Genomic DNA, 57,671 nt, shown 5'->3' on the forward strand with positions numbered 1-57,671 from the left:
GGGAGTTTTTAACGTCAGATTTAGATAATCAAGACCGCGAAAACTACAACAAAGATGTAACCGCCGCACGTGTAACCTTAGAGTACACCCCCACCGATGAGCTGTTTTTTCGCCTAACATGGGATAAAACCGAAGATGAGTCCAACGCCAAAGGCGGTTACCGTTTACTACCGAGCTTACTCACCGATGCACCTGTACCTGACAGCGTATACGACTCATACACCAGTTTACCAACATGGAACAAGGTTGAACTTGAAGGCTACAGCTTAACGGCCCGCTGGGACATGAGTAGCAACACCAGTATTAAGTATATTGGCTCAAGTCGTGAAAGTTATTCACCCACTAATATCGATTTCGATAACACCTCGATTCGTATTTTTGATGTACCAGCAATTTATGATGACGAACAAACCACGCACGAATTACAACTCAATCATCAAGGCGATAACTACAAACTGGTATCTGGTTTATATTACTATGATGGTGAGTCTTGTGGACAATTTGAAGCCATTTTAGAAGAGCTCGGTAAAAGCTTAGGTGCGGCCAGCCTCACTCGTGAAGTTAGCGGATGCAGCAACTCAACCAGTAAGGCCGCGTATATCCAAGGCAGTTATGATTTTGATGATAAGTGGTCGATGACCTTAGGTGCTCGCTACACCCAAGACAGCAAAGACGCGATTGTAAATAACGGCCTCATATTTGATACAGTATACCCTGAGTCAGGTTGGGTACCGGGTTATGTTCGCCCTGAAGGACAACTAGTCCCCACAGTATTAGATGACAGCGCAGATTGGTCACGTTTTACCCCTCGGGCAGGCGTTGAGTATCAATATAGCCGTGACATTATGTTTTTTGCCAGTTACGCACAAGGTTTCAAATCCGGGACATTCAACCCTCGTGCCACCACTGCTGAACCTGCCGCTAAGCCTGAAATTGTTGATTCATTCGAATTTGGCATGAAAAGCGAGTGGAACGATAACCTACGAGCCAACGTAACTTTATTCACCCTTGACCATAAAGACCGTCAGTATATCTCTGTATTACCGGGTGATAATGCAGCAGATTTAAACCAGCGCTTAGGCAATATTGGTGAATCTACTTCTGATGGTATAGAAGTAGAACTTAACTACATAGCCACAGAATCACTCAGCTTTGATGCATCAATTGGCTATATCGATAGTAGCTTTGATAATGTTATAGATTACGACCCTGAAACGGGTGAAGCATTTGATAAATCTGATCGCTTTAGTGTATCAAATACGCCTGATTTAACCTTTAACCTCGGTGCTACTTATCGTATGTATACTGAGATGGGCGACTTTGTTATGAACGGTAACTATTACTACCGTGGTGATTACGCGCTATTTGAAGAAGATAGCCTGCTCACTCAAGATGCTTACGGCTTACTCAACATTGGTATTACCTGGTACAGCACTGATGGCCACTGGAGCGCAGGGCTATATGGTAAAAACCTCACAGACGAAGAATACATGATTGGTGGCTACCAGTTTGTAGCACCCGATCCGAGCGACCCAAGTGATGTCAGCAAATACACACCAGGCTTAGGTGGAGATAACACCTTAATTGGCTATTATGGCGACCCTCGTACTGTGTCATTCACTGTCGGTTACCGTTTTTAAGTTATTGTCTAAAAAGGTTTACCTGTTCTTTTCACCGCAGGTAAACCTTGTTTCAAGGTAAAAAATCACTTATAACATACTGCATTGGAGTTTTAGGGAATGTCTTTAACTGTGAACACTATTATTGCCGATGATCACCCGTTATTTAGAAGTGCACTGCGCCAAGCCGCGGCCACCTCAGTGCCTGAACAACATATAAAAGAAACCAGCGACATTGATGGTTTATTTGCCCTATTAACCGAGCACCCTGAAATAGAGTTAATTTTTTTAGATTTAACCATTCCGGGTGCAAATGGTCTACAGGCACTCTCGCAACTACGAAATCGTTACCCTGATATTCTAGTGATCATGGTCTCTGCTAATGAAACACCTGCGATCATAAAACAAGCCATGAGCTTAGGGGCTGCTGGTTATATCCCAAAATCATCCTCGCTAGATATAATAAGCGAAGCCATTAGTCACGTACTCAATGGCGATACTTGGCTGCCACCTGAAATCGATTTAACCGACATAGTTATTAACGACGAGCAAAGCAGCTTTGCCCGCAATCTCGAAAAGCTCACACCACAGCAATACCGCGTACTAGCAATGATTGCCGATGGCCTACTGAATAAACAAATAGCCTTTGAAATGTCGATTCAAGAAACCACCATCAAACAACATGTGTCGGCTATCCTGCGCAAACTCAATGTATACAACCGTACCCAAGCAGGCATACTCTTTGACCAATTATCACAAGTGGGTAAAGCCGAGGTTAGTTAACAAGGTGGGCAAGTGTTAATAACACTGCCGATATAAAGCTCAATCAGCAGTATTATTTTGTTTTAGCGCACGTAAATGCGATAATCCCACGCAGCCAACTGCAAACTACTGTTAGCATTAAACGCCTCTTTATCGCCGCTTAAATACTCCTCGTACTCGCCATGGTGTAAATTTTCTTTAAAGCGAATACGTTGCGGTTTGTCACTAAAGTTAAAGACTGCAAACACTTTATTGTGATCATTTTGCCGTACAAAGCTAAGTACCTGTGCTGGCTGGCTATTGTGTACAGGGATCATCCGAGCCCCCCAATTAGCATTCCACAGTGCCGAATTTGCTTTTTTCAGTGCAAATAATTTTTTATACAAAGCGCCATTTTCATGCTGGATAAAATTGTCATTTTCATCGTGCCAAACAATGGCATCACGCTCAAAAAAAGCTAACCGCTTGCTATTGCCCACTTCTTGACCATTATAAATCATCGGCATGCCTTCACTTACTACCGATAACGCCATCACAGCATGTAACGCATCAGCAAACATTTCAAACTCAGTGCCTTCCCATGCATTTTGGTCATGATTACTCACCCCTAATAGGCGCATAATGTTTTGCGGATAGTATTTTTCATTCCATGAGTAGTAAACATAAAGCTTATTCACATCCGCATGGCCTTGTACTATCGCATGTATCGCTTGATGCCATGTCCAGCCGTAGGTCATGTCAAATGCTTGAGCATGAAAATCGCGTCCCTCAAACTCAGCGAGCATAAATACGGGCTTAATTGCGTCGAGCTCCTTACGCACATTATTCCAGAAATCGAGCGGCACAAACCCCGCAACATCGGCACGAAAACCATCAAAGCCAACGTATTCAACCCAATATTTCATCGCCTCGGTCATATACTGGCGTAAAGCAGGCTGGCTATAATCCAACTCTATAATATCACTCCAGTCCCACCACGGGGTTGGCCTAAAATCACCTTTCCAGTCACGAATATACCAATCAGGATGTTCAGTTACGAGGTTGCTATCCCACGCGGTATGATTCGCAACCCAATCAAGGATCACATACATACCTTGCTGATGTGCAGCAGCAATAAATGCTTTAATATCTTCAAGACTGCCAAACTCAGAATTTACTCCGTAATAATCTTTAATTGAGTATGGGCTTCCCAAACGGCCTTTACGGTTTACTTCCCCAATCGGCTGAATAGGCATAAGCCAGAGAATATCGACACCTAGCTCTTTTAATCGAGGTAACTGCTGTTGCGCAGCGGCAAAAGTCCCTTCAGAGGTAAATTGCCGAGTGTTGATCTGGTAAATTACTGCGTTTTTACTCCACTCAGGATGCTTTACCTGAACATATGGGGTAGGTTGATACGCATTATGCTGCACCTTGGGCGTGTTGGTCGATACGGACTGACAAGCTACAAAACTAACGCTGACCAGAGCCAGAATCAGTTGCCGCCAGTATTGCCTCAAATTACGTTGACGATACATAGTTTATCTCCTGTTTTTATTATGGTAGTACACTTTTTTCTGAATCGATTAAGATTAGTACTACGTTAAATAAAACCGCTCAAGTTGAATACGTATTCAGCTGTTAGCAAATAATCTCAAATATAGTCCACACAGCTTGTCTGGAAATAAAATTAACGCTTATTGCGCTGGTTTATTGCACGTAACAAAACTCACTGTTTTATATTGTTTTTACTCTATCAGTATAGGATTGATAACCATTTGTTCTAAGCAATACTGATTTCATATTTTGGTTTCTGCTGTTCGCCTTATATCTTTGCGCGCAATTACGCTTATGTTTCTTTTTTTACCCAAACAATGATCGGTATTTTACTGGCATTGGTACGCATTATTGGGTTCATTACTTTTTAAGGACGTTGTTTCATGTCTATTGCCGCAATCGTGTCAATCACGGTATTTGTGGGGCTGTTGTTTGTGCTTTTTCAGCAACAGCAAAAAACTCACACACTTTCTCGGTTAGTACTGCTTGGTTTAGTATCAGGTAGCGTGTTTGGTCTTGCTTTACAATTGGTTTTTAGTGAAGGCCATGCTGTTGTTAAAGAAACTTTAAGTTGGATTGATATTATTGGCAGTGGTTATATTGGCTTATTAAAAATGGTCATTATGCCGTTAGTATTAGTGTCGATGATTGCCGCAGTAGTCAAGCTTGAAAAAGGCGGCTCGCTCGGTAAGATTTCTAGTTTAACGATTAGTATTTTAGTGATAACAACCGCTATTGCCGCGCTGATCGGCATTATGATGGTGCAAGTATTTGGGTTAACCGCCGAAGGCCTCACCGAAGGTGCCCGCGAAACCTCGCGTATTGCAATTCTTGAAAGTCGCGCAGCAACACTCAGCGATTTAACGGTCCCGCAAATGTTGCTGAGCTTTATCCCTACTAATCCATTTGCTGATTTAACCGGTTCACGCTCAACATCCATTATCGCAGTGGTTATTTTTGGTATTTTAACAGGGGTTGCTGCACGTAAAGTAATGCTTGAAAAAACCGAGCTAGCAACACCTATTGGTACTTTTGTTGAAGCGGCGCAATCGATTGTGATGCGCTTGGTAAAAATGGTGATCGCGTTAACCCCATACGGGGTTGCCGCATTAATGACAAAAGTTGTCGCTACTTCAAGCCCCGGCGACATACTAAACTTACTCGGTTTTATTGTGGCTTCTTATATTGCTATTTTGTTGATGTTTGTTGTCCACGCGATATTGATTTCGTTAGTAGGGGTGAACCCTAAACAGTACTTCCAAAAAATTTGGCCGGTACTGACCTTTGCTTTTACTTCTCGCAGCTCTGCGGCGTCTATTCCGCTCAATATAGAAACTCAGATCAACAAGCTTAATGTACCACCAGCGATTGCTAACTTATCGGCTTCATTTGGCGCGACTATAGGCCAAAACGGGTGTGCGGGTATTTATCCGGCCATGTTAGCAGTTATGGTGGCCCCCAGTATGGGCATTAACCCAATGGATTTTCAGTTTATTGTATCGTTAGTCGCGATCATCGCGATCAGCTCTTTTGGCATTGCCGGTGTCGGTGGCGGCGCTACATTTGCGGCCCTTATTGTACTGCCAGCAATGGGCTTACCCGTCACCATCGCGGCATTATTAATTTCTATTGAGCCACTCATTGATATGGCCCGTACCGCACTTAACGTATCGGGATCAATGACCGCAGGTACAATAACCAGCCGCATATTAAGGCAAAAAAACCCAGACAACTTAGAGCAACAAGCCTAACCCATTCATAACCGCTGTTGATATTGTCGTATCAGCAGCGGTTAGTTAAGTGAGCCGCTTAATCATTCGTTTTAATGCGGGAGCTTTAACTGGTTTATATAATAATGGATAACCGGCATCCAGTACCAACTCACGAATACTTTCGTCATGATCCGCGGTATTTACTATTGCCGGTAACGCTTCAAGGTCTGCTTGGGTTATAACCTCAAGCCCAGTTACACCATCATCCAGTTGATAATCAACAATCAATAATTGCGGGAGTTTATGGGTTACTTTTAACTGCTCAAGCTCCACTAAATTAGTGGCAGTCGCAATTTCGCAACCCCAGTTTTCGAGTAACTGCTTAAGTGCTTCGAGTACATTGCGGTCGTTATCAACTAACCAAATATGCAAACGCCCTAGTTCGGTTTCTTGGCCTTGCTCTGCAATGTGTAGCGCAGTGCTGATCCGAGCTGCTTTACAAGGTAAGGTTAATGTAAATTGCGTGCCTTTACCAAGTTCAGAGCCCATCATTAAAGGAATTTTCAATAAGTCACAAATTCTTTTAGTAATCGCTAAGCCAAGCCCTAATCCCTCAGCATTGGGCTTTGTCCCTAGCTGTTTAAATTCCTGATATATCGTTTGTTGATCACTTGCAGCAATGCCGATCCCTGTATCTTCAATAATGAAAGAGACCTGTTCATCATGGCGTTGCATTTTTAAACGCACTTCGCCTTGCTCGGTGTAACGTATGGCATTACTGAGTAAATTACGCAGCACTCGGCGTAATAATGCTTTATCGGTAACTAATCGTACATCGCACGTCTGCACAATGAAATTAAGCCCTTTTTCTCTCGCAAGTGCCGCATAATCATTACATAATGGCTCAAGTAAGCTACTAACTGCAAATTCACTGTACTGAACTTTAAATGCTCCAGAGTCCAGTTTTGTCAGTTCTAAAATGCTCGACAACAGCTCTTCAGCACTCCCTAATGAGTTTTTAATATTAAGCGCCAGCGCTTGTAGCTGAGTGTCTTGTGCTTTTTCATTCATTAATGAGCAAAACAAACTGGCCGCATTAAAAGGTTGTAATAAATCGTGGCTCGCTGCAGCAAAAAAGCGAGTTTTACTCACCGTTGCTTGTTCGGCAACTAATTTTGCCGCAGACAGCTCATGGTTAGCTTGCGTTAAAGCTTTTGTCCGTGTTGCTACTTTTTCTTCAAGACTAACATTTGCCTCTTTGAGTGCTTTTTGCTGCTTAACAAACTCTGAAATATCAGTATAAGTAGTTACAAAGCCACCACCTGGTAGCGGGTTACCTTGCATCTCAAACACCCGGCCATCATTATGTGAGCGTTGATATTTATAGGCACTGCCTTGTTTTAAATAGGCTAAGCGTTTTTCTACTTCGGTATTGATATCTTCGCCACTAAACAAGCCACGCTCGGCATTAAAACGAATAATATCAGCCACTGGGCGGCCAATATAAAGTGCCGCTTCCGGATAACAGAACATGCATTTATAGCCTTGATTCCATGCAACTAAACGCAGTTCACTATCCACTACACTTATGCCTTGTTGAATGTTTTCAATGGTGGATTGCAGTAAGTCACGATTAAACTTCAGCACTTGCGTCGCTTCATCAACAAGTTCAGCAACTTGCTCTAGTGGCTGACGTTGCTCATTTTTTGCAACATCTAAAATAAGCCGTGCCGATGCCCCGCCTATCACTGCAGACATTTCTCGTTCTATTAATAACTCAAGTTGTACATTTGCTGGGTGTTTCCACTTACTTTTATCCGTTGGAAAGTATTGGTTTACTAATAGTTGGCTGGCATCTTTTTCGGCAAACCGCTGTAACAGCGCACCTAAATCATGGTAGTTCAATGGTTGTAAGGCGGTATTAATTCGCGAATCGGATAATTGAGGAATAAACTTATTGCTTTGTAATCGCTCTGCTAAGGTCGCTTGGCTAAATAGCGGCACTAAAAAATACACAACGCAATTTGCCCCTAATGACAATAACACCGCTTGGCTAATACTCTCTAAACCCAGAGAGAATAAATCAGTGGGTGCTAACCAAGCTATTTGCCATGGTCCAGCTATCAACCAACGGCTATCATTACCAAGGCCGCTAGCAAGATTTGGCAATAATAAAGTGTAACCCCAAATTATAAAGCCAGTTAAAATACCCAGCTGTGCCCCTCGACACGAAGCGTGTCGCCACCATAAACCTATCACCATTGCAGGAGCAAATTGCGCAACTAAGGTAAACGACATAAGGCCCACATTGGCTAAGGTGTTGGTCTCTCCAAGAATACGATGGGTAAAATAACTAAGTAATAAAATTAATACTATGACGATTTTACGCGCATGCAGCAGGTTATTTTTATCAAGCCCACGACTGCTCGAAGTAAGTTGAGAACGACGTAAAATAAACTGATTGATAAAATCATTGGTGATCATCACAGAAAGCACAATAGCCGATACGATTACCATGCTGGTTGCCGCTGAAAAGCCGCCTAAAAAAGCTAACAATGCCACCAACGGACTGTCTGCCGCCATCGGTAACGCCAAAACAAACGTATCGTAACCTACGTCAGTACCTTGAAAGTAAATCAATCCCGCATAAGCAATAGGTAAAATAAATAGATTGATTAGCAGCAAATAAATAGGAAATAACCAGCGTGCTGAGGCCAGCTCTTTATCGCTATTGTTTTCTATAAAGCTCATGTGAAATTGCCGTGGCAAACACAACGTGGCTAAAATCCCTAATAATGTATGTGCAACATACACATAAGTTGGGCTTTGTGTTGCGGCCACCTGTTTATCTATATTTAGCTCTGCGGCTTTGGCAAATAAAGCAGCTGGACTATCAAAAAGCACAAAACAGACATATAAGCCCACCACCATAAACGCCAGTAACTTAACCATAGATTCAAAGGCAATACTGGCAATCAGCCCAGGGTTGTGCTCGCTCGGCCTTAACCTCCTAGCACCAAATAAAATGGCAAACAATGCTAATAGCAAAGTGATATAAAACGTACTATCAGCCCAGACTTGATGGCTTTGCGATGCAGCTCGTGCAGTTAATAAATTAATACTTTGCGCAGTGGCGCTCAGTTGTAATGAAATATACGGCACAATGGCAATTACAGAAATAAGCGAGATTAAACCGGAGAGACTAGAAGACTGACCATACCGCGTGGCAATAAAGTCGGCCATTGAGGTAAGCTTTTGCTGGCGGCAAATATGCGCAATACGGCAGTACACTTGCCAACCAAAAATAAACAACAAAATAGTGCCCGCATAAGTAGGAGCCAGCCACCAGCCATTATTCGCCGCTTGCGCAGTGGTGCCATAAAACGCCCATGAGGTACAATAAACACCCAACGATAGCCCGTAGGTTAAGCCTTTAAAAGGCAGCGTTTTGCGTTTATCTGCCCACCCCGCCACAGCAAATAAAATTCCCAAATATACAATGGCGAGCAAGCTTATTGACCAAATAGAAAACATAACCGCTGATATTTTTAATTATTATTTAACCAGCATAAGCGTTTTGATGAAAAATTACAGCACTAACTTTAGTACTAAATATTTTTCAAATGTGCCTTTAAAAAATTTAAAAATAAATGAGCACTATTTCAAGCTGATATTAACAGAGCTGCAGTTCTAACCGATAATTAACATTAAAATACGCCAAAGATTACCTGTTTATGATGAGCAAACAATCACGTTTCTAGCTTTACTGAACGCTTCAAAACCAGTGTAAATAATATGAACTCTGCTTAAGTGATAACCAATATATTTAACTGTGCCTCTACACAGTAATGCAGCGCTTTTCTCGCTAAAATGTTACAAGTTATTACAAAATGATATTTTATCGCGTGTTTTATCAGATTCAGCGTTACTTTTGACACACATGCTATTTACCATACTGGCACTTTTTTCACATACCACTACAATGCACAAAAACAAATATTGGAACACTCACTATGAACCTGACACGTAGTTCGCTGAAAAACCCCGCGAGTGTCATTGTTATCTTGGTACTAATTATATTGTTTGGCATATTAAGCATTTTTAAGCTGCCAATCCAATTAACCCCTGATATTGAACAACCGCAAATAACTATTTTTTCTGGCTGGCGCCAAGCAGCGCCAGAAGAAATTGAATCTGTCATTATTGAACCTATCGAAAATGCAGTAAAAAATACCCCTGGTGCATTAGAGGTCAATACCAATATCAATCGTGGTAACGGCGCAATAACACTGACCTTTGCTGTTGGCCAAAACATGCAACAAGCAATGCTCGATGTATTAACCAGCCTTAACCAAGCGCCCCCCCTACCTTTAGACGCATTCGACCCTGTGGTATTCGCTGGCGGTAATAATGGTGAGGCAGCTGCTACCTTACTGATCACACCAAAAGATTATCAATCAGATAGTTTAGATTTTGATATGTCGCAGTTTCAGAAGCAAATTGATGAGTTTATTGAGCCAAGGTTAGCGCAAATTCCTGGTGTTGCCCGGGTGGATCTGGCCAGTGAGCGCCCGCAAGAGTTGCGTATTACCTTTGATCCTCATAAAGCAGCAGCCCTGGGCGTAAGCCTTGATCAAATAAGTAACGTACTGGCAAGCTCTCGCGATACCTCTGGCGGTTTAGCAAATGTGGGCCGACGTCAATATACAGTGCGTTTTACTGGGCAATATGATCTCTTAAGTATGGCACAGATGCGTGTTGGCTATTCAGGTGACAGGCCCATTTATTTAGGGGATATTGCCAGTGTTGAACGTACTTACTCTGACCGCTTAGGAATGAGTGGCCGCAATGGAAAGCCCGCTTATTACATCCGTATTTCTCGTGCTAATCAAGCCAATACCGTAGCATTACTGGATGATATAAACCAAGCAATTAAAGAGCTAAACGAAGGTCCGTTGGCAGCCAATGGCCTCTCTATAGAGCTTAGTTTCGACGCCTCAGTACACATACGTAATGCCCTGTCATTAGTAAAAAGTAATTTGGGCTTAGGCGTTGTATTATCGTGTTTGATCTTATGGCTGTTTTTTAGAGGCCTGAAAGCGACCTTGATCATTGCAGCAACAATTCCCATTTCACTGATGGTGGCATTTTTAGCGCTGAATATTTTTGGCCGTAGCCTTAATGTTATATCCCTTGCGGGTCTAGCATTTGCTGTTGGCTTAGTATTAGATGCTGCCATCATAGTCCAAGAAAATATCGCTCGGCTGCGCACTGATGGTATAGATAATAAAAAAGCAGCGCTCAAAGGAGCGGCTCAAGTCACGGGTGCCCTATTTGCGTCAACCACCACCAGTGTTGCGATCTTTTTGCCCATTTTATTTATGGCGGGAATTGAGGGGCAGTTGTTTTCTGACTTAGCACTGACACTTTCAATAGCAGTGATCACTTCAATGATATGTGCAATCACGCTGATCCCATTAGCAAACCATTTATGGCCTGATGCGCAGATAAAAGCAGATCCATATCAGCAATATTGGCTAAAACTGAGTAATTTTATTATGAGGCTTACCAATACGCGGATTAAACAAATGAGCTGGATCGCTGTATTACTGGGTGGCTCAGTACTCACAGCATTTACTATGTTACCTAAAACTGATTTTATGCCGCGTGCGCCTACCGACGGCTTCTTTTTCAATTTAATCACACCTCCCGGTGGGAATGTGCAGTTTATGGAAGAAGAGTTGCTACTGCGCGTTAAAAAACGGCTAATGCCCTACTACACTGGTGAAAAAGAACCGAGTATTAAAGACTTCAATTTTTATGCTTTTGGCTCAAATGCTGGCGGCTTTATATATTCCGCCGATCCACAGCGGGTTGAAGAGTTAATGAAAGTAGCCAAAGAAGAAATTTTTATTGATTTACCTGATACCCAAGTATTTTTCTTTCGCGGTTCAATGATCCAAGTTGCTAACGGTGGCGATGGTCGTGCTATCAATATTGACCTAACTGGGCCAAACATGGATGACTTAGTTAATGCAGCTCAAATTGCGTTAAGTGCCGTCAATGAAGCGCTACCAAACGCGACCGCTCAGCCACAACCACGCCTTGATATGGCTGAACCAGAACTGAGATTAACACCTAACGATCGCCGTATTACCCAAGCAGGGCTGACTCGTCGAGATGTGTCGCAAGCCGTGCAAGCCTACACTGGCGGTTTATTTGTGAATGAGTATTTTGATGGTAATGAACGCATGAATGTCATTTTACGAGGCATTCCTTGGCAAACGCCAGAAGAACTTAAAGCCCTGCCAATTGTTACCCCACAAGCAGGTATACAAACCCTTGGCGAGCTTGCTCATATTGAACGTACCGTAGGCCCCACTCAGCTACGCCGGGTAAATGGTCGCCGTACAGTAAGTATAGTGGTCACTCCCCCAGCTGATATGAGTTTACAACAAGCGCAAACAATTTTAACTGAACAAGTAATGCCTAAAGTCAGAGCGAGTCTGCCAACTAATGCTGGAGCAATCCTAGCTGGCAATGCCCAAAAAATGAATTCTGCGATGACCGAAATGGCACTGAATTTTGTGCTGGCATTGTTTATTTTATTTTTATTAATGACAGCCCTGTTTAAATCCGCAACAGACAGTGCCCTCGTATTACTGGTTATGCCGCTAGCCATTGCCGGCGGTGTACTTGCGCTGTTTATTTTAAACTTATTCACCTTTCAATCACTGGATTTGCTCACCATGATTGGCTTTATCATTTTGTTAGGACTGGTGGTTAACAATGCCATATTACTGGTTGATCAAACTAAAGTCGCATTGGCCTCAGGATTGAGTCGTAACGCTGCAGTGAAACAAGCGGTTTTACTAAGAGCAAGGCCCGTGTACTTGAGCACACTCACCAGCTTATTCGGCATGCTACCACTGATGCTTATGCCAGGGGTTGGCTCTGAAATATACAGAGGCCTTGCTACCGTTATTGTTGGCGGTATGGCTATCAGTGCATTATTTACGCTTATTTTGATGCCTAGCTTGTTACAACTAGGTCGTAACACAACGCCTGCGTCAACTAATCAACAAACTACATCAGCAGTTCAATGAAGATCGAGGATATAACCATGAATAGAATAAAATCAGCTTTACAGTTTTTCATGTTGTGCAATTGTTTATTTGTTGCTCCTGCTTTTGCCATTGCGCCAGTCACTGTTGCTGAGGTGAATAAAGCACCTCTTACCAGCGAAATAGCGGTTAATGGCACACTGTATGGCAAAGACGACGTTACTTTAACAGCCGGAATAAGTGGCCGCCTGATGTATGTTGCAGAGCCTGGTAGCGAAATAAACAAAAATGATATTCTAGCGCGCATGGATACCCTGCCATTAGAGCTGGATAAAGCACGCCAAGAAGAAATGCTAAACCGCGCTAATATCAATTTACGTTTATATCAACAAGATCTAACCCGCTTAAAAGAACTCGCAAAATCAAGTAGCGCAGCCCTGAGTCAGGTTGATGAAGTGCAAAATAAGCATGACTTAGCTCGATCTGATATAGCACTTGCCAATGTTGAGCTGAGGGTGATAGAAGATAAGTTAACCAGAGCCACAATCCGTGCGCCTTTTACAGGCGTTGTTAGTGAGCGGTTTAAACGCGCAGGTCGAGAAATAAATCGGGCCGACGAGTTACTCACTTTATTGGATATTCATCATTTAGAAGTCCGTTTATATGTGCCAGTTAAATACTTAAAGTATTTACAAACGGGTATCACCTTACCTATCACTAGTGGCGACTTATCACAGCCAGACACTGCCTCGGCAATCATTACTGCGGTTATTCCATCAACTGATCCACGCTCGCAAACCGTTGAAATACGTGCTAATTTACAAACAGATAATCAGCATGCTTGGGCCATTGGCCAACTTGTCGATGTAACGGTGCCATTGAGAACTAAAAACGACGTGTTATTAGTAAATAGAGATGCACTGATCATCCGTAAGCAAGGCACTCATGTAGTAAAAATTGATGGTCAACATAAAGCAATCCAAATTCCGGTAACCGTGGGCAGTGGTAAAGGAGAGCTTGTAGCAATCTCCCCCCTTGCAGACAACAGTTTAAATGCCGGCGATAAGATCGCAATTCGTGGTGCTGAACGTTTACAAACAGGACAAGAGGTTGACGTACAGAGTAAATAATCAACTCGTTAACTCACCTCATAGATGCAGCCAGTTGCATAAGTGGCTGCATCTACTTACAAGCAAAACCAGTCAAATCTATTTGCTTAACTTGCCCGCCTTTATCTGTATGCGCATTATGATTGATAATTAACACTGTGCCTTTTTCACTAAAAGTAAAATGCCCAAGCCAATCAAGAGTGACAATTGGTGTTAAAGTATAAAAGCCATTATCATCAGAGCATTGATAAGAAAAATAATGGGTCACTTTGCCAAAGGCACCGATATCAGAGGTATACACACTGATATTACCTTGTTGTTGGTAGTCGTCGGCTTGAGTACCCACAACCAAATATAAGCCACTAATTATCGCCAGGACAATAAACTGCACGCCCGCCACAATAAAAATGAGGCCTTCAACCAATTTACGATACCAAACACGGGGTTGCTCATGATGTTGCCGATCTTGTTTTACTAATAAAAAGCCGCCAATAGTTACAAATAATAACTTAATAGGTATCAAATAGGCGCTGAACAAATACATGGTTTTTGCATTGTGCCATTGCAAACCAAAAGCGGGCGGTATTAGTAGACTGTCTAGCAGTGGCAACACAATCAATAAGTACGCAATAATCAGTTTTTTACGTTTTAGCATTTATATGTGATAGCAATTTATGATGTGTTTGAGTGTACAAATAATAGCGGCCAATAAAAAGCCCGCTAAGGTAACTTAACGGGCTTATAAAAGTTCAACATGCTGAGTGTTACTCAATCATCCTCAACGTTGTCTAAGCCTTTGGTACCGTCTTTGGCTTTTAATTTATGGTGTATCGCTGATTTTATTAGCATATAACCACTAATTGGCGCAGTGATTAATAAAAAGATAGTGATCAATAGCTCTTTCACACTAATACCATCTTGTGCATTACTAAAAAACACCATAGCGGCAATCAGCACCCCAGCCATACCTAAGGTGGTGGCTTTGGTTGGCCCATGCAAACGCATAAAAAAGTCAGGCATTTTAATTAAGCCAATCGAGCCAATTAAAATAAATGCGCCACCAATCAGTAATAAAATAGACACGACCCATTCACTGTACATACGTATTCCCTATTCGATGATATCGCCACGTAGCAGATACTTACATACCGCTACGGTGCTGACAAAGCCAAGCATTGCAATTAACAGGGCGGCTTCAAAATACAAGCCTGTCCCCATGCTCATACCGTATAAGATGATCAATGCAATCGTATTGATATACATAGTATCAAGCGCGAGAATTCGATCAGGAACCGAAGGGCCAACCACTAAACGCCACAAGTTAAGTAACAGCGATAGGCCTATCATGGCAAAGACGATTAAAAAAACCGTTTCTAACATTGAAATATCTCCTTAAGTGGCGCTTCATAGCGCTGCTTTATGGTATCGATCAAGGCTTGTTCATCATCTAAATCTAGCACATGAATTAATAAGAAACGCTCTGTTGGCTCTTCACCTGGCGGTAATGACTCTGGGATCGGGTAAACTTCAGCACTAACAGTACCTGGCGTAAGCGATACCGTACTTGCCAAGATTGTGATCGGCATTGCATGAGTTAGATCCAGCGGGACTTTCACAAATGCCGGACGCAGCTTTTTAACAGGTCCTAAAATTAACAGTGCAACTTGTAAATTTGCCGTAATAATATCATACAGCACAATCAAAAATTGCTTTACTGCAAGACTTGGCTTAATTATCAGTGGCTGTGGCTCACGAAATGGAAATGTGATCACAGGAATAAAAAAGGCAAACAGCGCGGCCAAAATTAAATGACCTGGCGATACACTATTATTTAACAGCAACCACACGACAAACAGTAATAAGCTGCGAAATGGTGTAGGTAGCCAACGAAAACGGGATTCTAAACGCATTATAAGCCTCCCTTAAGAACCATATTTATTCCGGCCGGTATATCATGTAATTGCGTAGCAGCAGCAATCATATAGTCGGAAATAGGCCCTGCAAAAATAACCATTAATGGCGAACACGCTAATAAACCTATTACGGCAATAACTTGCATTGGTTTGGCATGCTCTTCTTCTGGATGATCACGACCTTGGTGCTTGCGCTCCCAAAATAAACTGGTGCCTGCCCGAGATAATGCAACCAATAGCGCAAAGCTGGCAATTAAATACACTGGCCAAAATAATAATGCTCGCTCACTATCGAAGGTTACTTTCAAAATCCAAATTTTGCCGACAAACCCTGAAAGCGGCGGCATACCAACAACAGCTAAAGCAGCAACAATAAAACAGCCACCTAATAATATCGGTTGTGCTACACCACGTCCTGGGGCTAAACGATCCGCCACTTTACCACGTTGATGAGCAATTAAATCTGCTAATAAAAATAGCGCCGCACAAATAATGGTTGAATGTACTAAATAGTACAACAAGGCAGCCGTTGCACTAACATGCTGAATTGCAACTAATGCAACTAAAGTCCCCACCGATACCACCACCAGATTTGCGGTTAGTTTGCGTAAATCTTGAGCAGCAAGTACACCAATGGCACCAATCACAATGGTCGCAATTGCTAAACCCCATAACCAAGGCTGCGCCATGTGATTTAATAAACCCGCCTGCTCACCAAATATAACGGTATACACCCGCAGCATGGCATAGACGCCCACTTTGGTCATAATCGCAAACAAGGCTGCCACTACCGGCATAGCACTGGCGTATGTATTGGGTAACCACAGGTGCAACGGTAATAGTGCGCCTTTTAATGCGAACACAACCAGTAGTAGTAAACCACCAATTTTCGCAAGGTAGACGTCATCACCTTGTAACTGGGATACTTTTAGCGCCATATCGGCAATATTCAAGGTGCCTAATACGCCATATAAAATACCTAAGGCAATCAAAAATACACTTGAGCCAATCAAGTTTAATACAACGTATTGTAATGCCGCACGCGTCTTATGTTTATCCCCTGCATGCATCAATAACGAGTAAGAAGCAATTAACAGTACTTCAAAAAATACAAACAGATTAAATAAATCACCGGTTAGAAATGCACCATTGACACCCAGTACTAAGAAGTGCACCAATGGATGGAAAAAGCTGCCTTTTTCATCATCGCCCACACTACTGTAAAGTACCACGGCTAACGCTAAAAATGACGTTAAAGCGACCATTAATACCGACAACAAATCAGCAACTAAAACAATACCATATGGGGCTTGCCAATCGCCAATGGCATAGACCATAGGGCCTGAGTTATAAACATGAACCAGCAATACAGCACTAATACAGGCTGTAATAATTGACATCACGATCGACACTACACGACGAATTGGAATGCTTTTACCGCATGGCGGTAATAACAGCAGGATGGCTGCAAGCATTGGAATTAAGATAGGCAATGAAGCCAAGTGCTGAATCATCTGTGCTCCTTGTTGTTGCTTTTCACAAGGTGACCATCAACATGATCATTACCTAGATCAGCACGACCACGAATGGCTAAAATCACCACAAAGGCTGTCATTGCAAAGCCAATTACGATTGCCGTTAAGACTAATGCTTGTGGTAAAGGATCGGCATAATCAGCGCCAGTGCCCAGCACCACCGCTTTATTAATTGTTAATCGTCCGGCTGAAAATAAAAATAAATTTACCGCATAAGAAATCATCGTTAATCCCAGCACCACTGGAAAAGTTCGCGCTCTAAGAAGCAAATAAATGCCACAAGTCACTAATACACCAACGCATGATGCGTATAACAGTTCCATTAAATATTGACCTCTTCTTTGGTTGCATCGGCAGTGAGTTTACCAAGACTTGCTAAAATCATTAAGGTGGCACCAACCACGGTCAGATACACGCCTAAATCAAATACAATCGCACTGGCAAGCTCCGTTTTACCCACAAATGGAATATCAAAGTAATCAAACCATGTGGTTAAGAACGGTCGGCCAAATGCCCAGCTACCTAAACCTGTAAACATGGCAATCGCGATACCTGAGGCTATGATTTTCCGATAGTTCACATCAAAGCGAGAAGTGATCCACACTGAACCTCGAGCCATATATTGTAAAATAAACGCAATAGAAGTCACCAAACCGGCAATAAAGCCACCGCCTGGTAAATTGTGCCCACGCAAGAAGATATACGCTGAAACTAGCAAGGCTAAAGGCAATAAGCTTTGCGAAATACTAGTAAGTAGTATTGGATAACGCTCGCGTGCCCATGGACGCCCTTCACTGTCACTGGCTGGCATAAATAAAGGTAAGTTTGTCAGTAATTTATAAATACCTAATGCAGCAATACCTAGTACGGTAATTTCACCTAGGGTGTCAAACCCCCTGAAATCAACCAAAATAACGTTAACTACGTTAGTACCACCACCGCCAGTTTTTGCATTGGCAACAAAGAAATCTGAAATTGATTCAAGTGGGCGCGTTAATAACGCATAACAAATACTGGCAATCACGATCCCTACAGCTGAAGCAATGCCTAAGTCACGTAACATGCGTAATGAACTTGACTCTTTTGGTGTACGTTGCGGTAAAAAGAACAGCGCCAACATCAATAAAATAACCGTCACAACTTCAACAGTTAATTGTGTTAAAGCTAAATCCGGCGCAGAAAAACGAGTAAATGCCACCGACACCATTAAGCCCACAATGGATATCATTAATAGCGATACCATACGAGCGCGATGCCAGATCACAGTGCTAATTGCACCAATAATCAATAAACCTGCGCCAATAGCGTTATGAAAATCAATCGGTGTAAGAGGCGCAGTACCTGCTAATGCCCCCATTTCAAATAATGGCCAGCCCGCGCACAGTAAAACGACGCCAAGCATAATGACGATGTAGCGCTGTAGTGAGCCATTTTCAGTACTACGGATCTTATCTTGGCTCCATTTAATCACGCTATAAAGTACTCTTTCAAACGTCTTTTTAGCGTTTAATGTGGGTAACGAGGCTTGAAATTGAAACAAGTGTTTACGCTGAATATAAATAAATACACCACAGCAAGTCGCCAAAAAGCTCATCAACAAAGGTAAGTTAAAGCCATGCCAAATTGACAACTTAAACTCAGGCGTTGCATCCCCTAACACAGCCAAGGATGCCGCCGATAAAATGCCATCAACCACAAAGTTTGGAAACATACCAACCAGCAAACATAACACGACTAGGATTTCGATTGGCACGCGCATATAACGCGGTGGCTCATGCGGGGTTTTAGGTAAATCAATAGGGTCGCCATTAAAGAATACATCATGGATAAAGCGCGCTGAATAAGCCACTGAAAAAGCAGCTGCTAAAGTGGCTAATACGGGGATCAACCATGACATTGAACCAAGCACTTGTTGGTGTAAGGTTTCCGCAAAGAACATTTCTTTTGATAAGAACCCATTTAACAGTGGCACACCCGCCATTGCCGCAGCGGCAACCATTGCAAGAGTTGCGGTATAAGGCATAAAGCGCCACATACCATTAAGTTTACGCATATCTCGGGTGCCGGTTTCATGGTCAATAATACCGGTCGCCATAAATAAAGAAGCTTTAAATGTAGCATGGTTAATAATATGGAAAATCGCAGCTACCGTAGCAAGCTCTGTATCTAAACCTAAAAGTAAGGTAATTAAACCAAGGTGACTAATGGTTGAATAGGCTAACAAGCCTTTTAAATCATGCTTAAATAACGCGATATAAGCGCCAACTAATAAGGTCGTTAAACCCGTCATCGCCACTAAAATAAACCACGTGTCGTTACCAGCAAGCGCAGGGTGGAAACGCGCAAGTAAAAATATCCCCGCTTTAACCATAGTTGCAGAGTGTAAATAAGCACTAACCGGTGTTGGCGCCGCCATCGCATGCGGTAGCCAAAAATGAAATGGGAACTGTGCAGATTTAGTAAATGCACCGAGTAACACCAGTACCAAGGCAACTTCGAATAGCTCGTGTGATTGGATCAATGCACGGCTGGCTAAAATCACATCGAGATTATAACTGCCAACAATATCCCCAATCAGCAATAAACCACCTAATAATGCTAAGCCACCGGCTCCAGTCACTGCCAGCGCCATTCGCGCCCCTTTACGCGCTTCAGTTTTATGCCACCAGTAGCTGATCAGCAAGAACGAGCTGATACTAGTAAGCTCCCAAAAAAACCACAGTTGAATAACGTTATTCGACATTACAATGCCAAGCATTGCCGTCATAAATAGCATTAAGTAACTGTAGAGCTTTGACATTGAGTCTTTCGGACTCAAATAGTAACGAGTATAAAAGATTACCAGCAGACCTATTCCTAAGATCATAAAAATAAACAATAAGCTTAAGCCGTCTAAGCGTAAAGCTATGTCGATTCCTAATGCCGGCATCCATTGTGCGGTAAAGCGCAGTGTCTCCCCCGCTAAAATTGCTGGCGCGTGATAAATCGCAATTGCTAAGGCGCATAACGGCGCTAGCATTGTTAAGCTCGTAGATTGATTACGAGTTAGTTTTCCGGTGCAGGAAGAAATAACACTGCCAATTAAGGATAACAAGGGTATCCAGAGCAAAGTCATAATGAGAAACCTTTTGAAGTCATAAGAATATCAATACACTGCTAGTTAGTTTTAGTTTAGTACTGGTCATTGAGATGGTTTAATTTTAGCTTCAATAAACGCCTTATAGTTATACTGATCAGGGACGATTTTGTCTATAGTCAGCCAAGCTACTTGCTGCTATTTTGTGCTAATTTAACGCTGATTTCATATTATTCACAACTTTACTCGGCAATATTTTTATTTGGCATTTTATCTATAAAGTCCATAGCAGGCTCCATTTGTCGAAAATAATCAATAAAACGAACTGGTTGATAGTCCGGCTCACTGATTTTTTTCCGCCATAACTGCTGATATTGAGCAGAAAGTGGCAACCTTTGATATTGCATAATTGACCAGTCTGCACTTGGTTTGTAAGCTTTACTTCCCGTTTGGCAGCTATCGCTTAAAGTCCAGCCAGCAGGCGCAGGCACACCATTGGCAATAAACAAATTAGGAGCGACGAAACCGCGCTGTTCACATAACCATGCTTGTTTTGCTATAGGCAACACATACTCATCTTCAAAGCCATTAAAATGCATCAATTCATGTAAAAATAAACCGTAATGGCTCGCCGAGTTTAAATGCATTATTCCGCCTTGCACATTACCTGCCCCTGTTGCCGTCATCATCACAATAAAATCAAAGCCTGTTGGCCATCTTTGCTGCGTTATGAAAGGCTGCCAATCACATTTAGCTGCCAAGCCTGGCTGTTGCTGACAGTCAATTGTATTACCTAAGTAAATGGGTTTACTAAAGCAGAAACTAGCTGTTCGTGGTTGTGGTTGCTGTTGGTATCGTTGGGTAAATGCATTGAGTTGGCTAATACCTTGGCGGTGATCTGTCATCATCAATACATTAAACTGACATTGAGATGTTGCTTGAAGCTGTGAAAAAGCTAATAAAAACCCTTCATCATTAGCAAAGCCTTGCTCGATAAACTGCGGTGCAACTCTGCGCTTTAACTTCAAATGCTCAGCAGCATCACTGGCAGGTAACCGTTGTTGCTCTTTTAAGCTCTCTAAATCACCCCAGCGCTCAAGGCGAAGTAACTGTGCGCTTAGCTGTTGACGTTTCTGTTCACTTTGCTGAGCGACACTGACACGCCAAAACGGCTGTGCTGCACGTGGCTGATCATTATTTAATAGGCGCAATGCCCATGCAAACTGAGCATCTGTAACGGCATTTAAAGCTAACAAGTATAAAGTGGGATCTGAGAGACTATTTAATTGCGCATTAAACTCATCAGCAAAACGATAATAGTTAACCACAATAGAGTGAGGATTGTGTTGGGCATGCCAAAAAGCAATGTTGCGATGCTGTTCCACTGAGCTTGGTAAGCAACCAACACTCAGTACAACAGCAACGCTAATGAGGTATTTAACTAGCGTTTTCACCAGCCATTAACTCAAGCTCTAAACGCGCATATTTATATTCCACAAACTCATGCACATTGGTGGCAAGTGCTAAGCGGAAAAAATCAGCAGCTTGATAATCTAAGCCTTTTGCTTGGTACATTTTCGCAAGGTAAAAATACGCTTCACACAAACGCTGCGCATACTCTTGTTCAGTTGCTACGCCTTCGCTAATGCTGTCTAAAAAGGCACGTTCGCTCATATCGCCAATAAACAATGAGATTAAGCCATAAGCCCATTGACTATCGTCAAGGCCTTGCGCATTGGCTTTTAACGTAGCTAAAGCTTGCACTGGATCAGCGTTCGCTTGTGCTAAATAAAGCCACAATACTCGGTATGGATCACTGGGTGAACGAGTTAAAAACTCTTTAAGATCAGCAGCTGCAAGGTTTGGTCTATCGCCATAATACAGTGCAATACCACGATTTAAATAGGCGTATTCGTGCTGCTCATTGAGTTCTAAAGCGGAATCAAAAAATTCATAGGCTTTTTCATATTGCTGCATCAAGGTATGGTGAATGCCGAGAAAATTATACACTTCGGCGAGATCTGGTTTTAATTGCACAGCACGATTAAAATCGATTCGTGCCAAAGTAGACATACCTAAGCTGTCAAATAATACACCGCGGTCATAAAATAATTTTGCTTGTTGATCTGGCGATAAATCAGCGCGATTCAATAATTCCGAATAACGAGCTATGGCTATTTCACTACGAAAATCAGAAGGCAATGGTGCAGTGAAAGGCACATTAACAATCGCAGAGGGTTGTGCTTGCGAAGTAGATTGACAGGCGCTTAAAGACAAAATAGCAAACGATGCCAAGGCTATGTGTTTAAGTATCATTAAAATCCTTTATACCAAGATAAGTAGCAAACAGATAAGACAAGTGCTATCCACAGAGGTTTCATTAAAGCATAAAAAAAGAGGCTATACAGCCCCTTTTTATATTATCCAGAGAATATCTGGATTAAATATCAACAATTAAGCGTCAGTTGGCGCCTCAGCTGAAGATGCAGCTGCTTCCATTGCTTCTTTGATACTTAGACGTACGCGACCTTGACGGTCTACTTCTAGTACTTTAACTTTAACTTCTTGACCTTCAGATAGGTGATCTGTCACGTTATTTACGCGCTCAGTGCTGATCTGAGAGATATGCACAAGGCCATCTTTACCAGGAAGAATATTTACAAACGCACCGAAATCAACGATACGTACCACTTTACCTTCGTAGATAGTACCTACTTCAAGTTCAGCTGTTAATTGCTCAATACGGCTGATTGCATTTGCTGCGCTTTCACCGTCTGTTGCTGCGATTTTGATTGTGCCATCATCACCGATTTCAATCGTAGTACCTGTCTCTTCAGTAAGTTGACGAATAGTTGCGCCACCTTTACCGATAACTTCAGCGATTTTCTTCTGTGGTATCTTCATTGTGTAGATACGTGGAGCAAACATTGAAAGCTCTTCAGATGGTGCAGAAATCGCTTCGTCCATCACACCTAGGATGTGTAAACGTGCAGCTTTTGCTTGTTTAAGCGCAATTTGCATGATTTCTTGCGTGATGCCTTCAATCTTGATATCCATTTGTAGTGCAGTAATACCTGCAGCAGTACCAGCTACTTTAAAGTCCATGTCACCTAAGTGATCTTCATCACCTAAGATGTCAGAAAGAACCACGAATTTCTCATCTTCTTTAACTAGACCCATCGCGATACCCGCAACAGACGCTTTAATTGGCACACCTGCGTTCATAAGTGCAAGTGAAGTACCACATACTGATGCCATTGAAGATGAACCGTTTGATTCAGTGATTTCAGATACCACACGGATTGAGTAAGGGAACTCAGTCAATGTAGGCATTACAGCTTGGATACCACGCTTAGCTAAGTTACCGTGGCCGATTTCACGACGCTTAGGAGAACCAACAAAACCAGTTTCACCTACGCAGAACGGAGGGAAGTTGTAGTTAAGCATAAAGTGGTTTTTGTGTGTACCCGTTAAATCGTCGATTAACTGTGAATCACGTTCTGTACCAAGTGTAGCAGTTACAAGTGCTTGAGTTTCACCACGAGTAAAGATTGCAGAGCCGTGAGTACGTGGCAATACGCCAGTCATTACGTCAAGTGCACGGATCATATCTGGTTCACGACCATCGATACGTTTTTCGCCAGCAGTGATGCGGCCACGAACGATTTTCTTCTCAAGAGAACCGAATACTTTACCCACTTCTTGCTTGTCTAGTGACTCGCCTTCAGCAAGTTCAGCTGTTAATACCGCAACAACTTCATCTTTTGCAGCGCCAAGTGCTTCTTTACGCGCTACTTTATCGGTGATGCGGTAAGCTTCGCCTACTTTATCAGCTGCGATTGCCGCTACTTTATCTTCTAAAGCAACGTTTTTCTCAGGTGCAGTCCAATCCCATGTAGGCTTGCCTGCTTCTGCTTTGAATTCGTTGATTGCGTTGATGATCGCTTGAGATTGCTCATGACCATAAACAACTGCACCTAGCATTACGTCTTCAGCTAAAACGTCAGCTTCAGATTCAACCATAAGTACTGCGTTATCAGTACCTGCAACAACTAAATCAAGTTGGCTTTCTTCAAGCTCTTTTAGTGTTGGGTTAAGTACGTACTCACCGTTGATGTAACCAACGCGTGCTGCACCAATTGGGCCACTGAATGGGATACCAGAGATAGCAAGTGCTGCTGAAGTACCAATCATCGCAACCATATCAGGTTGGATTTCAGGGTTAACAGAAACAACCGTTGCGATAACTTGTACTTCGTTCACAAAACCAGTTGGGAAAAGTGGACGAATTGGACGGTCAATAAGACGTGCAATAAGTGTTTCACCGTCGTTAGGACGACCTTCACGCTTTAAGAAGCCACCAGGGATACGACCTGCAGCGTACATACGCTCTTGGTAGTTAACTGTAAGTGGGAAAAAGTCTTGGCCTGGTTGCGCTTCACGCTTACCAACAACCGTTACTAATACTGAAGTATCGCCAATGCTTGCTAGTACTGCGCCGTCAGCTTGACGTGCGATAGCACCTGTTTCTAGGGTAACTGTATGTTGACCTAGTTGAAATTCTTTAATAATTGCTTGCACTTAAAATGTTCCTTAAATGTATTCTAATAAGTTGCCATCAAAGTACCAATTACAGTACATAATTGTATTCAGTTGGAAATCAATTAAGTACTACAATTGGCAATGATGCGAATAAGCGTAGATAAACCTTTTTATCTACGCGCATAGTATATAACAAAGTAATGCAAAATTGCGAGCTTAGTCCCTAGATAAAAGTGGTGATAATAGGCGCGCTAAAAAGTGTGCTTTGCTGTCACTAACTATGTGGCTTTTATTTGATATTTCAAGAGAATTAATTGTTGTGGACAGAGAGAGTGAGAAATTTCAGGCACAAAAAAAGGAGCTAAAAAGCTCCTTTTTAAGAAATCTAGTTCTTAGCGACGTAGGCCAAGTTCTTGGATTAGCGCAGTATAACGTGCAATGTCTTTACCTTTAAGGTAATCAAGCAGTTTACGGCGAGTGCTTACTTTACGAAGCAGACCACGACGTGAGTGGAAGTCATGCTTGTGATCAGCAAAGTGACCTTGAAGCTTGTTGATATCAAAAGTTAAAAGTGCAACTTGTACTTCAGGTGAACCAGTGTCGCCTTCTGCACGTGCGAATTTTGCGATGATATCGATTTTTTCTTGATTGCTTAGTGACATAGTAACTCCAAAAATAAAATTTAAAAGGTGTCTTAGCCGATCACTAATTCAGCCAAAACGATTAGCGGGCGTATTCTACCAGCTACGGAAATAACTACAAGGGAAACTTTACTCGCTTGCTTCTTGTTGATTTGATAAGCCGCGCTTTGACTTCAAATGACCATCTGCATTTTTTTCGCCAGTGCCAATAAACACACCATCTGCCAGCACTTTAATAGCGCCTTCAGGTAGTTCTACACCAAGCACCACAGCTTGTCCGTGGCTAAATGAAACGCCCTGTTCTTTGCTTATTTCAACCACAGGTAAATCAACTAAAGCAGTATCCATGGGCAGTAACAGCTCATCAAGGTAAGTCGATGGGCTAATATCTTCTGCTTTGGCTTTTGCTAATAAAGTTTCAAGTTGCTCAAGCGAGACCATTTTATCAGCAGGGTAATGCCCAACTGCACTGCGGTGCAGCATGATCACATGCGCGCCACAGCCTAGGTTTTCACCTAAGTCATCAACGATGGTACGAATGTAGGTCCCTTTTGATACGTGGGCGGTCATTTGCACTTCATTGTTCGCTTCGTCAAACTCATCAAGCGTTAAACTAAATACATTGATTTTTCGGCACTTACGAGGAACTTCAATGCCTTCACGAGCGTATTTATATAACGGTTTACCTTGGTACTTAAGCGCTGAATACATTGACGGGTACTGGTCTGATTCGCCTAAAAACTTAGCAATTTCTTCGCGCAGCTGCTCAATGGTCACGTTCACATCTTTAGTGCTAACAATCTCGCCATCAGAATCCGATGTCGTCGTTCTTTCACCTAACTTTGCGCGCACCACATAGGTTTTATCAGTATCGAGTAAAAACTGAGTAAACTTAGTGGCTTCACCAAAACAAATTGGCAGCATCCCGGTGGCTAAAGGGTCAAGGGCACCTGTGTGCCCTGCTTTTTGCGCAAAATACACGCCTTTAGCTTGCTGTAACGCTTTATTTGATGAAATGCCTATTGCTTTGTTTAACAACAAAATACCGTCAACTCGGCGGCCTTTACTGCGCTTTGCCATCTGTATTTGTGCCTTCTTCGCTATCTGTTTGATCTTGATTTTCTTGGCTATCTACTTCATCTGCATCTGGTACATGCTTTGCTTTATCTTCACGAATGATAGAGTCAACAAGGTTTGAAATACGCATGCCTTCCATCAATGAATTATCAACCACAAACTTCAGTTCAGGCATAATGCGGGCACGAATACGCTTACCAAGTAATGAGCGGATATAACCAGTCGCTTCATTTAATACTTTAGCGCTTTGCTTTGCAGCATCTTCATCTTGGGTGTTAAACACAGTAATAAAGATTTTTGCGTAAGATAAATCACGTGATACTTCAACAGCCGAGACTGTCACCATACCTAAACGTGGATCTTTAATTTCACGTTGCAAAATAACAGCAATCTCTTTTTGGATTTGCTGAGCAACACGATCTGTACGAGAAAACTCTCTCATTATACTCTACTCTAAATTTATAACTCATTGAGAAATATAAATAAGTTATTTAAATAATGAATACACAAATGGGGGCTGAGCCCCCATTTATTATCTTAGCTTACGAACAATTAAAGTGTACGTTGTACTTCAACTGTTTCGAATACTTCGATTTGGTCACCAACGCGAACGTCGTTATAGTTCTTAACGCCGATACCACATTCCATGCCGTTACGAACATCAGCAACGTCGTCTTTAAAGCGACGCAGTGACTCAAGTTCACCTTCATAGATAACCACGTTATCACGAAGTACACGGATTGGTGCGCTACGTTTAACAACACCTTCAGTAACCATACAACCGGCGATTGCGCCAATCTTAGGTGACTTGAACACGTCACGTACTTCAGCAAGACCAATGATCTCTTGTTTAAACTCAGGTGCTAACATACCTGACATAGCTTGCTTAACTTCGTCAATCAAGCTGTAGATAACGCTGTAGTAGCGTAAATCTAAGTTTTCAGACTCAATAACTTTACGCGCTGAAGCATCAGCACGAACGTTAAAGCCAACCACGATTGCATTAGAGGCTGCTGCAAGTGTTGCATCAGTTTCTGTAATTCCACCTACGCCAGAACCAACAATCTTCACTTTAACTTCGTCAGTAGAAAGTTTAGTCAATGAATCAGAGATTGCTTCGATTGAACCTTGTACGTCAGCTTTAAGTACCACGTTAACTTCTGATACATCGCCATCAGTCATGTTAGTAAACATGTTTTCAAGCTTCGCTTTTTGTTGACGCGCTAGTTTAACATCGCGGAACTTACCTTGACGATAAAGAGCAACTTCACGGGCTTTACGCTCGTCTTTAACAACCGTTGCTTCATCACCTGCCGCTGGAATACCAGATAGACCTAAAATCTCTACTGGGATTGAAGGGCCTGCAGACTTGATGTCTTTACCGTTTTCATCGCGCATAGCACGAACACGGCCATACTCAAGACCACATAATACGATGTCACCTTGGTTAAGTGTACCTGATTGTACAAGTACAGACGCTACTGGACCACGACCTTTATCAAGACGCGATTCAATAACAACACCTGCCGCCATACCCACACTTGGTGCAGTTAGCTCTAAAAGCTCAGCTTGCATTAATACCGCTTCTAACAGCTCATCAATACCTAAACCCGTTTTAGCTGAGATATGCACGTATTGTGTATCACCGCCCCACTCTTCTGGGATAACGTCTAGTTGAGCTAGCTCGTTCTTAACGCGATCTGGGTCTACGCCTTCTTTATCCATTTTGTTCACAGCGATGATTAAAGGAACGCCAGCTGCACGCGCATGCTGAACCGCTTCTTTAGTTTGTGGCATTACACCATCATCTGCTGCAACCACTAAGATTACGATATCTGTCGCTTTCGCACCACGAGCACGCATTGACGTAAACGCCGCGTGACCAGGTGTATCTAAGAAGGTGATCATGTTGCCGTTAACATCAACATGATAAGCACCAATGTGCTGAGTAATACCACCGGCTTCGCCAGAGGCTACTTTTGCAGAACGAATATAATCAAGTGTTGACGTTTTACCATGGTCAACGTGACCCATTACAGTCACTACTGGCGCACGTGGCTCAGACTTACCATCTTCATGGCGGTCATTAAGAACGGTTTGCTCTAATTCGTTTTCTTTAACAATGATAACCTTATGACCCATTTCTTCTGCAACAAGTTGCGCAGCTTCTTGGTCAATCACTTGGTTAATGGTAACCATGTCACCCATTTTCATCATTGTTTTTACAACTTCAGCGCCTTTAACAGCCATGCGCGATGCAAGCTCTGCAACTGTAATTGTTTCGCTGATACGCACTTCGTTTTTCACATCAACTGTTGGTTTTTGGAAACCGTGTTGTAGTGAAGCAGGTGCTTTTAGCTTGCTTTTCTTGCCTCTTGAAGGAACGAATTTCTCTTTCGCTGGGGCTTTTTTCTTTTTCTTCGCACGGCGTGCGCCTTGCTCATCACGGGCATCAGCAACATCTTCTGCTTCACGTGCGTAAGTTGAAGTCGTAAGGTGGTGATCAGCGGTTTCTTCACGCTTCTTACGTTCTTCTTCTTCTTTCTTCCAGCGAGCTGAATTTTCTTCTGCTAGCTTTCTTGCCTCTTCTGCTTGACGTTTCGCTTCTTCTTCAGCTTTCTTCAATGCGGCCTCTTCTGCTTCTTTTTGCAGACGCTCAGCTTCAACGCGATCTTTCTCAGATTTAGCGCTTTGTTCTGGAGTCATCTGCTTCTGTTTTGCTGCACGTTCAGCATCTGCTTTACGTTTAGCTTCTTCTTTCGCTTTACGGTCAGCCTCTTCTTTGGCTTTACGTTCAGCGTCTTGTTTTGCTTTAAGCTCAGCTGCTTCTTTTGCAGCTTGTTGCTCTTGCTCACGGCGTGCGGCTTCTTCAGCTGCAATGCGTGCTTGCTCTTGTTCTTGCTCAACAGCACTTTTCTTCACGTAAGTACGTGTTTTACGTACTTCAACTTGTACTGACTTTGCTTGACCCGTAGAGCCTGTCACACTGAGTGTGCTTTTGCTTTTACGTTGCAAGGTCATACGTGCTGGGCCATCTGAGCCTGTACCGCCGTGTTGCTTGCTTAAGTGATCAAGTAACGTTGCTTTTTCAGCTTCAGTTACATTATCACCCGCTTGCTTAGTGATACCGGCCTGCGATAATTGTTGAAGCAATTTATCAACAGTTGTACCGATATCCCCGGCTAGTTTTTCAACATTTACTTCTGCCATAGTCTCTAATACCTCCGTTAATAAATTACTCGTCTGCGAACCAACAAATGTTACGCGCAGCCATAATTAGCTTACCAGCTTCTTCAGGAGAAACTTCGGTGATATCAACTAATTCATCAATACCTTGCTCAGCTAAATCTTCAAGCGTTACTACACCTTTGCTTGCCATAACAAACGCAAGGTGACGCTCTAACCCTTCTAGTGCTAATAAGTCTTCTGCAGGCTCAGCACCATCAAGGCTTTCTTCTGTTTTTAATGCTTTCGTTGTTAGTGCATCTTTTGCACGTGAACGTAATACATCAACTGTTTCTTCATCTAGACCATCAATTTCTAAGAATTCAGATGCAGGAACATACGCTACTTCTTCAAGGGTTGAGAAACCTTCATTGATAAGAAGCGTTGCAAAATCTTCGTCGATGTCTAAGTTTTCTGTGAATAAGTTAATTAACTTATCAGATTCCGCTTCGTTCTTAGCACGCATCTCTTCCACAGTCATTACGTTCAATTCCCAACCAGTTAACTGGCTAGCAAGACGTACGTTTTGACCATTACGGCCAATTGCTTGTGCTAGGTTATCTGCTTCAACAGCGATATCCATTGAATGCGTGTCTTCATCCATTACGATTGACGCAACTTCAGCAGGTGACATCGCATTAATAACAAATTGTGCTGGGTTATCATCGTAAAGTACGATGTCAACACGCTCACCACCGAGCTCAGTAGATACAGCTTGTACACGAGCACCACGCATACCAACACACGCACCAATTGGGTCGATACGTTTGTCGTTAGATTTAACGGCGATTTTAGCACGTGAACCAGGATCACGCGCTGCTGCACGTAATTCAATCATTTCTTCGCCAATTTCTGGCACCTCAATGCGGAATAATTCCATCAGCATTTCAGGCTTAGAACGTGTTACAAATAACTGCGCGCCACGAGCATCTGGTTTTACTTCGTAAAGTAAACCACGAATACGATCGCCTGGACGGAAGTTTTCACGTGGTAGCATGTCATCACGGTAAATAACCGCTTCAGCATTGTTACCTAAATCAAGCACGATTGCGTCACGCGTTGCTTTTTTAACAACACCGGTTACCAGCTCGCCTTGTTGATCTTTATACGCTTCAACAACTAAGGCACGCTCAGCTTCACGTACTTTTTGCACGATTACTTGCTTTGCCATTTGCGTCGTAATACGGTCAAATTTAATTGACTCTATTTGCTCTTCAATGAAATCACCAATCTTAAGATCAGGATCATCTACTTGTGCAGCTTCTAAAGTAATTTCGCTGTATGGGTGCTCTAATGAGCCATCTTCAAGTACTTCTGCAATCTGCCAACGACGATAAGTATCGTAGTCACCTGTTTTACGGTCAATTGCAACACGTACTTCAATTTCACCCGTGTGTTTTTTCTTAGTCGCTGTCGCTAATGCGAACTCTAACGCTTCGAAAATCTTTTCTTTTGGAACCGCTTTCTCATTGGAAACGGCTTCAGCAACCAATAATATCTCTTTTGCCATGGGTTATGCCTCGCTTGCCCTATTCCTTCGCACTCGAATTAAAACTTTGCGATTATGTTCGCACGTTCAATGTTACTGAGCATGATGAAGTGTTCAGTGCCGTCACTTGAAAGTGTGATCATATCACTGCTAACTGATACTAAATCGCCTTTAAAATTACGACGACCATCTTGTGGAAGTTTAGTACGCACGCGTACTTCCTCTCCTTGTGCCTTCTCGTAGTGATCTTGTTTGAATAATAGACGATCAACACCAGGAGACGATACTTCCAAATCATATTCATTTGTAATTGGGTCTTCGACATCTAAAATCGCGCTTATTTGACGACTTGCATCAGCACAATTATCAACCGAAATCCCCGCTTCATGATCTATATAGACCCTAAGCGTAGAATGGCGACCCGCTTGCACAAACTCTAGACCATGTAATTCAAAGCCTAACATCTCAACTGACGGTGAAAGCATGGCTAATAAATCTTGCTCAAGTTTTGTCACGAAAATCCTCCATACAAACAAAAAAAGGGCTTATAGCCCTAAAATACTTAGCTTATTCCTTGATTTAAAATCAAGTGGTGCAGATACAACAACGCCCCGAACCAAGCGGGGCGTCACACCTAAAGCATAAAACTGTGTGGCCATGGGCCAAGCTTGGTTGCGGGTAGCTAACGCCACCTAAATAAACCCAAAGGCTTAAACGCAAAACGCGCATTACATAGAATGCGCGACTTCAAATCAGTAACTAAAATCGCTACTCATAAGCATGGCAACAAGATCTTAAAATCGTAAAAACGACTAACTTACCTCAAGAACTTGGTTGCGGGAGCCGGATTTGAACCGACGACCTTCGGGTTATGAGCCCGACGAGCTACCAGGCTGCTCCATCCCGCGCCAACTGGTATCAAACTTACGATACCTATCTAGCTAATCAACTAAGCTAAACAATGGCGGCTATTATAGAGAGGCTTGGCATAATTAGCAACCAAAAACTGGTAAAGAATACCTAGACTATAAAGTACAAGATTACACGCCGGAACAATTAGCTATCATAAAGCGACAACAGGCATGTTTGATTAAAGAAGTCATCTCCCTAGATAATTGGATATTTTTCATATTTACTTACCCTTTGCAGCCTAGCGTCTATACTTAGACTTCTAAGGCAGTCTGCATACGTCTAGATTTTTAAGAGGGCTTATTATGGGTGTATCAGCTCATCATCAAAAAATATTGTTACAGAGCATAGCAATAATAAAACCCAACTTTCACTGTTTTACAATCACTTTTCATGTACAACTTAAACGCCATGCACTGACGATGCAATGGCCCAGCAGTCAGGAGATAAGTGAAAAAAGTTATATTTTGTACTGTTCGTTAGAACGTACGATTACTCATTTGGACTGCTTATTATCAGTTCTGCCTTTTATTCAACACCATGCAAACATTTTAAGTAAAAGCGGTCTCACATCTGAGGACGTTGATTTATTGGGTGATGCGTTTATCGCGGCACTAAAAATTCATTTAGGTAATGAGTTCACGCCACAGATAGAAAACGCTTGGCGGTACGCCGTTAGGATGTTTAAAAGTATTGTAAAAAGCTACTTATTTAATACCAATAACATTGTTGCTATTAATAAGTCAGTCCAACAGCAAATGAGTTCCTAATAAATAAGCGGTAAATTGGCCGTTTATTGCAAGGTCGCCAACTCTTGTAATAAACGGTCGATCTGACGTTGTTCAACATCAATTAGCGTGGCATATTTCGACGTTAATGCGGTCATTTTTCGCGACAATGAATTATCAAAGGTCGCATCCGTCAAATTATTCGGCTGCTCGCTGGCTTGAGTTTCAAGCGCCGCTATTTGCTTATCCATTTGCGCTTGGTAAGTATCTATTTTTGATTGCCTTTGTTCAATATCACGTTTTATCTCTTGCACGCGAATAAACGAATCAATATCTTTACTTTGCGTTGACTGCTTGTCAATTTCGGAGCTGTTGGTTACTTTCGGTAATCCCAGCTTTTCTTGTAGCAGGCGATCAATATCTCGCTGCTCGCGTTCAATTAGTACGTTATAACGCTCTGACACATTAGTCATTTGATTGGCAATTGCTGTTTCTTTTTCCGCACCAGACAAATTATTTAACTGCGCATCAGATTGATCTTTTAAATCAGCGATCTCTTGGTTCATTTTTTCGCTAAGCGTATCAATTTTATCTTGGTGTTGTTGAATATCAGCATCAATTTGCTTAGTGCGAATATACGTATCAACTTCAGTGGAATCCATATCTCCATGAGTGACGATATTACTGGGTACGGCTGGGTTTTGCTCTTTCACTGTAATAAGTTTTGCATCATTCCCACACGGAAATTGGCTAAACTCCATCACCCCATTTTTCTCACATTGATAAACGCTCGCATGCAATGGCGCAACAAAGCACAGCGTAATAACACAAGGTAAAATAATTTTTAATGTTCTAATATTACTCTGATGTTTGTTCATAAGCTGACATTCCCTCGTTTATGTAGGTAACCTACACAGGTTTCTTCTACCTATATACCACTACTTTCAGAATTAATAAATGCGATCTAAGCAGTAACTTAGTGCGTATACAATTATTTTGGGCAAAATCTATAATGTATAAAACACTGCGGTTCATTTTTGGTGACCAACTTAATGCCAGCCACAGCTGGTTTAAAGAGAAAAACCAAACGCAATATCTTTATGTCATTGCTGAATTAAAACAAGAAACCGATTATGTAAAACACCATATACAAAAAGTAGTGGCGTTTTTTGCCGCCATGGAAAACTTTGCCGTTGCACTTAAACAAGCCCATTTAAATGTTCTTCATTTAACCCTAGATGATACTCAAAACGATGCGTGCATCACATCATTGTTAACCCGTTTAGCTAAGCAGTATCAATGTCAGCAAATTCAATATCAATATCCTGATGAATATCGCCTTCAACAACAAATGCGACAATTTAAATCATCCAGTAGCTTAAAAATCAGTGGCTGCGATAGTGAACATTTTTTATTACCTTATGCTGATATCAGCAACCACTTTACAAAAGATAAACATGTAAAAATGGAGTTTTTTTATCGCATGATGCGTAAGCGCTTTAATATACTGATGCAAGATAATGCACCACAAGGTGGGCAATGGAACTTTGATCAAGACAATCGTAACAAATTAAAAAAAACCGATTTAGCCGCCATCCCAGAGCCAAAAATATTTACCAATAATATTGAGGGCATTTTACAGCGAATTAAAAAACATCACGTAATCACCTTTGGCGACTGCTCGGCAACCTTGTTATGGCCAACCAGTCGCGCGCAAGCAAAACAATTACTTGCCTACTTCTGCACTTACCTGCTGCCTTGCTTTGGGCAATTTCAAGATGCGATGACCTGCCAAAGTCCACACCAATGGAGCCTATACCATAGCCGACTAGCGTTTGCGCTGAACACTAAAATGCTGCACCCAATGCAAGTCATTAAGCAAGTATTAGCAGAATTTGCGGCACGACCAGAGCAGATCAACCTTGCTCAAGTTGAAGGGTTCATTAGGCAAATTTTAGGCTGGAGAGAGTACGTACGAGGTATTTATTGGCAAAATATGCCTGATTACGCAACTAAAAATGAGCTGGGTGCTAGCCGTTCATTGCCTGATTATTTTTGGCACGGTAAAACAAAAATGAACTGTATGCAGCAAGCAATTACGCAAAGCTTAGAGACCGCCTATGCGCATCATATACAACGGTTAATGATCACCGGAAACTTTTGCTTATTAACCGGTATTGATCCAAATGAAGTTGATAGCTGGTATTTAGGCATTTACATCGATGCCATTGAATGGGTAGAAATGCCAAACACCCGTGGCATGAGCCAGTTTGCTGATGGTGGTCTTATCGCCACAAAACCGTATGCTGCAAGCGGTAACTACATAAATAAAATGAGTGATTACTGCAAAAGCTGCCACTACAAAGTACAACAAAAAACACAAGTCACGGCTTGCCCGTTTAACAGCTTATATTGGCAATTTATGCATAATCAACAAGCGCGATTAACGCACAATCCCCGTATTGGCATGGTTTATAAGAATTGGCAAAAGCAAGACCCAGCTCAACAGCAAGCCATTCTTAACAGAGCACAGTGGTGCTTAGATAATATAGAAACGCTATAGAATGATACGACACTATTTTTTGCGGCCATAAAAAAGCCGCCTCAGCTGAGGCGGCTATAAATAACAATTAAATCAGGGGAAAAATAATGTCAAAGGGTTGGTTATTTACCTTCTAGCAAGTTACCACTGCCAATTTCAATTTTGCGTGGTTTAAGTGCTTCAGGGATCTCACGTTGTAAATCGATGCTGAGTAAGCCATTTGCTAAATCTGCACCAAGTACTTTTACGTGGTCGCCTAGCTGAAATTTACGCTCGAAATTACGCTCGGCAATGCCTTGATGAATAAATTTGCGCTCTGCGCTTTCATCTTTGTCGGCTTTAACACCAGCTACTTTTAAGGTGTTGTTTTCTGACTCAATTGTCAGCTCATTATCACTAAAACCGGCAACAGCCATAGTGATGCGATATTTGTCTTTATCAAGTGCTTCGATGTTGTAAGGAGGAAAGCTTGGCTGCTTGTCAGTGCGAGCTGCCGCATCCATTAAAGATGCTAAATGATCGAAACCAATGAATGAACGATAAAGTGGTGATAAGTCTACTGTACGCATAATAATATCCTCATATTTAAGCGATATTTTGCATGGGCTTTTCGGTTGAACAAGCGCAGGCAAAGTTTAATTAATAATATAAAATTCAATAACTTCTATTTAGTAAGGACCCATCAGGCGTCCTCATTAAACTATATATGGACGGCAAAATTGTTTTCAAGATTATTTTTAAAAAAAATTTAAAAATTTTCAAAATACACCTTTGCCTACACAATAGATAAGGCTAGAAGATTTGCATTTCAAGTCTATAACGCGTACTTAGGGAGATTAACTTTAGAGGTGTTGATGAAGAAAATAACAAGTTTATTAGTAAATTTTATAATCTTGGTTGCGGTATTTTTAGTTGTAACGACTTATCAGCAACGTAATTTACTCAGCGCTGATCACAGCCCTGCGCCATATTTTAATTTACCTATGCTCAATGACAGCGACCAACGTATTGATATTGCTATGCTCAAAGGCAAAACCACCGTCGTTTATTTTTTTGCACCATGGTGCACTATTTGTCGTTATAGCATGCCAAATCTAGAAGCCGCGTTACTCGATTCTGATATCAATGCAATTGGTATTGCACTTGATTATAAAAATGCACAAGAAGTTGCGCAGTTTGCTCGTGATCTTAAGCTCACAATGCCCATTTTACTCGGCGATAGAAACACGCAAAGTAATTATAAAATCAGCGCCTTTCCTACTTATTATGTACTCAATGAGCAACTACAAATAACCGCACGTGCAATGGGCTATTCTAGTGAATTAGGAATTAACTTGCGCTCAAGTAACTAAAAAATGGAACACGCCAATCGCTTTTTTACACTGTTTTTATTTTTTTAATTCGCTACTATTAAACACACACTAAATCGAGGAGAGCGATATGTTAACTGTAATTTTTGGCCGTGAAGGCTGCCCTTTTTGTGTTCGTGCAAAAGATGTTGCTGAAAAACTAGCAAACGAACGTGATGATTTTAAATATCGCTATGTTGATATTATTAAAGAGGGTGTAAGTAAAGCCGATTTAGAACAATCAGCAGGTAAGCCTTGTCCAACTGTGCCACAAATCTTTGTAGACCAACAACACATTGGCGGTTTCACAGAGTTTGAAGCTTATGCCAAACAGAATCTTGGACTTTATCAATAAGTTCTGTATCAAATTTGTTAATCAGTTTGATTTACCAAAAATTAAACTGATTAAATTATGACCAACATCAATTACATAGAAATTAGTTGTAATTTATACAAGCATTTGCCTCGCAAATCCTATACAATGCGCGCCTCTTTAAATTCGTTGAGGCGTATTAATGTCAGAACCAGTCACGTTTGAATCTCTAAATCTTTCTCCTGCAATTTTGAAGGCAGTTGAAGAGTTGGGTTACAAGACACCATCTGAAATCCAAGCTCAATGTATACCGTTATTGCTAGAAAGAAAGGACGTACTGGGACTAGCTCAAACGGGTACAGGTAAAACCGCAGCATTTGCACTGCCATTACTTAATAATATTGACCCGTCTGTGAAGCAGCCACAGATCCTTGTTCTCACACCAACTCGTGAGCTTGCGATCCAAGTAGCTGAGGCATTCGAACAATATGCTAAACACACTCGTGGTGTTGAAGTATTGGCACTTTATGGTGGCCAAAGCTACAGCATCCAATTAAGTGCACTTCGTCGTGGCGCACAAATTATTGTCGCGACTCCTGGTCGCTTAATCGATCACATTAACCGCGGTACAATCAAGTTCGATAGCTTACAAGCGCTTGTTCTTGATGAAGCCGATGAAATGTTACGCATGGGCTTTATCGATGATGTTGAAAACATCATGGAAAAAACACCGCGCGAAAAGCAAACATGTCTTTTCTCTGCGACTATGCCTAAGCAAATTCAAAACATCAGCAGCAAATATATGAATAACCCTGAACAGGTTCATATCTCTGCGCGTAACTCAACAGTATCATCTGTTGAACAAGTGTTTTGGAATGCAAGCGTACACAAAAATAAAGCGATTGTTCGTTTCTTAGAAGCAGAACAATACGAAGGTGCTATTGTTTTCGTACGTACACGTAACGATACAGTACAACTTGCTGAGTTATTAGAGCGCGAAGGTTTCTCTGCGGCGCCACTTAACGGTGACATGAACCAGCAAGCACGTGAACGCACTGTTGATCGCTTAAAAAGCGGCATGCTGAACATTGTTATCGCAACAGACGTTGCGGCACGTGGTCTAGATGTTGACCGTTTAAGCCTTGTTATCAACTACGACATTCCGCAAGACTCTGAAGCCTACGTCCACCGTATCGGCCGTACAGGTCGTGCTGGTCGTACTGGTAAAGCGATTCTTTTCGTAAAACATAACGAACGTTATTTACTTAAAAATATCATTCGTCATACGAATTCAGATATTGCGCAAGTTGAATTACCAACGGCTAAAATTGTTGAAGAAAAACGTATTGCTGCGTTACAAGCTAAGCTTACTATCGCGCTTGAAAACAAAGACATTACATTCTTCAATGAAGTTGCTGCAAATATGGCGCAAAAGCTTGAACTTGCTCCTGAAGACCTAGCCGGTGCGTTACTGTGTTTAGCACAGCAACAATCACCCATTAAGGTTGAAGAAGTTAAAATTCAGCAACGTGAGCGTAGCGAACGCAATGACCGTAACCCACGTAATGATCGTGGTGACCGTGGTCGTCGTAACGAGCGCAGCGAACGCCCTGCTCGTGACCGTGATGCAAAACCTCGTGAGCGTAACAGCCGTGATGCAGGTCCTATGGATACATACCGTATCGAAGTAGGTCGTGAACATGGTGTTCAGGTTAAGAACATTGTTGGTGCAATTGCTAACGAAGCTGATATCTCAAGCAAGTTTATTGGTGACATTCGTCTTCACGACAGTCACAGTACGGTACAATTACCGCAAAACATGCCTAAAGATGTATTAGATCATTTCCAAAAAGTGTTTATTTGTAAACGCCCTATGGGTATGACACTAACACAAGCTGAAGCAGCTTCTGAGCGCCCAGAGCGCAGCGAACGCCCAGCTGGTGACAGAAAGCGCACTGACGGCCCACGCGGTGATAAGCGTAGCGGTCCTCGTAAAGAACGTCGCCCAGTAAGCTTCACAGCTAAATAAGCAACGCTTCTTTAATAAAAAAACCTTGCCACGAAAGTGCCAAGGTTTTTTTGTTTTTAGCGCAACGTTACAGCAGTAAATCTCAGCCCTAGGCAAACCTCACTTTATTACTTGTAATAGTATGTAATGTTTAATGGTGATTTTCTCAGCTATAAAGTTTGTGGAATAAGGAATACACCTTTATTCAAATTAATACTCAGCAAACTTAAAATGGAGATTTATCATGTCAAATACACTTACTATACTTCCGAATCCAAAAACAATCTTAGTCGCGAATACCACTCCTGCGAATACAACCGCGCTTGCATCAACTGAAGCGGAAACCTGGCAGATCTCGGAAAAGAAAGGGACTATTTCTGGTGTCGGGGTAACAGTATCCGGTGCAGGTGCTTGGGCAAAAATGTCTGGCTCGTTTGATTTTTCGATTGTAAATCTAGAAAGCTCTCGCACCTATCAAAAAATGGTGTCTGAATACAGTATCTCCGGGGGTGTTAGTGGCTTTTGGGGCTGGCTTGGTTTCGGTGCCAATGCCGAAACGCACAAGCAAGAAATAAAAGAAGCAATGCAAGAACTTAGTCAACAGCAAAAAGTTAACGGCTCTGTAGATGTTGATCTTATGGTAACCGGTTTGATCCCAGGCTTTGAAGTAAGTGCTACAGCGTATATTCTGGTACTACAGATCCAAAGCTCTTCTGGTGCTACATATAATATTGCTTCATCAACAAGCCCATCGACAGATGTTGGCGCACAAGATCAAAACCAGCAGAACCTGCCTACTTCAAATAATAATTCAACTATCAGCCTATAAATATAAAATCTAAGATCATCAAAGTAACTTTGGTGATCTTTTACTGTTCAGTACACACACAACGGCCTGTTAAGGAACAACCATGAGACTCTTTACAGCACTACTACTTATTATATTTACTTTAGCTGTTAAGGCTAACCCTGCGGTAATATCAGCCATAAATGATAACTTAAGTTCTACAGTCTGGACGGATAACTTTAAAATCAGTTTAGCTTTTACTGATACCAGCTATGAAATACAAGAGACAAGCGTTACCCCCTCTCCTTTTCTGATCAATAGGAAAGATAATCTTATTTTCTCTACTTTTACCAGTTTCAGTGATCAAAAAGAAATAATAATTAAAGATATTACTGGGGACGGTCTACCAGACATACGTATAACAAATATGCTCGATAAAAATGGTAGCGTAATATCCACCACTACAGAAAAAATTATAATTAGCTATGAGAAGTAAAGTTAATCTAATGCCTAAAATATAATAATGCACTCAAACAAGTTTTTAGAGTCTGTTTACCTCTCAGAATTGTCCACCAGATAAATACCGAAATGTTTATCACCATTTCAAACAAAAAAGCCTCACTTCATTTTAATTGTGAGGCTTCCTGTTTAAGTTAATTTGAGTACCTACTATGGCGCGACTACTGGGTAGACGTAACTGGCATCTAAGCCTAGCGGAATACCAAGTGCCCAGTAGCCGAGTAGAAATAAACTCCAACCGATTAAAAAGGCGATTGAATACGGCAGCATCATAGCGATAAGCGTCCCGATACCGGTGCCTTTAACATATTTTTGGCAGTACACCACAACTAATGGGAAGTAAGGCATCAGTGGCGTGATGATATTTGAGCTTGAATCACCGACCCGATAAGCCGCTTGAGTTAGATCCGGTGAAATTCCCAATTGCATCAACATAGGCACAAACACAGGGCCTAACAATGCCCACTTAGCAGAGCTTGAACCAACAAATAGATTTACAAATGCGGTTAAAAATATAATCCCCACAACAGTTACTGAGCTTGGTAATGCCATGGCTTTTAACAGCTGCGCGCCTTCAATTGCCAATAACGCACCTAAGTTAGATTTACTAAAAGCTGCAATAAACAAGGCACAGAAAAACGCCATTACAATGTAATACGCCATGCCGCTCATTGCTTTGCTCATGGCATCAATCATATCTTTAGAGCTTTTAAATGTGCCTACGGTAAAACCATACACAGCACCAGGGATCCAAAACAGGAGGAAAATTAGTGGCACAATTGATTGCATTAAAGGTGAACGGAAATTAGTGAGTGAGCCATCTTCGCTGCGCATTGCTGAATCTGCAGGGGCTGATACAAACGCTAATAACGCAAGACCTGCGACCATTACAGCACTTGCAATAAAAAATGCGCGTTTTTCGTCACTACGGGCATCTTCAAATGCTGGTAAGTCTTCTTTGTTACCATCCAAGTCGGTATTTTTTAAGCGTGGTTCAATAATTTTATCGGTGATATACCAGCCTAATAAAACAATAAATAAACTAGAAGCTGAGGTAAACGCCCAGTTATTAAGCGGGTTAATCGACATCGCTGGGTTGATAATTTGGGCTGCACTTTGAGTAAAGCTTTGCAGTAATGGATCGATCCCTGATGGAATAAAATTCGCACCAAAACCACCACTTACTCCAGCAAATGCGGCGGCAATACCTGCCAGGGGATGACGCCCTGCGGCATAAAAAATAACCCCAGCTAGTGGAATAACTAACACGTAACCCGCGTCAGTTGCGGTATGACTGACAATAGCAACGAGGATAATTGAAGGCGTAAGTAATTGCTTAGGCGTTACTTTAAGCATGAGCTTTAAGCCGGTATTAATAAACCCTGAGTGTTCAGCCACACCAACACCAAGCATTGCCACTAACACCACGCCCAGTGGCGCAAAGCCAGTAAAGGTTTTTACCATTGACGATAAAAAGGTGGCTAATGAGTCACTTGCTAACATATTATTGATTATGATGGCTTCGCCAGTACGCGGATCGATAGCGTCAAAATTGACACCCGATAACCACCATGACAACAACCAAATTAGTAACATGGCAAATAAAAAGATAATTGCCGGATCAGGTAGCTTGTTGCCCACCCGCTCTACAAAGTTTAAAAATCGTGCAACTAGCCCTACCGGCATTGCTGCATCATTGTTATTATTCATTTCGCTTGTTCCCTAGAATTAATACTTAGCTACATTACCGTAAATGCTGCTTTAGGTAAATTTTAAGTGAACAGAAAACATTCTTTTTAGGGACATCATTATATCGATCGCACAAAAAAACGGCTAAAGAGCCGTTTTTTTTGTGCATGAACTGAGTATTAAGCCAAAGCTTTTACTTCATCCCATAATCTTACAACAAGGGCTTTATCTTCTTCATTAAGCTCGCCATTGCGATACGCTTTCACTAAGCTTTTTTCAACTGTTTCGTTTAGCTCATCAATTTCAAGGTTCAGTTCTTCAACTTGCGCATAACCTACCGCTAAATCAAAATGGCCTCGTAAATAACCACCGGCAAATAACTCATCGTCAGTGGCTTTGATCACTAAGTCATCAAAATACTGTTGGGCTGCATCAATATAATTTACTAAACTCACTTTTACTTCTCCTGTGCTTGCAGGGTATCTTGGTGACCCACAGCGTACATAACATGGTCGTTAAATCCGGTTGTTACCCGAATATAACCGCTTAATTGATCATCTAACTCGCTATCACCGGTATCGGCTATAAGCGGTCGGCCATTTAAGGCCTGTAATTTGGTTTTGGTTGCGACGACGATAATGTTGTCTTTACCGATTGCGCGGATAAGTGCAGGGCTTAATTGCTGATTACCACGGCCAAAAATATGGCCTTGCCCACCAATTAGCGTGATCACTAATTTAGTGCTGCGTTGCTCGGTGATATCTAGTAGTTGTTGTGCTGTTAGGTCTTGCGCAACTAAATTTTGATTTTCAACTAAATCAACCCCTAACAAGGTGTTTTCAAGCCCCATTTCTTGCATTATTGCTTCGACTGTTGAACCGCTGCCCATTACATACAAGGTGTCTTCTTCCATTTCACTAACAACATGCGCGGCAATATCTGCCAATACCAATTCGTCAGTTTCTTTACCGCCGTTTTTAACCGCTTGTACATAACGTACTTCACTGGGTACTTGCATTTCGCCGTAGCGCTTTGCTTTTACTGTCCCTTGGCGAAACGCATTCTCATCAATATCCATCACATCCGCATCTGCTAAGGTCACTAATTCGCCTTTAACCAGCATTTCAACAACTCGACCTGCGGCTTTTGGAGTTATAGCATACACACCAGAATGAATTTTACAGCCTGCTGGAATACCAAGTACTGGCACTGTGTCTGCCACTGCGTGACATATATTACGGGCTGTGCCATCGCCACCAGCAAATAAAATTAGGTCTACGCCCTGTTGCTGTAATGCTTGAGCGGCAAGCTCAGTATCTGAACTGGTGGTCGAACGTTCGCTGTGATAAATAACCTCAGTCGTGAAGCCAAGTTCTTTGGCCGTATTCTCGCCCATTGCATCATTAACAGTGTAAACACAGAGTAAGTCTTTATAAGGCAGTAACACCTCAAGTGCAGCCTTGGTGCGCAAATTAGCTTTTGGCTCAGCACCGAGCTCTATTGCTTGGTAAGCCATGCCATCACTGCCTTTAAGTGCTACGCTGCCACCTAAACCCGCCACCGGGTTTACAATTAATCCTAATTTAAACTGCATCACTAAACTCCTGAGGGTGTTGCCATACAAACTGTGTGGCAGTTAAAGGCCATGGCGTATTATAAAAATCGCTTAACGCTTTTAAAAGAGCGGTAGTACGAGGATTAAAGCCATTTTTTATTAATTGTAACAGCTGTTGATGGACACGCTGTTGGAAATCAAATCGACAGGTTTGCTCACCATTTAAGTTATCGACCGATACATTAAAATCAAAGCCCGCTGCAACACTCAACGCCCATTCAATGGCTTGCGGCTTTACTTCAACCGCTTCAAATTCAGCTTGCTGCACTTTATCGCGCCCATCTGGGCAATACCAATAACCGTAATCTTCCAATAATCTGCGCTTATCTCCCGCCACCAGCCAATGGGCAATTTCGTGTAATGCACTGGCGTAAAAGCCATGGGCAAATATAATTTGATGATAAGGCGTTTCTGCGTTTGCGGGTATGTAAATAGGCTCATCCACGCCTTTGATCAAGCGCGTGTTATGGCTTTGATAAAAGGTAGTGTCAAAAATAGAAATTAAATCGGCTATTTGATGCATAAAATTCTGTTATTTCGCCTCAAAGAAATACAACGCGTACACGCTAAAACGAGGCGAATTGTACGGGCTTTTAGCAAGAATGTAAAAGTTGATAGCGGCTAAACAGGCTGGTGTTGGTGTCTTGTTTTTATTTTGCAAAGTTATCGTCTAGTACGCACAGCCAAAAGTGACTATTCGCTGTAATCGAACTGCTTTTATTTACTGTTTAAGCAATAAGCCTTACCATCTTTGTACTTAGTAAATAAAATTCTAAAGCCATGCTGAAATTATCTGTTATAAATCGACCAAAGCTTTTACTTGTTTCTTTAATTGCCCTAATAATAAGTATTCCCCTGCCTTCATTTGCAAAGAGTGTCAGCATTAATGTGTTTGCAATTCCTTCAAAGCCCATTATTAACTTAGTTGAGCAAACCAGTGATGTATTAAAAGAACAAGGAATGATCAGTTTTTATGAAAAAGGCATGCCGGTACACGCGACCTTGTATTTAACTGACTACGCACAAGGCTCTGAAGATGCCATCAAACGTGCTGTAAAAAGTATCGCCGAGCAACATCAATCATTCCCCTTAACTGCGCAAGGGTTTAGTGTGTCGCAAAGTAATTGGGCATTTCTTAATTTACACTATTCATCAAAGCTACAACGGCTCTCAGACGAAGTAACACTGGCCATTTCACCACTACGTGATACAAATGCTGCGGTCCCTAGCTGGGTTAAACACTACCCAAATAAATTAACAGCGTTTGAGCGCTATGGTAGCCCTAATGTTTTTCAAAACTTTCAGCCCCATTTAACCTTATTAGCTAACGAAAAAAGCCCTAAACTGGCGACTGTAAATAAATATATGCAGGCCCAAGAGCCTCTGGCGCAAGGTAAAATAATCGGCATTGGCATTGGTATTTCCGACCAGTTTGGTCAGCAGCAGCAAGTGATTGCTGAGTACTTTTTTAATAACGATAAAAACTAACTTGTTTTTGTCGCTATTGCTTTGCTAAATAATTTTTCAGCAATCGGGTGTTGCGGGTATTTGCTTTAAAGTAAGCGTCAAAAATATCACCGACAAGTGGAATTAAGCCACCAAAAAAATCAATCAACATATTTATTACGATACGTAATTTTATTCGCTTACTCACTCCTAGGCGCTGGGCTTCAAATAAAATATAGCTAGATAAAATAAGCCCAGCTAGGTCTCCAACGCCTGGTAAAATACCGATCAGTGCCTCTACACCAAACTTAAATCGAGTAAAAGGGATGCCAATACTGCTGTCGGTAAAGCGACTAAACTTCTCTAACCGCTTTAAAGCAGCTTGGTGTGATAATTTAATCTGTTCCATACATCCTCATAACTTTAGCGCTTAGCAAGTTAGGTTAAATAGCATCAATCCCTGCTTCATCGCAAGCAACAATATCCGTTTCTTTACTTGATTCAGTGATCCACTGTTGTAGTGTAGGGCAATTTAAAACATGCTGACAATATTGCTCTGCAGCTGTAGATAAGGATATTTGGTAAGTTTTTAATCTAAGCACAACCGGTGCATACATAGCATCGGCAATACTAAATTCACCAAACAACCAGGCATTGGGGTAACGTGCTTGTTGTATAGCAAAAATTTCATCGATGCGAGCGAGATCATTTTTTGCTGCCTTAGATAATTCTATGTTACGGGTCGCCCTTATATTCATTGGCATTTCATTACGTAGCGCCATAAAGCTTGAATGCATTTCTGCACTTAAGCTGCGAGCGATTGCTCGTTGGCCGCCATCTTGAGGCCAAGCTGCACTAGATAAATAAGCATCATTGATGTATTCACAGATTGCCAGTGAATCCCACACCTGTAAGTCGCCATCAATTAAGGCTGGCACTTTTTGCACTGCAAAACTGTTTTTAAGCGTTTTATAAAACTCAGGAGTATCGAGTACTAACTGCTGCTCAGCAAATTTAATATTGAATTTACTCATTAAATACCATGCTCTGAGCGACCAGGTAGAATAGTTTTTATTACCGATAAATAATTGCATTTACATTCCTTAATAGTGTTTAATGGTTTTACTATAAAGCAGTGATCAAGTAATTACTTGCCAATAGTTTTTATACAACACATAAGTAAAATTGATAGATGAGTTGAATATGGATTTAGACGCCCTACGTACTTTTTGCGCTTTTGTTGAAACGGGCAGCTTTACCCGTGCAGCAAAACAAGTATGCCGCACCCAATCCGCAGTGAGCATGCAAATGAAAAAGCTCGAACAAGAGCTGGGTAATCCATTGTTTATCAAACAAGGTCGGCAACTTGTACTCTCTACCAGTGGCGTTCATTTAGCCAGTTATGCTAAACAATTATTAGCACTGCACGATGAAGCCTATAAGCAACTTAAAACCGGTGGCGGGCAAACCCGCGTACGTTTAGCCTGCCCAGACGATTATGCAGGCACTGTATTACCTAAAGTGGTGGCTTTATTGCATCAGCATATTACGCAACTTGATTTACAAATTAGCTGCGCTCCCACTAATCAACTCAAAGCACAGCTCGACCAAGGTTTACTTGATATAGTGATAGCGACGCGCTCGCCCAACTCTGAAGAAGGTTATTTTTTACAATCAAGTAAAGGTGTGTGGGTTAAAAGTGCCGAGTTTAACTATCAAGCTGATATGCCCTTGCCAGTTGCCATATTTCAACGTGATTGTAAATTTCATCAAGCAGCTGTTGAAGGGCTATTAAAAGCTGAACGCCAATTCAATATTATTGCTTGCTGCGGCTCAGTAAGCGCACTTACTGCACTGGTTAAAGCTAACTTAGCCGTAGGTGTATTGGCTGAGGTAAGTAATACTCAGGAGCTGGTGCTGGTTACTGACTCAACTCTGCCGCCCTTGCCCGTTATTGATATCGTGCTATTGCATGCAAATCATACTCATAACCCAATCAAACGAGAATTAGTAAAGCTAATTGCAGCAGACTATGCACTTACCTTCTGAATCTCAATGTTTAAAGACTATCGCAGCCTTACCAAGGTGCGCGTTCTTTTCGGCTCAGTAAGATATAAAAACTGCGTACTATCGTGCGAGGCATTAATTAGCATATTACCCTTTTCATTTGCTATATGCCTTATTTCTGAGCGGGCAGTTTGTAAATTAAGCTGATTGAGCTGATAGCCCGCTTCTTGCTCTAAGGTAATGTTCAATATTTGCTCATCGACCGCTAGACCAATAATATCGTGGTGATCAGTGCGCCATACTTGTGCAAACTTGCCATCTTGATCAAGCCGAAACACCTGTTTGTTGTTAGAAAAGTAAATCTGATCGTGTTTATCTAAAGCCATTGCATAACAAGTGAGTCGCTCTCCTGAGCCACTAAAGGATGTTAAAGTTAATGTTTGTAAGTCTAATTTTGCAGGGTGGAATGTAACACCATCTTCAGCCCGATATGAAACCAAGATCGCATCCTCATTATTAAACTTTTCTCTGAGGTAAAACGAATGATGGGGATGAGCCACTTCTTGATAATCACCTGTATTTAAATCAATTCGAAACAGTTTGTCTTTACTTGCGGTGATCACCTCTTCGCCATTTTTTGACCAAACCACCCCGAACAGTTCTTCATTATTGGGGTTTGCAAAAATAAGTGTTTGTTTTCCGTGCTCATATAAAAATAGCTGTTTTAAACCAGACCGATGAGATTCAAATACGAATTTGCTTGAATCAGGCGAAAATACAGGTAAAAAATCAACTGAAGAGGTGTCGACGAGTTTTTCATACTGCTGAGATTTTGTAGTAGTTGCCCGTAAAATATCAACATCAATATTTACAAGCTCCATCAGTATCTCCTCACCAGAGGGCGTGAAGGCAGCATCTCGAATAACTTGATAGTTATTAAAGGCGATATCACTTGAATTACCTTTCATATCAATAAGTAATAAATTGTTGGTGTTGCTTATCAGCAAGTGTTCACCGCTTGGGTGCCAACTCAGCCCCTGAATACCATCTTCAATAACGGCAATTGCTTTGCTGTTATTATCCATTAAATTCAGTATTTCAATACGATAGTGATTTTGTCCTGCTTCATAACCCAGTGCTAGTTGCGTTTGATCTGGCGACAACGCCTGTAACTTTAACCAGTCTTGACCCACTGAGGCTTTAATGACCTGTTTTTGTTTAGTTGCTATATTAACGGTCGAAAGTTGCGTATTATTTTTATGTTTTTGTCGCTCAATAAAGTAAATCTGATTATTATTAGTCCATTGCAATTGCTGGCTAGTAACTAAATATTCTTTAAACTCCAGTACCTTGGCGTAATTTAAACGCGTTAGATTTACCATATCTAAATTAAAATACGCTAATTGGCTAACATCATTTTTTGTTTCGATAAAAGCCAATGCGCGATTATCCGCACTCCACCCTAGACTAGAGTAGGTCGATGGATGTTTGGATAACTGTACCTCTTTCCCTGTCGCTAATTCTTTTAGCCAGATATGCTGATTGTCATTGTCACCGCGAACAAATGCTAAATAATTGCCATTATGAGATTGCGATTGGAAGGATTCATTTGCTTCATTTGACGTAACAGGCACCAACACAGAGAAATCTGTTTTAACAGCTTCTTGCTCCAAGCTCAGCCAGCCGCCAATTAAACACAGTAGTATTACAGTCGTAAAAATCAGTATTGATCTCGTTACTGTTTGTGGTTTCTCTTCATCAAGTGCAAGGCAATAACCCCGTTTCGGGTGGGTAATTATGAATTGTGGATTTTTAGAATCTTCATTTAATGCTTTTCTAAGCAAGGCAATATTGCGTTGCACGTAGCTTGGGCTAAACACTGCATTAGGCCACACTGCTGCAAAAATTTCTTCTTGGCTAACGACATTACCCCGTTTAGAGTACAAAAATTGGAGTACATCCATGACCTTAGGTTCGACAACTTGTTCACTTTCAGCGGATGAAATTTTACACCGGCTAACATCAACAGTAAAATTTCCTATACCAAACCCAGTCACTTAAAACTCCAATAAATATATATAAATCATAGATTAAGGTTTTCTTAAGATAAACTCAAGGGTTATTACATTGCTGACTTAATTAGTTAAGTTGATGGTTCGGGCACCTGTTATTAAGTACTAAAAAAGATGCAACGAATATTATCAACATTCATTATTTTTGTAAGCGCGTTTTTACTCTTTCAAATTCAACCTATCTTGTCTAAAGAGTTGCTACCTGAATTTGGTGGCGGCGCTTCGGTGTGGTCAAGTAGTCTATTTTTTTATCAAAGCATGCTATTACTCGGCTATATATATGCCCATTTATTAAGTCGTTTTCAGCTAAAGCAGCAACTGCTCACTCATACAGTATTAGTGGTTTTATCAAGCATCATTACCTTTAATCATTTTGACGTCGCTGCATTTTTAGCACTTCCCCCCACATGGTTAGTGATTGCTAAATTGTTTTATCAAGTTGGCCTTGCTTTTATATTGCTCAGTGCTACCAGCGTGCTATTACAACGTTGGTACATTGAATCAACCAATGCAAAAGTACCATACCATTGGTATTCACTTTCTAACCTAGGCTCACTGATAGCTCTAATAAGCTACCCCTTTATTTTTGAAGTGGCATTTTCAATCAATCAACAAAAGTACTATTGGAAAACCGGATTATTTACTTACAGTGCGCTGTTGCTATGCTTGATTTATGTTTTGTTTAAACATGGTCAGCTTACAAAACAAGTAATTTCAAAACCAAAAACTAACTTGCTCATCAAACCTAACTTACTTTGGATTGCATTCTCAGCAACCAGTTCAATTATGTTAATTGCAACCACGCAGATGATCAGCATTAACATCCCACCCATGCCGTTGATTTGGGCATTACCATTAGTAATATATTTGCTAACCTTCAGTTACGTTTTTGCCGCGGCAAAAAACTATAATCGCACCCATTGGGCATATTTACTGATGCTTAGCGTATTTGCAGGGCTTTTTATGTTTTTCCTCGGAAGCCAGTTTAATGCCCTAGCCCAGCTGTTAATTTATAGTTTTATTTTATTTACTGTTTCTATGATCTGTCATGGTGAATTGCGAAAGCTCGCACCAGATAGCTCGATGCTTACTGTATTTTACTTATATATAGCCTTAGGTGGTGTGCTTGGTAGTTTACTCAGTGCAATACTCGCACCGATGCTATTTGAACAAATTACAGAGTATATTGTCGCGTTAGCTGCAATACTCACGCTATTTATCTATACACAATTCACTCAAGCAAAGCGTCTATCAGCAGTTTATCAAACTGCATTACTCACCACGCTGCTTGTTTGGGGGGCTAGTTACGGTTACCTGTTTATTAATTTTAATCAATACAATTTAGCCTCTGAGAGAAACTTCTATGGCTATGTCACTGTAAAAGACATAACAACCGCAAGTTTCGCTGAAAGGCGTTTAATCGACGGCACCACAATTCATGGTTCACAGCCGCTAAATAAACAAACTGAACAAACTAACAGCTATTACCATCAACATACTGGCATCGCAAAATCACTGTCAGCGCTAAAAAGTCAGCAAGATTTAAACATCGGTATTGTCGGTTTAGGTGCAGGCGTATTAGCAAAATTTGGTGATAAACGCGATAAAATCCGTTTTTATGAGCTTAACCCTGCGGTTTATAGCATGGCGCTAAATTATTTTTCATATTTAGCAGATAGCCCTGCACAAATTGAGGTTGCCATTGGCGACGGTAGAATAACCTTAACGGAAGAAGTAAATAATAAAGCACCATTGATGAATGCACTGATCATTGATGCCTTTTCTAGTGATGTAATTCCAACTCACTTACTAACAGAGGAAGCATTTTCAATTTATTGGCAAAGACTAACACGCGATGGTTTATTGATCCTGCATATATCCAATAACCATATAGATTTAATGCCAGTACTTAAAGCCCATAGTAAGCGCTTTGATAAATCGCTGATCAAATTTAAATATACTGGCACACAGCTAGGCTCTGAATGGGTCGTAATGACTAATAACCAAGCATTTTTAAATTCGATTACGCTTAGTGACTTATCCCCCACTACAACCTATTCAAACACACCTTTAACACAGTGGACGGATCAAAAGCACAGCCTTATTCCACTCATAAAGTTTTGATGCCCCTGATTACGTCTCTATAGCCACAAAAAAGCGCGACATAAGTCGCGCTTTCAATTACCTATCGATTTAGCGTTAAAACTAAAACAATTAAATTGAGCCATTTATTGGCCCATGCTCATGATGAACATGGGGATTTTGCCCGCGTTGGCGCAGTAAATGGTCCATTAAAGTAATCGCCATCATCGCCTCAGCAATCGGGATAGCGCGAATACCAACACAGGGATCGTGACGACCTTTAGTGATCATTTCCACTGCTTCGTTTTCAGTATTAATACTGTTACCTGGAATGGTAATACTCGATGTCGGTTTGAGTGCTATTGAAGCAATAATATCTTGCCCTGTTGAGATACCGGCAAGTACGCCACCCGCATGATTTGAAGTAAAGCCATCAGGGGTTAGCTCATCACGATGCTCTGAGCCTTTTTGCTCCACTACATCAAAACCATCACCAATTTCAACGCCTTTTACTGCGTTAATACTCATCAGTGAATGCGCAAGCTCTGCATCAAGGCGGTCAAATACCGGCTCACCTAGCCCAACAGGGACATTTTTGGCCACTACTTTTACTTTCGCACCGACTGAGTCACCTTGCTTTTTAAGGTCACGCATATAGTCGTCAAGGGCTTCAAGCTTGCTAGCATCAGGGAAGAAAAATAAATTGTTTTCAACTTCATCCCAATCGTAACTTTGTGCTTTAATTGGTCCTAACTGACTCAAACACGCACGTACTTCAATACCATGAAATTGTTTTAGGTATTTTTTGGCAATCGCACCTGCGGCTACACGTATTGCGGTTTCACGGGCAGATGAACGGCCACCACCGCGATAATCACGCAATCCGTATTTATGCCAATAGGTATAATCGCCATGCCCTGGACGAAAAACGTCTTTAATTTTGCCGTAATCTTTTGAGCGTTGATCGGTATTTTCAATCAATAAACCAATGCTGGTGCCTGTGGTTTTACCCTCAAATACACCAGAGAGAATTTTTATTTGATCGTCTTCGCGGCGCTGCGTGGTATAACGACTTTGCCCTGGCTTGCGACGATCTAAATCGATTTGTAAATCGGCCTCGGTGATTTCAAGACCTGCGGGCGTACCATCCACAACACCGCCGAGGGCGACGCCGTGGCTTTCGCCAAAGGTGGACACTTTAAATAACTGCCCAATACTATTACCTGCCATTAACTTTCCTCATTCCTAATGACTACTAAGTACCGAGCCTAAGGCTCGGCTTTAATTCTTGCTGTGACTAATCTGCGAAGTATTCAACCAACTGCTTTTTGCTGATCACAAATACGCCAAATCCACCTTGCTCAAATTCAACCCATTCAAAAGGCGCATTTGGATAAAGGGCATCCATGTGTACCATAGAATTACCAACTTCGACAAATAACAAACCGTTATCAGTTAGATGATCAGCCGCTTCACTCAAAATAGTACGGGTTACATCAAGACCATCATGGCCTGATGCTAAACCAAGCTCTGGCTCATGGTGGAACTCACGCGGTAAATCAGCCATGTCTTCGGCGTCTACATACGGAGGATTTGCCACGATCAGGTCATATTTTTGCCCGGGTACACCGCTGAATACGTCAGATTGAATAGGTAATACACGGTCACTTAACTGATAATCAGTGATATTGATATCAGCTACTTCGAGTGCTTCATAAGAAATATCAACAGCATCAACCTGCGCTTCTGCAAAAGTTTGTGCTAATGCAATGGCAATACAACCAGAGCCGGTACATAAGTCTAGAATACGAGTTACCGATTCAGGCTCAGCTAACCAAGGTGAAAAACGATTATGTATTAGCTCAGCAAAGGGTGAACGTGGGATCAATACGCGCTCATCGACATAAAATGGCATATTGGCAAACCATGCAATATTGGTTAAGTAAGGTACTGGCGTGAAATCGTTAATACGCTCTGCGATTAAGCCCGCAAGGCGATTCTTCTCAGTGCTAGTTAGCCTTGCATGCATTAATTCTTTTGGTGCATCAATGGGTAAGCTTAACGCGGGCAGTAATAGACTTACCGCTTCATCCCATGCATTATCAGTACCGTGACCAAAGAAAATACCACTGCTGGCAAACTGGCTAGTTGTCCAACGAAGCCAATCGTGTAACGTTGACAGTTCTGCTACAGCTTCATCTAAGGTTGCTTCTTCTATTAATAATTCGCTCATGTTCGTTATCTACCTGCTGCTTTAGAAAATATCAATTCAATCGAGGCGCAATTAAGGCCCCATGATTGCCCTATTGTAACGCTTTTTCACACAGTTTTTACTCTGTTTTATCTCGATTTTTAGCGTTTTTTTGTTTAGACTGCCGCTATGAAAAAAGATCCTCTCTCAAACGCAGATATTAGCCCTGACGACATCGATATGTTTCGTCAAAGTATTAATGGTGCCCGTATATTTAAACAAGACACGCATCGCTTTGCTAATAAGCCTAAAATCTCACAAGCTAAGCTGTTTGCCCAGCAAAAAAAGCAACATCAGGCAGAATTTTTCTTTTCTGATGAATATGTGCCAGATATTGATACCAACGGTACGGTTAATTATGTGCGAGAAGGCGAAGATCGCTTTTTAGCAAAGCAATTACGCCGAGGTGACTTTATCCCTGATTTAACTCTTGATTTACATGGTTTAAATAAGGAATTGGCAAAAGATGAACTTGCTGGACTGATCCATGAATGCAAAAAAAAGCACTATTACTGTGCCTGTGTAATACATGGTATTGGTGGTCATATCCTCAGACACAAAGTGCCGCAATATTTAGTACAGCATCCCGATGTTATTGCGATACACCAAGCGCCGCTTGAATACGGTGGTAAAGGTGCAGTACTTATTTTAATAAACTTACCACAAAGTGATGAATTTAGACGCTAAGCGTTAACGTTATCCCTATTTCAAGGCAACAGTGCAGTGCATATTTTCTCTATCATCTTCCCGCTGATTTTCATTGTTGCGCTTGGTTTTAGTTGTTGTAAATTAAAGTTTTTTCAGCAACAACATATAGCTGGACTCAGTAAATTTACTTTTTACATTAGCCTACCGGCATTTTTGTTGTTAAATATGTCGCAAATCGATTTACAGCAAAGTATTAGTTTATCGGCCTTTCTGAGTTTTTATATTCCTGTACTGTGCATATTTGCCTTAGGTATTTTGGTTGACCGCTTTTATTTAGCGAAACAAAAGAACTATCAGCAACACAGTGTGTTTGGCTTAGCAGCAAGTTACTCAAACATGGTGTTGGTGGGCATTCCTATCATCATCGCCTCGCTTGGCAAAGAAATGATCGCCATCGCTTTTATGATCATTACCTTTCATAGCACATTGCTGTTTGCACTCACATTTTTAATCGGTGCAAAAGGCAGCCAACATGCTTTTTCATGGTCAAATTTTGCGAAAAGTATGGTACTGAATCCGATTGTGTTGAGCATCGGCTGCGGGTTAGCTTTAAATGTCTTAGGGATTAAATTATTTACCAATTTAGTCAATAGTTTAGAGCTATTAGCAACCCCCGCTATTGCCTGCGCGTTATTTGTACTTGGTGCAAACCTGGCATTTTATAAAATTGCAGCAAACTGGCAACCAGCATTAGTAGCCTCGCTGTTAAAGATATTTTTGCTGCCAGCGTCTGTGCTGTTAATTGGTAGTTATGTATTTGCGTTAGAAACACAAATATTGACGGTATTGGTATTACTCAGCGCCTCTCCGGTAGGCGTAAACGCTTACCTTATTGCCTGCCAAGTAGGCCAACATCAAGTGACCCTTGCAAGCGCTGTGGTGTTATCTACGGTGCTGAGTGTAATTAGTTTTACATTTTGGTTAGCAATACTGTTGTGATCTATTACCCGTTAAAGCGGTCGCTAGCATGCAATCTTACAAACCGCCAGCAACATCGATAAAGCTACCTGTTGTAAACGAAGCTTGCGCTGAGGCTAAGAAGTAAATGGCAGCGGCAACTTCTTCTGGTGTACCACCTCGCCCTAATGGTAAGTTCGATTTTAATCTATCAACTCGCCCCGCTTCGCCGCCATCACGGTGCATATCGGTGTAAATTAATCCAGGCCGTACTGAGTTAACGCGAATACCTAACTTAGCCACTTCTTTAGCTAAGCCAATTGTTAAAGTATCCATTGCCCCTTTAGAGGCGGCGTAGTCGATATACTCATTCGGCGAGCCTGTTTTAGCAGCCCCCGATGAAACATTCACGATACTGCCGCCACTGTGCATGCGCTTAATCGCTTCTCGCGCACATAAAAAAGCGCTCGTTACATTGGTTGTTAGCACTTCATTTATACGCGTGGCATCCATCTCAAGCAATGGCATTTGCGGCTTTAAAATACCCGCATTATTTATAAGCACGTCTAATTTGCCAAATAACTCGTCTACTTTTGCAAATAAAGCCAACACTTGCGTTTCTTCAGACACATCAGCTTGCACTATTTCAGCTTTTACACCAAAACCGCGAACTTGCTCTGCTATTTTTTCTGCGCTGCGTTGATCCGCTTTATAATTAATGCACACATCATAGCCGTGTTTGGCAAATAACTTCGCCGTTGCTGCACCAATGCCTCGCCCGCCCCCAGTAATAAGGACCACAGGATTAGAATTCATTCAGACTCCTTATAAATCAGCTTAAACTGCTCACACACCAAAGGCATTTCAGGATGACATTGATAACCACTGCCTTCGAGCTCTCGCTGATAATAATCCCAATGCACACGCTGTCTATTACTTAACGGCTGCGACAACGGAAATCTCAACTAATAAGGCATCGCGTGCCATTTTAGCTTCAACACAGGCGCGTGCTGGTGCATGCCCCTCAGGTACCCAGGCATCCCATACCGCATTCATATCAGCAAAATATTCCATGCTTTTTACGTAAATAGTGGCACTGAGCATATGCTCTTTAGAACTACCCGCTTCGGTAAGTAATAGCTCGACTTTATCAAGCATAGTTTGCGTTTGTTCGGTGATGTTTTTTTCTGCGTCAGCACACACTTGGCCGCATAAATACACGGTGCCATTGTGCTTAACGATACGGCTCATTCGCGCACCTGTTTGCAGGCGTTCAATTGTCATAGTAAGTCTCAACTAAATTAATGTGGCGCTAATTTAGCAAATTTAAAAATCAACGCAAGGTTGGACAGTACTAAACTTCAACGTTATTAGGTGCATGAATACTGAGGTATTGGCTTTTTTGATTGTTTTCGTCGTAACTTATCACCGCAACGGCGCCAGTATTAAAGATAGGCATATTTCCGGCACTTAGTTGATCAACTAAATAACTCACAATTGGCATATGTGCCACCACTAACCAAGTATCACATTCAGGGTGCATGGCTATTAGGGTTTCTAAATAGTCCCCGGCAATTTGTGGATTGCCTTCTGGTACTATGTCCGCGCAGGTTTCTTCAAATAGAAATGCATTGTGCTTTTTTACACCCGCAGCCGTTTGTTGAGCACGAATGTAAGGACTCACTAACAAAGCGCTTGGTGCATGGCTTGCTTGCAACCATAAACCCATTTTTTCAGCCTGTTGCTGGCCAACCGAGGTCAAATTTCTACTTGCATCGTCAGCTTGCATTGGAGTCGCTTCGCCGTGGCGCATTATTAGGATTGTTTTCATAAAAAATCAACCAATTAAAGAATATAAAACAGTAGCCAGTTTGCCTATTTGTCCGCTATATTAATACAACGTCATACATTTTCGCTTATGATATTCAGGTAGAAATCGCTAAGCAATTTAACCGCAGCCCTGAAGCTATCATTGTTGTTAACGAGTAAACTTAACGTTTCAGGAGCATCATTTGAATATCAGCCGCAATGATAACAGAACCTACCGTGCCCTTACACTGGACAATGGTCTAAAAGTACTGTTAGTGCAAGATAAAGATTCAACTAAAGCCGCCGCATCGATGGCTGTCAATGCCGGACACTTTGACGATCCGCTTGACAGGCAAGGGCTAGCGCACTTTTTAGAGCACATGCTCTTTTTAGGAACAGATCAGTTTCCTGAATCGGGTGGCTTTGGCAATTTTGTTTCCCAAGCAGGCGGTAATACCAATGCGTGGACAGGCACTGAACACACCTGTTATTTCTTTGATATTAACAATCAAGAATTTAAGCAGGCACTAAAGCAATTCAGTCGCTTTTTCATTGCTCCTTTGCTCAGCCCTGCCGAAACAGAAAAAGAACGAAATGCCATTGATGCGGAATTTAAATTAAAAATAAAAGATGATGGCCG

Annotated in this window: 51 protein-coding genes and 1 tRNA gene (2 of these 52 cut by a window edge); 18 read left to right on the forward strand and 34 right to left on the reverse strand. The window is 41.7% G+C overall.

The window, feature by feature from the left end:
- Together A7968_RS16145 and A7968_RS16150 are read left to right on the forward strand one after the other, a co-directional pair.
- Nucleotides 1-1,640, forward strand: the 3' portion of a protein-coding gene (locus A7968_RS16145) for a TonB-dependent receptor (protein ID WP_064667608.1). 649 nt of this gene lie to the left of the window's left edge; the window shows 1,640 of its 2,289 coding nt (coding positions 650-2,289); its start codon lies off the left edge, out of view; the stop codon is at nucleotides 1,638-1,640.
- 99 nt (nucleotides 1,641-1,739) lie between these two features.
- Entirely contained in the window at nucleotides 1,740-2,402 is a 663-nt protein-coding gene (locus tag A7968_RS16150) for a response regulator (protein ID WP_064667609.1), read from the forward strand.
- 62 nt (nucleotides 2,403-2,464) lie between these two features.
- On the opposite strand, the gene A7968_RS16155 is transcribed toward A7968_RS16150, so the two are convergent.
- Entirely contained in the window at nucleotides 2,465-3,898 is a 1,434-nt protein-coding gene (locus A7968_RS16155; RefSeq protein ID WP_064667610.1) for an alpha-amylase family glycosyl hydrolase, read from the reverse strand.
- 402 nt (nucleotides 3,899-4,300) lie between these two features.
- On the opposite strand from A7968_RS16155, the gene A7968_RS16160 reads away from it, so the two are divergent.
- Nucleotides 4,301-5,668, forward strand: coding sequence for an L-cystine transporter (locus tag A7968_RS16160; RefSeq protein WP_064667611.1), 1,368 nt, complete (start codon nucleotides 4,301-4,303; stop codon nucleotides 5,666-5,668).
- A gap of 45 nt (nucleotides 5,669-5,713) precedes the next feature.
- Here the strand turns inward: A7968_RS16160 and A7968_RS16165 are convergent, their stop codons facing one another.
- On the reverse strand, nucleotides 5,714-9,163 hold the full coding sequence (locus tag A7968_RS16165) for a PAS domain-containing hybrid sensor histidine kinase/response regulator (RefSeq protein ID WP_064667612.1): 3,450 nt from the start codon (nucleotides 9,161-9,163) through the stop codon (nucleotides 5,714-5,716).
- 479 nt (nucleotides 9,164-9,642) lie between these two features.
- On the opposite strand from A7968_RS16165, the gene A7968_RS16175 reads away from it, so the two are divergent.
- On the forward strand, nucleotides 9,643-12,735 hold the full coding sequence (locus A7968_RS16175; protein WP_064667614.1) for an efflux RND transporter permease subunit: 3,093 nt from the start codon (nucleotides 9,643-9,645) through the stop codon (nucleotides 12,733-12,735).
- A 17-nt stretch (nucleotides 12,736-12,752) separates the two neighbouring features.
- Nucleotides 12,753-13,823: an efflux RND transporter periplasmic adaptor subunit gene (locus A7968_RS16180; protein ID WP_064667615.1), complete on the forward strand. Its 1,071-nt coding sequence runs from the start codon at nucleotides 12,753-12,755 to the stop codon at nucleotides 13,821-13,823.
- A 52-nt stretch (nucleotides 13,824-13,875) separates the two neighbouring features.
- Here the strand turns inward: A7968_RS16180 and A7968_RS16185 are convergent, their stop codons facing one another.
- From A7968_RS16185 to A7968_RS16265, 17 genes are all read right to left on the reverse strand, one after another.
- Nucleotides 13,876-14,457, reverse strand: a complete 582-nt coding sequence (locus A7968_RS16185) for a hypothetical protein (protein ID WP_064667616.1) — start codon at nucleotides 14,455-14,457, stop codon at nucleotides 13,876-13,878.
- Between the two features lie 113 nt (nucleotides 14,458-14,570).
- Entirely contained in the window at nucleotides 14,571-14,903 is a 333-nt protein-coding gene (locus A7968_RS16190; RefSeq protein WP_064667617.1) for a Na+/H+ antiporter subunit G, read from the reverse strand.
- Between the two features lie 9 nt (nucleotides 14,904-14,912).
- Nucleotides 14,913-15,182: a K+/H+ antiporter subunit F gene (locus tag A7968_RS16195; protein WP_016707651.1), complete on the reverse strand. Its 270-nt coding sequence runs from the start codon at nucleotides 15,180-15,182 to the stop codon at nucleotides 14,913-14,915.
- A complete protein-coding gene (locus A7968_RS16200; RefSeq protein WP_064667618.1) occupies nucleotides 15,176-15,712 on the reverse strand; it encodes a Na+/H+ antiporter subunit E in 537 nt (178 codons plus the stop codon). Before A7968_RS16200 ends, A7968_RS16195 begins: the two co-directional genes overlap by 7 nt.
- A complete protein-coding gene (locus tag A7968_RS16205; RefSeq protein WP_064667619.1) occupies nucleotides 15,712-17,229 on the reverse strand; it encodes a monovalent cation/H+ antiporter subunit D in 1,518 nt (505 codons plus the stop codon). Before A7968_RS16205 ends, A7968_RS16200 begins: the two co-directional genes overlap by 1 nt.
- Nucleotides 17,226-17,573 (reverse strand): Na+/H+ antiporter subunit C, encoded by a 348-nt coding sequence (locus tag A7968_RS16210; RefSeq protein ID WP_064667620.1) that lies wholly within the window; start codon nucleotides 17,571-17,573, stop codon nucleotides 17,226-17,228. Before A7968_RS16210 ends, A7968_RS16205 begins: the two co-directional genes overlap by 4 nt.
- Nucleotides 17,573-20,365 carry a monovalent cation/H+ antiporter subunit A gene (locus A7968_RS16215; RefSeq protein ID WP_064667621.1) on the reverse strand — a complete coding sequence of 931 codons (2,793 nt, stop codon included), beginning with the start codon at nucleotides 20,363-20,365 and terminating at the stop codon, nucleotides 17,573-17,575. Before A7968_RS16215 ends, A7968_RS16210 begins: the two co-directional genes overlap by 1 nt.
- Nucleotides 20,366-20,568: 203 nt before the next feature.
- Complete coding sequence (locus tag A7968_RS16220) at nucleotides 20,569-21,780, reverse strand: hypothetical protein (RefSeq protein ID WP_064667622.1); 1,212 nt, start codon at nucleotides 21,778-21,780, stop codon at nucleotides 20,569-20,571.
- On the reverse strand, nucleotides 21,764-22,642 hold the full coding sequence (gene nlpI / locus A7968_RS16225) for a lipoprotein NlpI (RefSeq protein ID WP_064667623.1): 879 nt from the start codon (nucleotides 22,640-22,642) through the stop codon (nucleotides 21,764-21,766). The genes A7968_RS16220 and nlpI overlap by 17 nt, the downstream gene beginning before the upstream one ends.
- A gap of 138 nt (nucleotides 22,643-22,780) precedes the next feature.
- Nucleotides 22,781-24,907 carry a polyribonucleotide nucleotidyltransferase gene (pnp, locus tag A7968_RS16230; RefSeq protein ID WP_064667624.1) on the reverse strand — a complete coding sequence of 709 codons (2,127 nt, stop codon included), beginning with the start codon at nucleotides 24,905-24,907 and terminating at the stop codon, nucleotides 22,781-22,783.
- A gap of 353 nt (nucleotides 24,908-25,260) precedes the next feature.
- Nucleotides 25,261-25,530 (reverse strand): 30S ribosomal protein S15, encoded by a 270-nt coding sequence (rpsO, locus tag A7968_RS16235; protein ID WP_016707659.1) that lies wholly within the window; start codon nucleotides 25,528-25,530, stop codon nucleotides 25,261-25,263.
- A 108-nt stretch (nucleotides 25,531-25,638) separates the two neighbouring features.
- Nucleotides 25,639-26,589, reverse strand: coding sequence for a tRNA pseudouridine(55) synthase TruB (truB, locus tag A7968_RS16240; RefSeq protein WP_064667625.1), 951 nt, complete (start codon nucleotides 26,587-26,589; stop codon nucleotides 25,639-25,641).
- Nucleotides 26,573-27,028, reverse strand: coding sequence for a 30S ribosome-binding factor RbfA (gene rbfA, locus A7968_RS16245; RefSeq protein ID WP_064667626.1), 456 nt, complete (start codon nucleotides 27,026-27,028; stop codon nucleotides 26,573-26,575). Before rbfA ends, truB begins: the two co-directional genes overlap by 17 nt.
- Before the next feature lie 110 nt (nucleotides 27,029-27,138).
- Nucleotides 27,139-29,796, reverse strand: coding sequence for a translation initiation factor IF-2 (infB, locus tag A7968_RS16250; RefSeq protein WP_064667627.1), 2,658 nt, complete (start codon nucleotides 29,794-29,796; stop codon nucleotides 27,139-27,141).
- A 25-nt stretch (nucleotides 29,797-29,821) separates the two neighbouring features.
- Nucleotides 29,822-31,321: a transcription termination factor NusA gene (nusA, locus tag A7968_RS16255; RefSeq protein ID WP_064667628.1), complete on the reverse strand. Its 1,500-nt coding sequence runs from the start codon at nucleotides 31,319-31,321 to the stop codon at nucleotides 29,822-29,824.
- 38 nt (nucleotides 31,322-31,359) lie between these two features.
- Nucleotides 31,360-31,815 carry a ribosome maturation factor RimP gene (gene rimP, locus A7968_RS16260; RefSeq protein WP_064667629.1) on the reverse strand — a complete coding sequence of 152 codons (456 nt, stop codon included), beginning with the start codon at nucleotides 31,813-31,815 and terminating at the stop codon, nucleotides 31,360-31,362.
- A gap of 316 nt (nucleotides 31,816-32,131) precedes the next feature.
- Nucleotides 32,132-32,208, reverse strand: a tRNA-Met gene (locus A7968_RS16265).
- A gap of 306 nt (nucleotides 32,209-32,514) precedes the next feature.
- On the opposite strand from A7968_RS16265, the gene A7968_RS16270 reads away from it, so the two are divergent.
- Nucleotides 32,515-32,979 carry a globin gene (locus tag A7968_RS16270; RefSeq protein ID WP_064667630.1) on the forward strand — a complete coding sequence of 155 codons (465 nt, stop codon included), beginning with the start codon at nucleotides 32,515-32,517 and terminating at the stop codon, nucleotides 32,977-32,979.
- 23 nt (nucleotides 32,980-33,002) lie between these two features.
- Here the strand turns inward: A7968_RS16270 and A7968_RS16275 are convergent, their stop codons facing one another.
- Entirely contained in the window at nucleotides 33,003-33,815 is an 813-nt protein-coding gene (locus tag A7968_RS16275) for a DUF4124 domain-containing protein (RefSeq protein WP_064667631.1), read from the reverse strand.
- A gap of 134 nt (nucleotides 33,816-33,949) precedes the next feature.
- Between A7968_RS16275 and A7968_RS16280 the strand changes: the two genes are divergently transcribed.
- Complete coding sequence (locus A7968_RS16280) at nucleotides 33,950-35,500, forward strand: cryptochrome/photolyase family protein (protein ID WP_064667675.1); 1,551 nt, start codon at nucleotides 33,950-33,952, stop codon at nucleotides 35,498-35,500.
- Between the two features lie 101 nt (nucleotides 35,501-35,601).
- On the opposite strand, the gene A7968_RS16285 is transcribed toward A7968_RS16280, so the two are convergent.
- Nucleotides 35,602-36,048: an Hsp20 family protein gene (locus A7968_RS16285; RefSeq protein WP_064667632.1), complete on the reverse strand. Its 447-nt coding sequence runs from the start codon at nucleotides 36,046-36,048 to the stop codon at nucleotides 35,602-35,604.
- Between the two features lie 285 nt (nucleotides 36,049-36,333).
- Between A7968_RS16285 and A7968_RS16290 the strand changes: the two genes are divergently transcribed.
- The 5 genes from A7968_RS16290 to A7968_RS16310 all read left to right on the forward strand — a co-directional run bounded on the left by A7968_RS16290 (nucleotide 36,334) and on the right by A7968_RS16310 (nucleotide 40,432).
- Nucleotides 36,334-36,831, forward strand: coding sequence for a TlpA family protein disulfide reductase (locus A7968_RS16290; protein ID WP_064667633.1), 498 nt, complete (start codon nucleotides 36,334-36,336; stop codon nucleotides 36,829-36,831).
- Between the two features lie 88 nt (nucleotides 36,832-36,919).
- Nucleotides 36,920-37,183, forward strand: a complete 264-nt coding sequence (locus A7968_RS16295; RefSeq protein WP_064667634.1) for a GrxA family glutaredoxin — start codon at nucleotides 36,920-36,922, stop codon at nucleotides 37,181-37,183.
- A gap of 160 nt (nucleotides 37,184-37,343) precedes the next feature.
- Nucleotides 37,344-39,170, forward strand: a complete 1,827-nt coding sequence (locus tag A7968_RS16300; protein WP_064667635.1) for a DEAD/DEAH box helicase — start codon at nucleotides 37,344-37,346, stop codon at nucleotides 39,168-39,170.
- 223 nt (nucleotides 39,171-39,393) lie between these two features.
- Entirely contained in the window at nucleotides 39,394-39,978 is a 585-nt protein-coding gene (locus tag A7968_RS16305; RefSeq protein ID WP_208855847.1) for a hypothetical protein, read from the forward strand.
- Nucleotides 39,979-40,060: 82 nt separating this feature from the next.
- On the forward strand, nucleotides 40,061-40,432 hold the full coding sequence (locus A7968_RS16310; protein WP_064667636.1) for a hypothetical protein: 372 nt from the start codon (nucleotides 40,061-40,063) through the stop codon (nucleotides 40,430-40,432).
- A gap of 173 nt (nucleotides 40,433-40,605) precedes the next feature.
- Here the strand turns inward: A7968_RS16310 and A7968_RS16315 are convergent, their stop codons facing one another.
- The 4 genes from A7968_RS16315 to A7968_RS16330 all read right to left on the reverse strand — a co-directional run bounded on the left by A7968_RS16315 (nucleotide 40,606) and on the right by A7968_RS16330 (nucleotide 44,282).
- Complete coding sequence (locus A7968_RS16315) at nucleotides 40,606-42,165, reverse strand: AbgT family transporter (protein WP_064667637.1); 1,560 nt, start codon at nucleotides 42,163-42,165, stop codon at nucleotides 40,606-40,608.
- A 158-nt stretch (nucleotides 42,166-42,323) separates the two neighbouring features.
- Nucleotides 42,324-42,599, reverse strand: a complete 276-nt coding sequence (locus A7968_RS16320) for a YfcL family protein (RefSeq protein ID WP_064667638.1) — start codon at nucleotides 42,597-42,599, stop codon at nucleotides 42,324-42,326.
- A gap of 2 nt (nucleotides 42,600-42,601) precedes the next feature.
- Entirely contained in the window at nucleotides 42,602-43,738 is a 1,137-nt protein-coding gene (locus A7968_RS16325) for an ATP-NAD kinase family protein (RefSeq protein ID WP_064667639.1), read from the reverse strand.
- Nucleotides 43,728-44,282, reverse strand: coding sequence for an elongation factor P hydroxylase (locus A7968_RS16330; protein WP_064667640.1), 555 nt, complete (start codon nucleotides 44,280-44,282; stop codon nucleotides 43,728-43,730). Before A7968_RS16330 ends, A7968_RS16325 begins: the two co-directional genes overlap by 11 nt.
- Before the next feature lie 257 nt (nucleotides 44,283-44,539).
- Between A7968_RS16330 and A7968_RS16335 the strand changes: the two genes are divergently transcribed.
- Nucleotides 44,540-45,247 (forward strand): 2'-5' RNA ligase family protein, encoded by a 708-nt coding sequence (locus A7968_RS16335; RefSeq protein WP_064667641.1) that lies wholly within the window; start codon nucleotides 44,540-44,542, stop codon nucleotides 45,245-45,247.
- Between the two features lie 13 nt (nucleotides 45,248-45,260).
- On the opposite strand, the gene A7968_RS16340 is transcribed toward A7968_RS16335, so the two are convergent.
- Both A7968_RS16340 and A7968_RS16345 read right to left on the reverse strand, forming a co-directional pair.
- Nucleotides 45,261-45,614 carry a DUF4112 domain-containing protein gene (locus tag A7968_RS16340; RefSeq protein ID WP_064667642.1) on the reverse strand — a complete coding sequence of 118 codons (354 nt, stop codon included), beginning with the start codon at nucleotides 45,612-45,614 and terminating at the stop codon, nucleotides 45,261-45,263.
- Nucleotides 45,615-45,648: 34 nt separating this feature from the next.
- The gene (locus A7968_RS16345; RefSeq protein WP_064667643.1) at nucleotides 45,649-46,299 is read right to left on the reverse strand and encodes a glutathione S-transferase family protein; all 651 of its coding nucleotides are present in this window, start codon (nucleotides 46,297-46,299) and stop codon (nucleotides 45,649-45,651) included.
- A gap of 109 nt (nucleotides 46,300-46,408) precedes the next feature.
- On the opposite strand from A7968_RS16345, the gene A7968_RS16350 reads away from it, so the two are divergent.
- The gene (locus A7968_RS16350; protein WP_064667644.1) at nucleotides 46,409-47,254 is read left to right on the forward strand and encodes a LysR family transcriptional regulator; all 846 of its coding nucleotides are present in this window, start codon (nucleotides 46,409-46,411) and stop codon (nucleotides 47,252-47,254) included.
- A gap of 17 nt (nucleotides 47,255-47,271) precedes the next feature.
- On the opposite strand, the gene A7968_RS16355 is transcribed toward A7968_RS16350, so the two are convergent.
- Nucleotides 47,272-49,269 carry a winged helix-turn-helix domain-containing protein gene (locus tag A7968_RS16355; protein WP_064667645.1) on the reverse strand — a complete coding sequence of 666 codons (1,998 nt, stop codon included), beginning with the start codon at nucleotides 49,267-49,269 and terminating at the stop codon, nucleotides 47,272-47,274.
- A gap of 129 nt (nucleotides 49,270-49,398) precedes the next feature.
- Here A7968_RS16355 and A7968_RS16360 point away from each other — a divergent pair, with 129 nt between their 5' ends.
- Nucleotides 49,399-51,408 carry a fused MFS/spermidine synthase gene (locus tag A7968_RS16360; protein WP_064667646.1) on the forward strand — a complete coding sequence of 670 codons (2,010 nt, stop codon included), beginning with the start codon at nucleotides 49,399-49,401 and terminating at the stop codon, nucleotides 51,406-51,408.
- A gap of 90 nt (nucleotides 51,409-51,498) precedes the next feature.
- On the opposite strand, the gene aroC is transcribed toward A7968_RS16360, so the two are convergent.
- Both aroC and prmB read right to left on the reverse strand, forming a co-directional pair.
- A complete protein-coding gene (gene aroC, locus A7968_RS16365) occupies nucleotides 51,499-52,596 on the reverse strand; it encodes a chorismate synthase (RefSeq protein WP_064667647.1) in 1,098 nt (365 codons plus the stop codon).
- A 67-nt stretch (nucleotides 52,597-52,663) separates the two neighbouring features.
- Entirely contained in the window at nucleotides 52,664-53,599 is a 936-nt protein-coding gene (gene prmB, locus A7968_RS16370; protein ID WP_064667648.1) for a 50S ribosomal protein L3 N(5)-glutamine methyltransferase, read from the reverse strand.
- A 147-nt stretch (nucleotides 53,600-53,746) separates the two neighbouring features.
- On the opposite strand from prmB, the gene smrB reads away from it, so the two are divergent.
- Both smrB and A7968_RS16380 read left to right on the forward strand, forming a co-directional pair.
- The gene (gene smrB / locus A7968_RS16375) at nucleotides 53,747-54,304 is read left to right on the forward strand and encodes an endonuclease SmrB (protein ID WP_064667649.1); all 558 of its coding nucleotides are present in this window, start codon (nucleotides 53,747-53,749) and stop codon (nucleotides 54,302-54,304) included.
- Nucleotides 54,305-54,340: 36 nt separating this feature from the next.
- Nucleotides 54,341-55,264: an AEC family transporter gene (locus tag A7968_RS16380; RefSeq protein ID WP_064667650.1), complete on the forward strand. Its 924-nt coding sequence runs from the start codon at nucleotides 54,341-54,343 to the stop codon at nucleotides 55,262-55,264.
- A 36-nt stretch (nucleotides 55,265-55,300) separates the two neighbouring features.
- Here the strand turns inward: A7968_RS16380 and A7968_RS16385 are convergent, their stop codons facing one another.
- The 4 genes from A7968_RS16385 to sixA form a co-directional block, all read right to left on the reverse strand.
- Nucleotides 55,301-56,038, reverse strand: a complete 738-nt coding sequence (locus A7968_RS16385) for an SDR family oxidoreductase (RefSeq protein WP_064667651.1) — start codon at nucleotides 56,036-56,038, stop codon at nucleotides 55,301-55,303.
- On the reverse strand, nucleotides 56,035-56,145 hold the full coding sequence (locus tag A7968_RS23925) for a hypothetical protein (RefSeq protein ID WP_503826081.1): 111 nt from the start codon (nucleotides 56,143-56,145) through the stop codon (nucleotides 56,035-56,037). The genes A7968_RS16385 and A7968_RS23925 overlap by 4 nt, the downstream gene beginning before the upstream one ends.
- Before the next feature lie 10 nt (nucleotides 56,146-56,155).
- Nucleotides 56,156-56,506 (reverse strand): RidA family protein, encoded by a 351-nt coding sequence (locus tag A7968_RS16390; protein WP_064667652.1) that lies wholly within the window; start codon nucleotides 56,504-56,506, stop codon nucleotides 56,156-56,158.
- Nucleotides 56,507-56,576: 70 nt separating this feature from the next.
- On the reverse strand, nucleotides 56,577-57,053 hold the full coding sequence (gene sixA / locus A7968_RS16395) for a phosphohistidine phosphatase SixA (protein ID WP_167542979.1): 477 nt from the start codon (nucleotides 57,051-57,053) through the stop codon (nucleotides 56,577-56,579).
- Between the two features lie 181 nt (nucleotides 57,054-57,234).
- On the opposite strand from sixA, the gene A7968_RS16400 reads away from it, so the two are divergent.
- Nucleotides 57,235-57,671 carry the beginning of an insulinase family protein gene (locus A7968_RS16400; RefSeq protein ID WP_064667654.1) on the forward strand. It continues 2,284 nt past the right edge of the window, so the window shows 437 of its 2,721 coding nt (coding positions 1-437); it begins with the start codon at nucleotides 57,235-57,237; its stop codon lies off the right edge, out of view.

It is taken from the genome of Pseudoalteromonas prydzensis, from assembly GCF_001661495.1.
Lineage (GTDB): Bacteria > Pseudomonadota > Gammaproteobacteria > Enterobacterales > Alteromonadaceae > Pseudoalteromonas > Pseudoalteromonas prydzensis.

What these genes read in the sequence shown, in the direction of transcription:
- A7968_RS16315 (WP_064667637.1), bottom strand. Translation starts at nt 42,165, where the DNA reads ATGAATAATAACAATGATGCAGCAATGCCGGTAGGGCTAGTTGCACGA.
- A7968_RS16270 (WP_064667630.1), top strand. Translation starts at nt 32,515, where the DNA reads ATGGGTGTATCAGCTCATCATCAAAAAATATTGTTACAGAGCATAGCA.
- A7968_RS16335 (WP_064667641.1), top strand. Translation starts at nt 44,540, where the DNA reads ATGCTGAAATTATCTGTTATAAATCGACCAAAGCTTTTACTTGTTTCT.
- A7968_RS16210 (WP_064667620.1), bottom strand. Translation starts at nt 17,573, where the DNA reads ATGGAACTGTTATACGCATCATGCGTTGGTGTATTAGTGACTTGTGGC.
- A7968_RS16295 (WP_064667634.1), top strand. Translation starts at nt 36,920, where the DNA reads ATGTTAACTGTAATTTTTGGCCGTGAAGGCTGCCCTTTTTGTGTTCGT.
- A7968_RS16205 (WP_064667619.1), bottom strand. Translation starts at nt 17,229, where the DNA reads ATGATTCAGCACTTGGCTTCATTGCCTATCTTAATTCCAATGCTTGCA.
- A7968_RS16290 (WP_064667633.1), top strand. Translation starts at nt 36,334, where the DNA reads ATGAAGAAAATAACAAGTTTATTAGTAAATTTTATAATCTTGGTTGCG.
- sixA (WP_167542979.1), bottom strand. Translation starts at nt 57,053, where the DNA reads ATGAAAACAATCCTAATAATGCGCCACGGCGAAGCGACTCCAATGCAA.
- A7968_RS16390 (WP_064667652.1), bottom strand. Translation starts at nt 56,506, where the DNA reads ATGACAATTGAACGCCTGCAAACAGGTGCGCGAATGAGCCGTATCGTT.
- A7968_RS16215 (WP_064667621.1), bottom strand. Translation starts at nt 20,365, where the DNA reads ATGACTTTGCTCTGGATACCCTTGTTATCCTTAATTGGCAGTGTTATT.
- A7968_RS16330 (WP_064667640.1), bottom strand. Translation starts at nt 44,282, where the DNA reads ATGCATCAAATAGCCGATTTAATTTCTATTTTTGACACTACCTTTTAT.
- aroC (WP_064667647.1), bottom strand. Translation starts at nt 52,596, where the DNA reads ATGGCAGGTAATAGTATTGGGCAGTTATTTAAAGTGTCCACCTTTGGC.
- A7968_RS16360 (WP_064667646.1), top strand. Translation starts at nt 49,399, where the DNA reads ATGCAACGAATATTATCAACATTCATTATTTTTGTAAGCGCGTTTTTA.
- A7968_RS16185 (WP_064667616.1), bottom strand. Translation starts at nt 14,457, where the DNA reads ATGCTAAAACGTAAAAAACTGATTATTGCGTACTTATTGATTGTGTTG.
- A7968_RS16325 (WP_064667639.1), bottom strand. Translation starts at nt 43,738, where the DNA reads ATGCAGTTTAAATTAGGATTAATTGTAAACCCGGTGGCGGGTTTAGGT.
- A7968_RS16160 (WP_064667611.1), top strand. Translation starts at nt 4,301, where the DNA reads ATGTCTATTGCCGCAATCGTGTCAATCACGGTATTTGTGGGGCTGTTG.
- smrB (WP_064667649.1), top strand. Translation starts at nt 53,747, where the DNA reads ATGAAAAAAGATCCTCTCTCAAACGCAGATATTAGCCCTGACGACATC.
- A7968_RS16385 (WP_064667651.1), bottom strand. Translation starts at nt 56,038, where the DNA reads ATGAATTCTAATCCTGTGGTCCTTATTACTGGGGGCGGGCGAGGCATT.
- A7968_RS16305 (WP_208855847.1), top strand. Translation starts at nt 39,394, where the DNA reads ATGTCAAATACACTTACTATACTTCCGAATCCAAAAACAATCTTAGTC.
- A7968_RS16280 (WP_064667675.1), top strand. Translation starts at nt 33,950, where the DNA reads ATGTATAAAACACTGCGGTTCATTTTTGGTGACCAACTTAATGCCAGC.
- A7968_RS16155 (WP_064667610.1), bottom strand. Translation starts at nt 3,898, where the DNA reads ATGTATCGTCAACGTAATTTGAGGCAATACTGGCGGCAACTGATTCTG.
- A7968_RS16165 (WP_064667612.1), bottom strand. Translation starts at nt 9,163, where the DNA reads ATGTTTTCTATTTGGTCAATAAGCTTGCTCGCCATTGTATATTTGGGA.
- A7968_RS16150 (WP_064667609.1), top strand. Translation starts at nt 1,740, where the DNA reads ATGTCTTTAACTGTGAACACTATTATTGCCGATGATCACCCGTTATTT.
- nusA (WP_064667628.1), bottom strand. Translation starts at nt 31,321, where the DNA reads ATGGCAAAAGAGATATTATTGGTTGCTGAAGCCGTTTCCAATGAGAAA.
- A7968_RS16195 (WP_016707651.1), bottom strand. Translation starts at nt 15,182, where the DNA reads ATGTTAGAAACGGTTTTTTTAATCGTCTTTGCCATGATAGGCCTATCG.
- A7968_RS16310 (WP_064667636.1), top strand. Translation starts at nt 40,061, where the DNA reads ATGAGACTCTTTACAGCACTACTACTTATTATATTTACTTTAGCTGTT.
- A7968_RS16180 (WP_064667615.1), top strand. Translation starts at nt 12,753, where the DNA reads ATGAATAGAATAAAATCAGCTTTACAGTTTTTCATGTTGTGCAATTGT.
- A7968_RS16175 (WP_064667614.1), top strand. Translation starts at nt 9,643, where the DNA reads ATGAACCTGACACGTAGTTCGCTGAAAAACCCCGCGAGTGTCATTGTT.
- A7968_RS16200 (WP_064667618.1), bottom strand. Translation starts at nt 15,712, where the DNA reads ATGCGTTTAGAATCCCGTTTTCGTTGGCTACCTACACCATTTCGCAGC.
- rpsO (WP_016707659.1), bottom strand. Translation starts at nt 25,530, where the DNA reads ATGTCACTAAGCAATCAAGAAAAAATCGATATCATCGCAAAATTCGCA.
- infB (WP_064667627.1), bottom strand. Translation starts at nt 29,796, where the DNA reads ATGGCAGAAGTAAATGTTGAAAAACTAGCCGGGGATATCGGTACAACT.
- rbfA (WP_064667626.1), bottom strand. Translation starts at nt 27,028, where the DNA reads ATGAGAGAGTTTTCTCGTACAGATCGTGTTGCTCAGCAAATCCAAAAA.
- A7968_RS16190 (WP_064667617.1), bottom strand. Translation starts at nt 14,903, where the DNA reads ATGTACAGTGAATGGGTCGTGTCTATTTTATTACTGATTGGTGGCGCA.
- A7968_RS16300 (WP_064667635.1), top strand. Translation starts at nt 37,344, where the DNA reads ATGTCAGAACCAGTCACGTTTGAATCTCTAAATCTTTCTCCTGCAATT.
- prmB (WP_064667648.1), bottom strand. Translation starts at nt 53,599, where the DNA reads ATGAGCGAATTATTAATAGAAGAAGCAACCTTAGATGAAGCTGTAGCA.
- A7968_RS16345 (WP_064667643.1), bottom strand. Translation starts at nt 46,299, where the DNA reads ATGCAATTATTTATCGGTAATAAAAACTATTCTACCTGGTCGCTCAGA.
- truB (WP_064667625.1), bottom strand. Translation starts at nt 26,589, where the DNA reads ATGGCAAAGCGCAGTAAAGGCCGCCGAGTTGACGGTATTTTGTTGTTA.
- A7968_RS16275 (WP_064667631.1), bottom strand. Translation starts at nt 33,815, where the DNA reads ATGAACAAACATCAGAGTAATATTAGAACATTAAAAATTATTTTACCT.
- A7968_RS16340 (WP_064667642.1), bottom strand. Translation starts at nt 45,614, where the DNA reads ATGGAACAGATTAAATTATCACACCAAGCTGCTTTAAAGCGGTTAGAG.
- A7968_RS16350 (WP_064667644.1), top strand. Translation starts at nt 46,409, where the DNA reads ATGGATTTAGACGCCCTACGTACTTTTTGCGCTTTTGTTGAAACGGGC.
- nlpI (WP_064667623.1), bottom strand. Translation starts at nt 22,642, where the DNA reads ATGATACTTAAACACATAGCCTTGGCATCGTTTGCTATTTTGTCTTTA.
- A7968_RS16285 (WP_064667632.1), bottom strand. Translation starts at nt 36,048, where the DNA reads ATGCGTACAGTAGACTTATCACCACTTTATCGTTCATTCATTGGTTTC.